The 43,123-nt window shown below is 27.4% G+C and carries 47 protein-coding genes, 2 tRNA genes, 1 other RNA gene, 2 pseudogenes and 1 riboswitch; of the genes and pseudogenes, 8 read left to right on the top strand and 44 right to left on the bottom strand.

Features of this window, described 5'->3' with window-relative positions:
• Window positions 1–180: 180 nt before the first annotated feature.
• Window positions 181–256 (top strand) — tRNA-Thr (locus HGAG_RS01230).
• A gap of 1,034 nt (window positions 257–1,290) precedes the next feature.
• Here HGAG_RS01230 and HGAG_RS01220 read toward each other — a convergent pair.
• The 12 genes from HGAG_RS01220 to HGAG_RS01165 form a co-directional block, all read right to left on the bottom strand.
• Window positions 1,291–1,512: a DUF1871 family protein gene (locus HGAG_RS01220; RefSeq protein ID WP_019117566.1), complete on the bottom strand. Its 222-nt coding sequence runs from the start codon at window positions 1,510–1,512 to the stop codon at window positions 1,291–1,293.
• A complete protein-coding gene (locus HGAG_RS11395) occupies window positions 1,512–1,667 on the bottom strand; it encodes a hypothetical protein (protein WP_019117565.1) in 156 nt (51 codons plus the stop codon). Before HGAG_RS11395 ends, HGAG_RS01220 begins: the two co-directional genes overlap by 1 nt.
• Window positions 1,668–1,696: 29 nt before the next feature.
• The gene (locus HGAG_RS11180) at window positions 1,697–2,068 is read right to left on the bottom strand and encodes a minor capsid protein (RefSeq protein ID WP_083857210.1); all 372 of its coding nucleotides are present in this window, start codon (window positions 2,066–2,068) and stop codon (window positions 1,697–1,699) included.
• Between the two features lie 11 nt (window positions 2,069–2,079).
• A complete protein-coding gene (locus tag HGAG_RS01205; RefSeq protein WP_154645827.1) occupies window positions 2,080–2,331 on the bottom strand; it encodes a hypothetical protein in 252 nt (83 codons plus the stop codon).
• Between the two features lie 58 nt (window positions 2,332–2,389).
• Entirely contained in the window at window positions 2,390–2,638 is a 249-nt protein-coding gene (locus HGAG_RS01200) for a hypothetical protein (RefSeq protein ID WP_019117562.1), read from the bottom strand.
• 213 nt (window positions 2,639–2,851) lie between these two features.
• The gene (uraA, locus tag HGAG_RS01195; RefSeq protein WP_019117561.1) at window positions 2,852–4,117 is read right to left on the bottom strand and encodes a uracil permease; all 1,266 of its coding nucleotides are present in this window, start codon (window positions 4,115–4,117) and stop codon (window positions 2,852–2,854) included.
• Between the two features lie 148 nt (window positions 4,118–4,265).
• Window positions 4,266–4,442, bottom strand: coding sequence for an indolepyruvate ferredoxin oxidoreductase subunit alpha (locus HGAG_RS01190; RefSeq protein ID WP_004813856.1), 177 nt, complete (start codon window positions 4,440–4,442; stop codon window positions 4,266–4,268).
• A gap of 95 nt (window positions 4,443–4,537) precedes the next feature.
• The gene (locus HGAG_RS01185; RefSeq protein ID WP_019117560.1) at window positions 4,538–5,356 is read right to left on the bottom strand and encodes a PSP1 domain-containing protein; all 819 of its coding nucleotides are present in this window, start codon (window positions 5,354–5,356) and stop codon (window positions 4,538–4,540) included.
• The gene (locus tag HGAG_RS01180; protein WP_019117559.1) at window positions 5,331–6,161 is read right to left on the bottom strand and encodes a DNA polymerase III subunit delta'; all 831 of its coding nucleotides are present in this window, start codon (window positions 6,159–6,161) and stop codon (window positions 5,331–5,333) included. Before HGAG_RS01180 ends, HGAG_RS01185 begins: the two co-directional genes overlap by 26 nt.
• Before the next feature lies 1 nt (window position 6,162).
• On the bottom strand, window positions 6,163–6,492 hold the full coding sequence (locus tag HGAG_RS01175) for a cyclic-di-AMP receptor (protein WP_004838952.1): 330 nt from the start codon (window positions 6,490–6,492) through the stop codon (window positions 6,163–6,165).
• Window positions 6,489–7,118 (bottom strand): dTMP kinase, encoded by a 630-nt coding sequence (tmk, locus tag HGAG_RS01170; protein WP_004838953.1) that lies wholly within the window; start codon window positions 7,116–7,118, stop codon window positions 6,489–6,491. The genes HGAG_RS01175 and tmk overlap by 4 nt, the downstream gene beginning before the upstream one ends.
• A gap of 193 nt (window positions 7,119–7,311) precedes the next feature.
• The gene (locus HGAG_RS01165; RefSeq protein ID WP_019117558.1) at window positions 7,312–7,959 is read right to left on the bottom strand and encodes a 50S ribosomal protein L25; all 648 of its coding nucleotides are present in this window, start codon (window positions 7,957–7,959) and stop codon (window positions 7,312–7,314) included.
• Window positions 7,960–8,113: 154 nt separating this feature from the next.
• Between HGAG_RS01165 and tpx the strand changes: the two genes are divergently transcribed.
• A complete protein-coding gene (gene tpx, locus HGAG_RS01160; protein WP_004838955.1) occupies window positions 8,114–8,626 on the top strand; it encodes a thiol peroxidase in 513 nt (170 codons plus the stop codon).
• A 200-nt stretch (window positions 8,627–8,826) separates the two neighbouring features.
• On the opposite strand, the gene HGAG_RS01155 is transcribed toward tpx, so the two are convergent.
• The 10 genes and pseudogenes from HGAG_RS01155 to pfkB form a co-directional block, all read right to left on the bottom strand.
• Window positions 8,827–10,029 (bottom strand): carboxylate--amine ligase, encoded by a 1,203-nt coding sequence (locus HGAG_RS01155; protein ID WP_019117557.1) that lies wholly within the window; start codon window positions 10,027–10,029, stop codon window positions 8,827–8,829.
• A 75-nt stretch (window positions 10,030–10,104) separates the two neighbouring features.
• The gene (locus HGAG_RS01150; protein ID WP_019117556.1) at window positions 10,105–10,896 is read right to left on the bottom strand and encodes a bifunctional 5,10-methylenetetrahydrofolate dehydrogenase/5,10-methenyltetrahydrofolate cyclohydrolase; all 792 of its coding nucleotides are present in this window, start codon (window positions 10,894–10,896) and stop codon (window positions 10,105–10,107) included.
• A 48-nt stretch (window positions 10,897–10,944) separates the two neighbouring features.
• A complete protein-coding gene (locus HGAG_RS01145; protein ID WP_019117555.1) occupies window positions 10,945–12,627 on the bottom strand; it encodes a C40 family peptidase in 1,683 nt (560 codons plus the stop codon).
• A gap of 290 nt (window positions 12,628–12,917) precedes the next feature.
• Window positions 12,918–13,252, bottom strand: an RNA gene (gene rnpB, locus HGAG_RS11130) — RNase P RNA component class A.
• A 37-nt stretch (window positions 13,253–13,289) separates the two neighbouring features.
• Complete coding sequence (locus HGAG_RS01140) at window positions 13,290–14,057, bottom strand: Nif3-like dinuclear metal center hexameric protein (protein WP_019117554.1); 768 nt, start codon at window positions 14,055–14,057, stop codon at window positions 13,290–13,292.
• Window positions 14,035–14,730 carry a tRNA (adenine(22)-N(1))-methyltransferase gene (locus tag HGAG_RS01135; RefSeq protein ID WP_019117553.1) on the bottom strand — a complete coding sequence of 232 codons (696 nt, stop codon included), beginning with the start codon at window positions 14,728–14,730 and terminating at the stop codon, window positions 14,035–14,037. Before HGAG_RS01135 ends, HGAG_RS01140 begins: the two co-directional genes overlap by 23 nt.
• 1 nt (window position 14,731) lies before the next feature.
• Window positions 14,732–16,577, bottom strand: a pseudogene (gene rpoD / locus HGAG_RS01130) (RNA polymerase sigma factor RpoD).
• Between the two features lie 49 nt (window positions 16,578–16,626).
• The gene (dnaG, locus tag HGAG_RS10355; RefSeq protein ID WP_019117552.1) at window positions 16,627–18,276 is read right to left on the bottom strand and encodes a DNA primase; all 1,650 of its coding nucleotides are present in this window, start codon (window positions 18,274–18,276) and stop codon (window positions 16,627–16,629) included.
• A 101-nt stretch (window positions 18,277–18,377) separates the two neighbouring features.
• A complete protein-coding gene (locus HGAG_RS01115) occupies window positions 18,378–19,751 on the bottom strand; it encodes an aldehyde dehydrogenase family protein (RefSeq protein ID WP_019117551.1) in 1,374 nt (457 codons plus the stop codon).
• Window positions 19,752–19,859: 108 nt separating this feature from the next.
• Window positions 19,860–20,774, bottom strand: coding sequence for a 1-phosphofructokinase (gene pfkB, locus HGAG_RS01110; protein ID WP_019117550.1), 915 nt, complete (start codon window positions 20,772–20,774; stop codon window positions 19,860–19,862).
• Window positions 20,775–20,982: 208 nt separating this feature from the next.
• Between pfkB and HGAG_RS01105 the strand changes: the two genes are divergently transcribed.
• On the top strand, window positions 20,983–21,324 hold the full coding sequence (locus HGAG_RS01105; protein WP_004838965.1) for a phage holin family protein: 342 nt from the start codon (window positions 20,983–20,985) through the stop codon (window positions 21,322–21,324).
• 47 nt (window positions 21,325–21,371) lie between these two features.
• Here HGAG_RS01105 and HGAG_RS01100 read toward each other — a convergent pair whose 3' ends face one another.
• Window positions 21,372–21,638, bottom strand: coding sequence for an acylphosphatase (locus HGAG_RS01100; protein WP_019117549.1), 267 nt, complete (start codon window positions 21,636–21,638; stop codon window positions 21,372–21,374).
• Window positions 21,639–21,753: 115 nt separating this feature from the next.
• Here HGAG_RS01100 and HGAG_RS10350 point away from each other — a divergent pair.
• The 3 genes and pseudogenes from HGAG_RS10350 (at window position 21,754) to HGAG_RS01085 (ending at window position 25,075) form a co-directional block, all read left to right on the top strand.
• Window positions 21,754–24,290 (top strand): annotated as a pseudogene (locus tag HGAG_RS10350) (heavy metal translocating P-type ATPase).
• On the top strand, window positions 24,290–24,559 hold the full coding sequence (locus HGAG_RS01090) for a metal-sensing transcriptional repressor (RefSeq protein ID WP_004838968.1): 270 nt from the start codon (window positions 24,290–24,292) through the stop codon (window positions 24,557–24,559). The pseudogene HGAG_RS10350 and the gene HGAG_RS01090 overlap by 1 nt, the downstream one beginning before the upstream one ends.
• A 96-nt stretch (window positions 24,560–24,655) precedes the next feature.
• Window positions 24,656–25,075, top strand: coding sequence for an Asp23/Gls24 family envelope stress response protein (locus HGAG_RS01085; RefSeq protein ID WP_019117548.1), 420 nt, complete (start codon window positions 24,656–24,658; stop codon window positions 25,073–25,075).
• 67 nt (window positions 25,076–25,142) lie between these two features.
• Here the strand turns inward: HGAG_RS01085 and HGAG_RS01080 are convergent, their stop codons facing one another.
• Window positions 25,143–25,643 carry a QueT transporter family protein gene (locus HGAG_RS01080; protein ID WP_019117547.1) on the bottom strand — a complete coding sequence of 167 codons (501 nt, stop codon included), beginning with the start codon at window positions 25,641–25,643 and terminating at the stop codon, window positions 25,143–25,145.
• 173 nt (window positions 25,644–25,816) lie between these two features.
• Between HGAG_RS01080 and HGAG_RS01075 the strand changes: the two genes are divergently transcribed.
• A tRNA-Lys gene (locus tag HGAG_RS01075) sits at window positions 25,817–25,892 on the top strand.
• A gap of 176 nt (window positions 25,893–26,068) precedes the next feature.
• Entirely contained in the window at window positions 26,069–26,803 is a 735-nt protein-coding gene (locus HGAG_RS01070) for an ECF transporter S component (RefSeq protein WP_019117546.1), read from the top strand.
• A 78-nt stretch (window positions 26,804–26,881) separates the two neighbouring features.
• Here HGAG_RS01070 and HGAG_RS01065 read toward each other — a convergent pair whose 3' ends face one another.
• The 20 genes from HGAG_RS01065 to HGAG_RS10340 form a co-directional block, all read right to left on the bottom strand.
• Window positions 26,882–27,187, bottom strand: a complete 306-nt coding sequence (locus HGAG_RS01065) for a DUF4298 domain-containing protein (protein ID WP_019117545.1) — start codon at window positions 27,185–27,187, stop codon at window positions 26,882–26,884.
• Between the two features lie 112 nt (window positions 27,188–27,299).
• Complete coding sequence (locus HGAG_RS01060) at window positions 27,300–28,238, bottom strand: L-lactate dehydrogenase (RefSeq protein ID WP_019117544.1); 939 nt, start codon at window positions 28,236–28,238, stop codon at window positions 27,300–27,302.
• 95 nt (window positions 28,239–28,333) lie between these two features.
• The gene (locus tag HGAG_RS01055; RefSeq protein WP_019117543.1) at window positions 28,334–28,861 is read right to left on the bottom strand and encodes an NUDIX hydrolase; all 528 of its coding nucleotides are present in this window, start codon (window positions 28,859–28,861) and stop codon (window positions 28,334–28,336) included.
• A gap of 87 nt (window positions 28,862–28,948) precedes the next feature.
• Window positions 28,949–29,224: a DUF1294 domain-containing protein gene (locus HGAG_RS01050; protein ID WP_019117542.1), complete on the bottom strand. Its 276-nt coding sequence runs from the start codon at window positions 29,222–29,224 to the stop codon at window positions 28,949–28,951.
• Window positions 29,214–30,110, bottom strand: coding sequence for an alpha/beta fold hydrolase (locus tag HGAG_RS01045; RefSeq protein WP_019117541.1), 897 nt, complete (start codon window positions 30,108–30,110; stop codon window positions 29,214–29,216). Before HGAG_RS01045 ends, HGAG_RS01050 begins: the two co-directional genes overlap by 11 nt.
• Before the next feature lie 52 nt (window positions 30,111–30,162).
• Window positions 30,163–30,324, bottom strand: coding sequence for a hypothetical protein (locus HGAG_RS11820; protein WP_244263790.1), 162 nt, complete (start codon window positions 30,322–30,324; stop codon window positions 30,163–30,165).
• Window positions 30,252–31,352, bottom strand: coding sequence for a cation:proton antiporter (locus HGAG_RS10345; RefSeq protein ID WP_244263789.1), 1,101 nt, complete (start codon window positions 31,350–31,352; stop codon window positions 30,252–30,254). Before HGAG_RS10345 ends, HGAG_RS11820 begins: the two co-directional genes overlap by 73 nt.
• A gap of 47 nt (window positions 31,353–31,399) precedes the next feature.
• A riboswitch (Fluoride riboswitch) is annotated at window positions 31,400–31,472 on the bottom strand.
• A 23-nt stretch (window positions 31,473–31,495) separates the two neighbouring features.
• The gene (gene gloB, locus HGAG_RS01035) at window positions 31,496–32,182 is read right to left on the bottom strand and encodes a hydroxyacylglutathione hydrolase (RefSeq protein WP_019117540.1); all 687 of its coding nucleotides are present in this window, start codon (window positions 32,180–32,182) and stop codon (window positions 31,496–31,498) included.
• Between the two features lie 411 nt (window positions 32,183–32,593).
• The gene (gene sdaAA, locus HGAG_RS01030) at window positions 32,594–33,493 is read right to left on the bottom strand and encodes an L-serine ammonia-lyase, iron-sulfur-dependent, subunit alpha (RefSeq protein WP_019117539.1); all 900 of its coding nucleotides are present in this window, start codon (window positions 33,491–33,493) and stop codon (window positions 32,594–32,596) included.
• Window positions 33,493–34,158, bottom strand: coding sequence for an L-serine ammonia-lyase, iron-sulfur-dependent subunit beta (gene sdaAB, locus HGAG_RS01025; protein WP_019117538.1), 666 nt, complete (start codon window positions 34,156–34,158; stop codon window positions 33,493–33,495). The genes sdaAA and sdaAB overlap by 1 nt, the downstream gene beginning before the upstream one ends.
• Before the next feature lie 130 nt (window positions 34,159–34,288).
• On the bottom strand, window positions 34,289–35,026 hold the full coding sequence (locus HGAG_RS01020) for a YwaF family protein (RefSeq protein WP_019117537.1): 738 nt from the start codon (window positions 35,024–35,026) through the stop codon (window positions 34,289–34,291).
• A gap of 148 nt (window positions 35,027–35,174) precedes the next feature.
• Window positions 35,175–36,209 (bottom strand): serine hydrolase, encoded by a 1,035-nt coding sequence (locus HGAG_RS01015; protein ID WP_019117536.1) that lies wholly within the window; start codon window positions 36,207–36,209, stop codon window positions 35,175–35,177.
• Window positions 36,210–36,365: 156 nt separating this feature from the next.
• On the bottom strand, window positions 36,366–37,061 hold the full coding sequence (locus HGAG_RS01010) for a LemA family protein (RefSeq protein ID WP_019117535.1): 696 nt from the start codon (window positions 37,059–37,061) through the stop codon (window positions 36,366–36,368).
• A gap of 234 nt (window positions 37,062–37,295) precedes the next feature.
• A complete protein-coding gene (locus HGAG_RS11530; protein WP_161600164.1) occupies window positions 37,296–37,460 on the bottom strand; it encodes a hypothetical protein in 165 nt (54 codons plus the stop codon).
• A gap of 128 nt (window positions 37,461–37,588) precedes the next feature.
• Window positions 37,589–37,768 carry a 30S ribosomal protein S21 gene (gene rpsU / locus HGAG_RS01000; protein WP_004838985.1) on the bottom strand — a complete coding sequence of 60 codons (180 nt, stop codon included), beginning with the start codon at window positions 37,766–37,768 and terminating at the stop codon, window positions 37,589–37,591.
• 39 nt (window positions 37,769–37,807) lie between these two features.
• Window positions 37,808–38,149, bottom strand: coding sequence for a histidine triad nucleotide-binding protein (locus HGAG_RS00995; protein WP_019117533.1), 342 nt, complete (start codon window positions 38,147–38,149; stop codon window positions 37,808–37,810).
• 82 nt (window positions 38,150–38,231) lie between these two features.
• Window positions 38,232–39,578, bottom strand: coding sequence for a branched-chain amino acid transport system II carrier protein (gene brnQ / locus HGAG_RS00990; protein ID WP_019117532.1), 1,347 nt, complete (start codon window positions 39,576–39,578; stop codon window positions 38,232–38,234).
• Window positions 39,579–39,776: 198 nt separating this feature from the next.
• Window positions 39,777–41,048: a ClC family H(+)/Cl(-) exchange transporter gene (locus HGAG_RS00985; protein ID WP_019117531.1), complete on the bottom strand. Its 1,272-nt coding sequence runs from the start codon at window positions 41,046–41,048 to the stop codon at window positions 39,777–39,779.
• A gap of 11 nt (window positions 41,049–41,059) precedes the next feature.
• Complete coding sequence (locus tag HGAG_RS00980; RefSeq protein ID WP_019117530.1) at window positions 41,060–41,866, bottom strand: C39 family peptidase; 807 nt, start codon at window positions 41,864–41,866, stop codon at window positions 41,060–41,062.
• 170 nt (window positions 41,867–42,036) lie between these two features.
• Window positions 42,037–43,123, bottom strand: a 1,087-nt coding sequence (locus tag HGAG_RS10340; protein WP_040401562.1) for a glycoside hydrolase family 25 protein, incomplete at its 5' end; no start/stop codon positions are given.

The raw sequence follows: 43,123 nt of genomic DNA, 5'->3' as shown, positions 1-43,123 counted from the left end.
ATTAATATGTGGTTTGCTTCTTTCAAATTGTGCTTTACTCATTATTTCCTCCTAAATATTATAAGCTTACTATACCATAAATTTCATAAATTTACTACAATTACTCATATTATACCGTTTTTTTTGAATAATTTAAAATTATTTGCAAAAATATTTTTTCTGTGGTATATTACATTATGTGCCACTTTAGCTCAGTCGGTAGAGCGCATCCATGGTAAGGATGAGGTCCTCAGTTCGATCCTGGGAAGTGGCTCCATTTTTTTGCCCATTTTTTGGATTTTCATTATTTAATTTGATTATAATTATATATTTTTTTATATCTTGATAACCACAAACATTGTTTTTCCCTGTTACATAAATTTAACTTTCCTAGCATTTTTCTATTTAATCCGAACTAATATTTCTAAATCTTGTTTGTATTTCATTTATAAACTTATTTTTTATACTTTTTATATTATGATAAGCTTTTTTAATATTCTTACAATAACTTACGTATTTACAATTTCTTTAACTTATTTTTTTCTACTACCAGAATTTCCTCCATAATTTAAAGTTCTAATGCTTAACTGTCCCTTAAAGTTTAACGTCATTAAAGCTTGGACAATAAAAAATCGCACGATTAATTTTAAATATTTACTTGTAAATTTTATGCTATAATTAAATTGCCCTCATTGAAAGGGGGTGATGCCCATGAGGGAATTTTTGTTGACGATTTTGTCATCACTAATATTACCTTTGTTAAAAGATATAATTTTAGAATTTCTAAAAAAATATCATAACAAAGATAAAAGTAAAAAAGAGTAGTTACCGCTACTCTTTTTTTTGATACCCTTTTAGGGAATTTTTGTATTCACTAATATCACAAAGTTTGAAAGCTTTGTGGCTTTTTTGATGGATAAGAGGTCGCTTCTCTTAATAAGATTATATACCAGCTTAAACATTTATTCAAGCTTATTAATATTTAATCCAATTCTAATCTTTAAATTTTTCTCTAAACCATCTTTCGTTTCTTATACTTACTACAATAACAGATATAAATCATATTATAATTAATAATCCTGATATTAAATAAGGAGCAAATACAGCCACCAAAACCAAGATATATAACCTAAAGCCTTTAATATTATTAATGTTATTTATAATAAAGTTATCATTTATTCTACTTTTTATCAATTAAAAAAGCACATCCAAACTCGAATGTGCTTTAAACATAGGTGGGACTGCCTCCTCTCCCACATTTCTATAAAATAGCGTTATCGGCAGATTTCTTAACCTCTATGATTAACTTCATTATACTAATTCTTTTGCAATTTCCAAAAAGTTTTTCTTGTTTTCATCATAAATAAAATCTACATCAAAAATACTTTCTAAATATTTTGCTAAGTTATCAATATCTTTTTCCTTTTTTATAAAACTCTTAATTTGATTTATCTCGGCGTTATACTCATCCTTTGGAGCAAAGGGGAATAGAGAATACGGATCCCATTCCTTTATAATATTATCTATCTTCATCACTTATCATCTCCAAATAACTTTTTTACAATATTTTTCATATTATCATCAAAATCTTTTTCACTGCGTGTTGTTATAAATTTACCATCTTTTCGCAATATTACAACACCTTTTGGAGATACATAAGCATATTTTTCATTTGTAATTTGCTCCACACTTTTTCCATTATTAATAATATCTTCAACTAATGTTTTACTAATATTTCTAGATTCATTTTTTCAAATGCATGAATTGATGATAATTCCCAATCAACATCTAAATCATCAATATCAAATACATTTCCAAATTTACCCAAGTCAATTTCATCATCAAAATAAGCAACAGTTGTACACCTACACCTAGGATTCCATAAAGGTATATTATCTCCCTCAATTGTTTCTGATATTTTCACAATATCCCCATTATAAAGACTACAATGCCTGCAAGCTGTAGGCACGGTCATTATTTCTAAATACTCATAACCACCGTCTTTGTATGCTTCAATTTGCGTTTGAATCCATATCCTACCGCTTTCTGTATAAGCTAATCTTTCAGTAGCATTGGTAATATTTTTAATATCCTTACTTACTAACTTACTAAATCCCTAAGTTTTTTTGCAAACTCTCTCGGATTTTTGCCCTGTATTACAACGGATTCAATATTTCTTTCAATTCTTCTTGATAATTCTTTCGTATCTCGCCAAACTCTATCGGAAAAGTGGGCGTTGTGATAATCTTGACTTACAATAAATCTCGCCCTTCTTTCTATTCCTGTTTTATTTATATTAAGTCCCAAGATACTCGCTTGGCGTTTGTACTCATTAATAGAGCCTTTTATCAAACAGCTATATTTTTTTATTTTTTTATAATAATTTCTAAAAAATTATAGCTGTTTACTTTTAATACCACATTATTTTGCAATCTTTTATTTCTTTTTTTCCTTTAATCATATCTCTCAATGCATTTAAAGCTTCCGTAGCATATGGATAACCGCCGTATTCTTTTTCATCTGTAGGGCTTAATTTTATTTTATAATCAGCTAAATCCGCACAATTTACTGATACCTTACCAAACTCATTCCAATCTTCTGGATAATAATCAGCACATATCCAATTATTTATTTTTTTAATATTTTTTAACATTAACATTCTTATTCCTCTTTCTCCTAACTATCCTTTAGAATCTCTTAATAAGTTTTAAAATTCTTAAAACTTATTTATAATATGTTTTTAATTAATATTAGAATTTTATTTATAAATAAACTCAATTTATTATTTTTTTCTTCTTAGTTTATTTTATAAATTATTTAAATCCAAATATATAAAAAATCAAGCCATAAATTTACAGCTTGATTTTTATTTTTATTGATTTATTAAATTTAATTTTCTAAGCAAGGTCATAAAAGCTGATAAGAGGACTGCTACTACTGATGCTAGTACCATGCCTTGTAATTGGATTGAGCCAAATTTTATTGATAATCCTGAAAGTCCTGCTATAAATATTGTTGATGTTAGGATTAAATTTATTGATTTTGAATAATCTACTTTTTGGTCTACTAATAATCTTATTCCGCTTGTTCCTATCATTCCGTATAACAAGAAGGTTACTCCTCCTATTACATCTCCTGGTATTGTTTGGATTAATGCTGCTAATGGTCCTACAAATGCCATTAATATTGAAATAATTGCTGCTGCTCCTATTACTTGGACTGAATATACTCCTGTTATTGCCATAACTCCTATATTTTCTCCATAAGTTGTTGTTGGAACTCCTCCAACTAATCCTGAAAGGGCTGATGAGAAGTTATCTGCAAATATTGACCTGTGTAGTCCTGGATCTTCTAATAAATTTCTTCCTATAATATTACTTGTTACAACTTGGTGGGAGATGTGTTCGCTTGTTATTACTAATATTACTGGTAGCATTGATAAAATTGCTTCTATCGAAAATTTTGGTGCTGAAAAGTTTGGTAGGGTAAATAATTTTGCTTCTAATACTGGTGTAAAATCTACCATTCCAAAGAAAACTGAACAAATATATCCTACTACTATTGCTATTAGGATTGGAATTGTTGATAAAAATCCTTTGAATGATACTGAACCGATTATGGCTGTAAAAAGTGTAATTCCAAATATTATAAAATCTTTATAATTTGCAGTATCTGTCATCAAGTTTGCTCCGATTGAACCGCCTGTTACTGTATTTCCTGCAAGCTCAAAGCCTATTAGGGCAACGACTGAACCCATGGCTGCTGGTGGCAATACTACATCTATCCATCCTATTCCAAATTTATAAATTATATATGCCAAAAAACATCCTAGAGTTCCAACCACAATAAAAGCACCTTGCGCATATTGAAATCCTTGACTTGCAATAATAGCTGTTCCTGGTGCTAAAAATGCAAATGATGATCCCAAATAAGCAGGTGCTTTCTTTTTGGTAATTAATATAAATAATAATGTTCCGATACCATTCATAAAAAGTACTATTCCTGGATTTATTTTAAATAAAATAGGGACTAAGACACTAGCTCCAAACATTGCGAATGTGTGTTGGATTGAAAGTGGTAACAATAATTTAAATGGTAACTTATCTTCTACGTGGTAAATTTTTTTAGAATTTTTCATAATGCCTCCTTGTTTACATCAAAAAATATATTAGCAAAAAATGTAAAAATTGTCAATTTTTTTTGTAATTATTAATTTTGTAATTTTTAAAGATTTTAAGCAATATAAAAGACTCAGCAAAAACTGAGTCTTATTTTATGTATATATCTTATTCTGCTGGTGAGATTGCTTCTACTGGACATACAGCTGCACATGATCCACAATCGATGCAAGCATCTTCGTCGATTTCGTAAGCTGCGTCTCCTTGTTCAATTGCTTGAACTGGACATTCACCTTCGCATGATCCACATGATATACATGTATTTTCATCTATTCTATAAGCCATAATTTTACCTCCTAATTTGTTATATTAATATTATATTAGTTAAATTAACTAATGTCAAATGATAGTAAATCTCAAGATTTTCTTATTTTTATCAATTATTTGTCAACTATTCTTCTTATATCCTTTGGGCAATAAGATTTTTCGATTTCTGTATCATCTTCTTCTATTCTTACTCTGATTTTGCATTTTTCTTTTACATAGTTGTTTTCTACAACAACGCCAATTCCATCTTCTGTTTGAATTTTTTCGCCTACTTTTGGCATAGATTTTTTTGCTATTTTGTAGCTTTCATTTTCGTAAGATAAACAGCACATTAGCCTTCCACACAAACCAGAAATTTTATTTGGATCTAGGGTTATATCTTGTTCTTTTGCCATTTTTATTGATAAGGGTTGAAAATCGCTCAAAAATCTTGCACAACAACATTTTTGTCCACAAATTCCTACACTTGAAACCAATTTTGCATGGTCTCTTACTCCGATTTGTCTAAGTTCAATTCTATTTCTATAAATTGATGCAAGTTCTTTTACAAGTTTTCTAAAATCCACTCTATTATTTGATGAAAAATAAATGAGTAATTTTTTTCTATCGAAAGTAAATTCTGCTTCAATGGCATGAAGATTAAGTCCAAGATTGTCTGCCTTTTCTTGGCATATTTCTACAGCCTCAAGGGCATCTTTTCTATTTATTTCTTCTTCAACTAGATCCTCTTTGCTGGCTTTTCTAATAATTTCATTTAGTTCACGGTCAAAATCGCTTTTATTTATTTCTTTAATTGGCGTTTTAACTATTCCCATTTCAAGACATGAATTAGAATCAACTATGACCTTATCTCCAATGTGTAAATCAAAATCTAGTGGATTAAAATAATATATTTTTCCTGCTTTTTTAAAGCTTATCCCTACTACTTTCAATATTTCTCCCCTCTCTATATATAAAAATAAGGAAATTTTCAACTGCCATGTCGAAATTTGCATTATTTTTAAATCCTTTTGTTATTTGTTCGGCTTTTCTTATTATCCTATCAATAGAATCAAAAGGTAAATTTTCTATTTTTCTAAAGTAAAATAAAACTTTCTTGTTCTCTTTTGCATTATTCTTGTAATATTTTAATTTTATCAAATTATTGAAAAAATTTAAAATTTCTACAAATAATTCTTCCTTATAATCTTTTGCCTTTGAAAAGAAATCTTTATTTTTGTAATAAAAAGAAAAATTTCCAGAAATTATTTCACTTAATATATAGGATAGTTTTTCCCTATCTACAAATTCATTTTCTATTTGACTTTTAAAACTTATGATTTGACATCTTGATCTTATGGTTTTTAAAAGACTATAAGCATTATTAGTTGTAAAAATTAAAATTATATAATCTTTTGACTCTTCTATGCTTTTTAAAAGAGCATTTGAACTTTCAATGCTCAAATTTTCGCTATCTTTAATTATATATATTTTAATTTTTCCATTTGTAGGCCTAAGATACATATCTTTTATCAAAAGTCTAATGGTTTTTATGCTTATATTTTTTTCATTGTCATCTTTTTTTATTATTTCAAAATCAGGATTTTCTTCAAGCTTGGTACTTATACCAAAATTATTAAAAACGCTCTTAGAAAATTCCAATGCCTTATCTAGATTATAAGAAGAATTTTTTGATTCAAAGATATAGGCATTGGAAAGTTTATCATTTTTTATTTGATTTTCTAAAATTTCTATCATTTCAGATTCTTATATATTGGTCAACATCCAAAATAAATACAGTAGCTCCACCAACATTCACATCAACTGGTGCGCTTGTTGCCAAAAGTGGAGAATCTGCTGTCGGATTAATTACTGATGATTGAGTTGTTCTTTTTTTACAATTATCTTCAATAATTTGTTTTACTTCATCAAGATTTTCCTCTTCAATACCAATAAGAAGAGTAGTATTTCCTTCTCTCAAAAACCCACCAGTTGTTGCAAGCTTTGTTACCCTATATCTTTTGTCTGTCAAAGAATCCATCAAAAAATTTGCATCCGCATCTTGAACTATAGCTATTAAAAGTTTCATTTTTTCTCCTTTAAATATGTTTTTATAGTAGCCAAACAATTATCTACAACCGTATCTATACTTTTGTTAGCATCAATTGAAATAATTTCATCCTTAAATCTTTTGGATAATTCTATATAGCCATCATAAGTTTTTTTGTGAAAAGAATCATCTTCATTTTCCAAACGATCAGAAATGAAATTTTTCCTTTTTCTATCAATGGCAGTTTTATAATCAATATTCAAAAACAAAGTTAAATCCGCCCTAATTTCTCCAATGGCAAAATCATTAATATTTTTAACTTCGTCTACACCAAGACCTCTTCCAATTCCTTGATAAAGCATAGAGCTAAGAACAAATCTATCACAAAGAATTATAGAACCCTTCTCCAACAAAGGTCTAAGCTTCTCCCCTACCAATTGAGCCCTACTTGCTGCATACAACAAGGCCTCACACCTTGGATTCATTTCTATATTTTCATTATCCAAAATAATTTCTCTAATTTTTTCTGAAATATCAGTTCCACCAGGTTCCCTAAACTTATATATATCATACCCATCTTCCAAAAGCTTATTATAAACTTTTTCCAAGACAGTAGTTTTTCCAGAACCATCAGGACCTTCAAATACAATTAATAATCCATTCATAATATTATTATATCAAATACTTCAAACATTTAATAGTTTTATAAAACATTCCTTGATTAAAAAAATTTTATAAATTTAAAAACAAAATTCGTAAAAAAATTTTAAATTTTTTAAAAAATTCTAATAGAAAAATTTAAAATCAAAAATAATTTTTTGCAAAAAAAAGACCAGTAAAGGTCTTTGTTTCTTAGACTTATTCTTCGTCTTCTTTTTCTTCAGTTTCATTAACAGTTGGTACGTCAGCTGCTGATTCGCCTTCGCTATCTTCATCAACAACAACTTCTTCTTGAGGTTCTTGAAGTGAACAAACAACTTCATCAGCTTCAAGTAAAATATTGATATTTTCATCTTTTGCAATATCAAAATCAGCTACTGTGAATGAATCCCCAATTTGCATATCAGTAACTTCCAATTCTGCATATTGTGGAATATACATTGGTAAACATTCAACTTCAACTGTATCAATATTTTGAACCAATACAGAAGGTTCAACCCTAATGTCATCTCTTCCATTTAAGTAAACTGGAACAGAAACTCTGATAGCTTCCTTAGCATTGATTGCTTGGAAATCTACATGGAAAAATTGAGATTTAAATGGGTGCATTTGATAATCTTTAATAAGTACCGGTACCTTTTCTCCGTCAATATCTAAGTCAATAATTGTAGTTGTACCTGCTTGAGACAATACTTTTTCAAAATCTCTAGAAGTAAATTGTACATTTATATTTTCTTTATCTTTAGCATATACAACACCTGGTACAATAGCTTGTTGTCTAAGTTTATTAACTTTATTTTTTCCGACAGCTTCTCTTTTTTCTGAATTTAAAACTATATCTGCCATTGCTTCCTCCTTATTTTCTAACTTTCATACTGATTAATTATACCTTATTTAAAAGCATTTGACAATAATAATCTAATTATTTAAAATTTCTCCTACAAAATAAAAAAAATGGGTATATTAATATAGAAACAATTATACATTTTAGGAGGTATAAATGACAGAAAGAAAGAAAAAATTCGGTGAAGAAGAAATCACAGTAATAGGCGAAGAACTAAAAGTAGGAGATAGCGCTCCAAACTTTAAGGCAATAAATAACGACTTGTCAGAATATGATTTTTATAAAGAAGAAGAAGGAAAAATAAAAATTATATCAGTAGTACCATCACTTGATACATCAGTTTGCGAAATACAAACAACAAAATTCAACAAGGCTGCAGCTGATATAAGCCCAGATGTTTCAATCGTAACAATATCAAACGACCTTCCATTTGCCCAAGCAAGATTTTGCTCAGCAAAAGGAATAGATCAAGTAAAAACAGTATCAGATTACAATTTCTTAGATTTTGCAGACAAATACGCAACACTAATCAAAGAATTAAAACTACAAAACAGAGCAGTTTTCGTTGTAGATAAAGAAAACAAATTAGTTCACGTAGAATACCTAGAACAAAACACAGAATTGCCTGATTATAAAGCTGCCCTAGAAGCCGCAAAAAAATTAGTATAAAAATAAAATCTTTAAAATCACAAAAATAGCTAGAGAAATCTAGCTATTTTTTATCTAAAATAAAAAAGCAAACTCAAAATTGAATTTGCCTTTAAAAATAAATTTACAATTATCTAATTACAAAAAATTATTTTATACTCTTAATCTAAAAATTTAAAATAAAATTATGCATACCTACATTAAAATCCTATGCAATTTATTTAATTAGAAAATTTTTTATAGTATTTAATAGTTGAAAATCTTCTTCTCATATAATTAAGGAATCTCTTAAAATTTTTGTCATTCTCATACCAAGTTGTAAAAACATAGCCTTTTTTTAACATTTTTAAAGCCAAGTCTTTATCTTTTCTATTAACATATTTTTTCAAAACTGATGGATCAACATACAACCATAATCCATTTTCATATTCATAATAGCATGGTTCATCTTTATTAAAAATTAAATCATCTACAAGATATTTAATAAAATTATTATTGGCTGCATTCATATAAAAACTTGACCTGCCTTGTCTTATATTTATTTCAAATACCTTATACTTTCCATCTCTCTTATCATATTTTAAATCAAAATTTGCATAACCAATATAAGAAATTTCTTCCAAAAATTTCTTATATTGCTTATATATATTGTCATCTCCCATTGTTACCAAAGCATTATAATTACCAATATTTAAAGGTAAGACTTCATCTAACAAACATTTACCAAGGCTCATCATTTTTACTTGTGAACTTGTATTTACATAAGCATTTAAAACATACATATCTGAACTATCTCCTGGAATAAAATCTTGTGCTATCATTTTTCCAGTATATCCAGCATTATAAATTTGATTTAAAATTTTCACTAATTCTTCATTATTGTAAATTTTATAAGCTTTTTTCTTACCCTCAAAATGAGTATTATAAAATTCAATTGAATCATTTGCCTTTAATGCTATAGGATAAGACAATTCTAATTCAATTTTTTTAATTGATTCATCTGTGTTATCATTTGTAATAACTGTATCAGGATAATCTAGACCATATTTTTCGCAAATTTCATAAAAATCAATTTTATTTTCCAATTTCTCTTGCATATATTTATCAACGTAATTAAATAGATAATAATCTTTTAATTTTTCTTTATTATTAACAAGCAAAGATGAATAACCATCGGAACAAGAAATCAGAATCAATTCATAATCTTTATATTTTTTCTTTAATTTTATCAGCTCTTCTACAAAAACATTATCGTCTTCAAAATTTTCATTTGTATGTACTTCACATATGTTAGAATCTCTTGTGTCTCTTAAATTTTTTATTCCCATACAAATAGATTTTATTCCATAAAGCTCATGGGCACTTCTTGCAACACCATAAGCATTTAAATCTGTACCCAAAATTACTAATTTAAATTTTTTCATATACTTCGCCTTTTATTAAATTTTTGCCATTTTAAATCACTTTATAATTATACCATAAAGAAAAATAAATGCTTTTCAACTATATAAAAGACTCTCTAATAACGATAAGGTTGTAATAGAACCTACTCCATTTTTGCAAGTAACAATTTTTATATCTAAATCTTTTATATATTCATAATCAACATCGCCATACATATTTCCATCTACAAAACTTACTCCTGCATCAATTATTATTTGTCCATTTCTAAAATAATCTTTATTATAAAAATTTGCTTTTCCAATTGCAGATATAAATATATCACAATTCTTAATTTTTTCTTTTTGATTTTTTGTTTTTGAATTAAAGAGTGTTACTGAAGCTTTTTTATAATTTAAATACATAGCTAATGGTTTTCCAATAATATTAGTTGAATTAGCTATTATTATATCCTTTCCCTCCAAGTCCAAATTCATATAATTAATAAATTTTATAATAGATTTTACTGTTTGTGGTAAATTCTCAAATTTTTTATTCATTATTTTTCCTAAAGAATCATACTTAAAGCCATCTAAATCATTAAAAGGAATATTTTCTCTTAAATAATCTAAATCTGTCGACTCTAAGAGAGGTTGGAGAACTATAAAACCATCAATATTTTTTAAATTATTACAATAATTTATTATATCTAAATGATTATCTTCTTTACTAAATTCTTTATCAATATAATCAATATTAAATTCATTACATCTTCTTATAATTGCATTTTTATATTGATTTACAGCTAAATCATTATTTTGAGATATTATTAATAAGCTTTTCTTTTTATTGCAATATTTTATATTTTTTAATATATCATTTTTTATTTCATTTGACTTAATAATCTTCATAATTTAATCCTAAAAAAACACCCCTAAGGGTGTTTTTAATTTATTTAATTAAAATATTCTTCTTGCTCCTGCAAATACTCTTTGACTCCATGAATTATAGATATTTCCAATTTGAACTCCAACTCCTGGACTTACTGCATGAACATAATTACCATTATAATCAACAATCATTCCTACATGGTCAATAGATCCACTTTGATTAAAGAATACAAGATCTCCTGGTTGCAAATTATTGATACCTACTGAATATCCATTAGAAAATTGTGCAGCAGAATTTCTATTTAAATTAACTCCAATTTGTTTATAAGCATAATAAACTAAACCTGAACAATCAAATCCACTTGGAGATGCTCCTCCCCACACGTAAGGATAACCAACAAATTGTCTAGCAATATTTGCAGCAGCTTGTCCACTTGCTGAAGCTTGAGGTGTTTGTGTTGCAGTTTGTTGTCCTATTGAATTATTGTTTGTTTTATTATTTTCTACAACTTGTTGTGGTTTAGCAACTTCTTTGCTTGAAAGTAGATTTGCACTTATATATCCAGTTCTTCCATTATAGTTTACTTTCAACCATCCATTAGCTAATTGTCCACTAACTTTATCTCCCATAGTATAAGAGCCTATTATACTGTATGATGTTGATGCACCTGATCTAACATTTAATGCAGCTGTATTTACCCAACCTGTATAAGCTTGAGATTGAACTGTATTTTCTTGTTTTGCTGGTGTATTGTTTTCTTGTTTTTTCTCAACAACTGGTTTTTTAACTTCTGTATTTGATAAACAGTTTGCAGATACATAAGCAACTTGTCCATTATAACTGATTTTTAACCAACCATTTTGAAGTGTTCCTGAAACTTTATCTCCAGTTGACAATGATCCAATAATACTAGAACCTGTTCCTGCTCCACTTCTTACATTTAATGCACTAACATTTACCCATCCAGTATAACTTGTTGCTTGGCTAGCTTGTGCTTTTTTAGCTTCTTCAGCTTTTCTTGCTTCTTCGGCCTTTTTAGCTTCCTCAGCTTTTCTTGCTTCTTCGGCCTTTTTAGCTTCCTCAGCTTTTCTTGCTTCTTCAGCTTTTTTAGCTTCCTCAGCTTTTCTTGCCTCTTCTTGGGCTATTAAATCTTCTTGGTTAGTATCTTCTACAGCTTGATCAGATAAAAAGTCTAATTTTATGTATCCTTTATCAGTTTTTAACCAACCATCTTCAACTTGTCCACTTACTTTAGTATTTTTATTTAATATGTCTATTACGTTATTTTCTTGATCATTTTTTGAAGACCTAACATTTAATGATTCTACAGCTACAAACTTTTCAACTACAGGGCTTTGTTCTAAAGCTTGTTCAACTGTATTTTGATTTTTATTTTGATCTTCTTCTTTATTTTCTTGAATTTTTTCATCTACAGCTTTAACTATAGCATCTTCACTTGATGATTCAAAAAGTGTAGGATCAGCCAAATTTCTTGTTTTAGATATTTTTGCATCTTTTTTTGTCTCTGTTTTTTCTGCAAATTTAGTATTTTTAACTTCGTTAGAATAATCTTTTTTTACAGAATTAACTTTGGATGCATATTCTTTTTCAATATAAGATACATTATTTTCTAATACCTTTTTTGATTGATCTTCTTTATCTAAATTATTAATCGTAGAAGCATAAGCAGAAGCACCTATTGTAACTGCGGCTAACACTCCTATTGTCGATCCTATATTTTTCTTACTCATTGTTTCCTCCGTTTAAAATTTGTTTTTTTTATCTGTTATGAAATCTAGAATAATAATATAACTTTTTAACAAAATAGTCAATAATAAGTTACAAAAAAATTACACTTTTTGACATATTTTTTATATTTATTTGTGAAAACACTTGTATAAACCCAATTTATTTAAAATATTTGAAAAATAATTTTTATTTCGTAACTTTTTTTATATTTTTTTCTTATTTGTTACAATTTATTTTTAAATTTTTCAATAAAAAAACTACCCTTTTAAATTAGGATAGTTAAATTTAATAAAAATAGAGTAAATCTATAAGCCGTGTTCTGTTAAAAATAATCATCTATCTAGGCTAATTGTTGCCAATTAGCTCAAGCGAACTACCATACTGGACCGTTTCGAGTAGAAATCCTATTGTCCCTTTTGTTCTTGCACCGGATGGGGTTTACACAGCATAATTATCACTAATTATCTGGTGAGCTCTTACCTCACCGTTCCACCCTTACCAAAAATTTTGGCGGTATACTTTCTTTTGCACTTGCCTGAAGGTCACCCTTACTAGACGTTATCTAGCATCCTTACTCTGTGGTGCACGGACTTTCCTCGTCATTGACGCGATTATTCAATTTACTCCGTTATTTATTTTATCATAATTTTTGTATTTGTAAAGATTATATAAATTCTCTATATGAATCTTTTTTTGCACAAGTGTATATTCCCGTTGCAAAATTTTTTTCTAATAAATCTTTTATCATATAAATAATATGATTTTCGCTTGCGAAATGTCCTGGATCGACTATATTTATTTTTTTACAATTATCTATGGCCTCATGATATTTTACATCACTTGTTACAATAAGATCACAGTCTTTTTTAATTGCATCACTTATAAAATCACTGCCGGCTCCTCCACAAAGAGCAACTTTTTTTATTTTTTTATTTTTATCTCCATAAAGTATAAGTCCTTTGCAATTTAATTTTTCTTTTACAAATTTAGAAAAATCATAAGCTGTTATTTCATCTGTATATCCAAATCTTGCCATAGGATTTTCATTATTTGTATCTAAATTTGAAATATCTTTAAGCTCTAAAAGTTTTGCCAAATTATCATTCACTCCGCCTTTACCTATATCAAGATTGGTATGCATGGCAAAAACTGTAATATCATTTTTAATTAAATCTTTAATAATCTTTCCCTTTTCTTCGTTTAAGTCTATTGATTTAATTGAAGAAAATAAAAATGGATGATGATTTATAATCAAATTACAAGATTTCTCTTTTGCTTTTTGTATTGTTTGTTCGTCAAGATCCAAAGAAATCATTATATTTGTTAAGTCATTTTCAATATTTCCAATTTGAAGTCCAGAATTATCCCACTCTTCTTGTAGTGAAAGCGGAAATCTTTCTTCCAAAAATTTAATTATATCTTTTATCTTCATAATTTTTAACCTCTTCTATTGCTTGTAATCTTTCTTCAATAAGGTCTAATCCTTGTTTATTGTCTGAAAATTTTTCTATATTTTCTTTAAATTTTATATTTTTCTTATAAATTTGCTCAAGTCTTTTCATTAATAATGGATTGAAATCTTTGTAGATAAATTTACCAAAATAAATTTCTCCCAAAGAAAGTTTTCTATCTTTTCCATTTTTAAATCTAATAATATCGTAGTGTTTTCTTCCATCTTTAATAAGAAAATCCTTGTCAATAAAAAAACTATTTTCATTTAAAAATTTTCTTAACTTTTCATTGCCAATATTTCCCTCACAAATTACATAATCAAGTTTTCTTATCTTTTCTATATTATTAGAAATAATTTCAATTATAGTAACTGCACCCATTCCTGCAATTATGGCTATTTGATTGTCTTTTATTTCTATATCATTTAGTCCGTCACAAACTTTTGTTTCTATTATTTTTTTTAAATTATCATCTAGCTTTTCTTCTAGTTTTTGAAGGCTTTTTTTTGAAATATCTGTTGCAAGAATTTCTTTTGATATTTCATTTTTTGCTAAATATAAAGGGACTAATCCGTGATCAGTCCCAATATCAATTACTTTTTTACCTTCATCAACTAGCTTTGCTATTTTTTCTAGTCGTTTAGTAATTTTCATTCTATAAAAAGTCTTTCAATAATTCACTCTTATTAGGCGATTTTAATTTTCTTAACGCCTTTGCTTCTATTTGTCTAATTCTCTCGCGAGTTACATCAAATTCTTTTCCAACTTCTTCTAATGTTCTTGGAGTTCCATCTATAAGTCCAAATCTTAATTGTAAAACTCTTTTTTCTCTTGCTCCAAGACAAGATAAAACATCATTTAGTTGATCTCTTAGCATTGAATAGTTTGCTGCATCATCAGGATTTATGGCTGTATCATCTTCTATAAAATCTCCCAAATGGCTGTCTTCTTCTTCGCCGATTGGTGTTTCCAAACTAACAGGTTCTTGAGCAATTTTTCTTATCTCTTGAACTTTTTCAACTTCAATTCCCATTTGCTCAGCAATCTCTTCGTTTGATGGATCACGTCCTAAATCTTGAACTAATTGTCTTTGAATTCTAACTAATTTATTTATTGTTTCAACCATGTGAACAGGAATTCTAATTGTCCTAGCTTGGTCGGCAATAGCACGAGTTATAGCTTGTCTTATCCACCAAGTTGCATAAGTGGAAAATTTAAATCCTCTGTTGTAATCATACTTATCAACTGCTTTCATAAGTCCCATATTTCCTTCTTGAATCAAATCCAAAAAGCTCATTCCACGACCTACATATTTTTTTGCAATTGATACAACAAGCCTTAAATTTGTCTCTGCTAATTTTTGTTTTGCCCTATTTGCATCAAATATTGCCCTATTCAATCTTTTTACATCGTCTGCATCAAATCCTTGATCTTCAAAAATTTTCTTGCACAGATTTTTGGTTTTTGTAAATCTTTCCAAATCTTTTATACTTGATTCTGAAAGCGGCTTATATTCATAAACTTGCCTGGCTTTGTTTGAAAAATTTATTAAATCGTTAATTATCAGCCTATCATTGGTTTTTAAAATTTCATTTTCAGCTCCCTTTTTGTAAAGGTCTGAAAAAGCTAAATAAATTAGTGAAACTATATCGTCAGATTCTTTTGTTGCAACTAATTTTCCAAAATTATCAAATAAATCACACAAAATATTTGCTTCTTTTTCACTTAATTCTTTGTCAGCTATAGATTTTTGTGCAATATTGCAAATTAATATTTTAGATTTTATTGCTTCCAATTGTTCATCTGTTAATTCTTGATTTAACATATTTTCAAATTGATTTCCAATTTCAATCAATGACTCAAGATTTGTTTTTGTTTCATCATCAAATTCTTTATTTTCTAAAATCGATTGATTTGCACCAAGTATAGTTAATGAAAGGTCTCCATAAAATATGTCTAAAGCAAGTTTTACTTTATTTTGTTTGGTAAGTTTTTTTGCCACTTTTACTCCTGAACGCAATATCTCCCAGCTCCATTTTTTTTGCCAAAAATATTTCTTCGTGAGCATCTAATAGCTTAACTTTTCCAATTTCTTTTAAATACATTTTTACAGGGTCATCCAACTTTATACCAGTGATAGCTTCATCTTGTATAAACTTTTTTTCTAACTTTTGCTTGTTAGAAGCTTTTTTCATGTGATCTTCAAGTTTTTCATCTGAAAAATCTTCATCGTCATCATTATCAAGATCTTCTCTGATTTCTTCGTCATCTTCATCTTCGTCCAAAACAGTTCTTTGTTCTTCAACAATCTCTATTCCATTGGATATAATTTGGCCTATAACATATTTTTTGCTTTCATCTTCCATTTCTTTAAAGGTCTCAAAAGTGTAAACTTGTTTGTAAGTTACAACTCCATCTTGAGATTCACTAATAGATTTAAATTCATCTATTATTTCCCTTAGAAGATCATCTTCTAGCATCTTTTCGTTATCACTAGTCATAAGTCTCCCCTCCAGCTTTGAAGTGATTAGTCTCTATTTCTTAACTTTTTTAAAAGTTTTTTCTATTTTCTAAATTTATTTTTTCTATTAATTCATTTCCTACAATCTTATTGGACTTATCTTTGATGTAATCTATAATAAATTGGTAGTCATTTGAAAAATTTTCGCTTATTTTATCAAAACCATTTTTGTCAATATATTGTTTTATTTCAAGCAATTTTTCATCCACTATTACTTGATCAAAAAAATCTTTATTTTTATCATACTCATCTTTTTGATTAAGATATAATCTTAACGTTTCAAGCTCATTTGTGGAAACAGAATATTTTTTTCTTTCAATAATTGTGCTTTGATTGGTGTTAAAATTTTTAAAATCATTTTTATTATAAAAACTATCTTTATTTTGATTTTTGTAAGTCTTTTTGTAGTTATCATTATACTTTAAGACAGATTCTTTTAAAGTAGATTTATCTATATCAAAAAGTTTGCTTACATTATTTATAAAAATTTCTCTAGTAAGATCTGATTTTATTGAAGATAAAAATTCTATAAATAAATTTAATTTTTCAAATTTTTCATTGTCCTTACTCTCTGCATATAAGTCGAGAATTTTATTATACTTGTAATTGTAAACATCACTAGCCTCATCCATCTTTTTTATAAAAGCATCTCTGCCATATTTTTTTACAAAATCATCTGGGTCAAGACCTTTTTCAAGGCTAATTATATTTGGTTTTATTCCTTCATCTAATAAAATTTCGATTGCCCTATCTGTAGCTTTTATTCCAGCATTATCTTCGTCGTAGCAAATATAAACATTTTTTGCATATCTTTTTAAAAGTTTTGCCTGATCGCTTGTAAGTGATGTTCCAAGACTTGCCACAGCTTGGTCAATACCTTGATTATTTAAACCAATTACATCCATATATCCTTCAACCAAGATAATATCTTTATTAGATTGTTTTTTGAAAATATTTAAACCATAGAGGTTGTATCTTTTTTTGAAAACTTGGCTTTCTGGTGAATTTAAATATTTTGGCATAGTAGAATCAATACTTCTTCCACCAAATCCAATAACTTTTCCATAGTGATTTATAATTGGAAAAATCAATCTATTTCTGTACTTATCATAATATTTTCCATTTTGAGATTTTTTAATTAAACCCAAATTTTCAATATCATCCAAAAGATAATCTTTCTTTTTTACATAAGATAATAAATCATCCCAAGAATTTTTAGCAAAACCAAGCATAAAAGTATTTACAATATTTGACCTAAATCCTCTGTTTTTCAAATAAATTTGACAAGCCTTATCAGTCAACAAATTTTTGTAAAAATACATCATTATATCTTTATTAATATCGTAATATCTATTTAAAATTTTATTTTCTTTAGAAGATTTTGTATCATCAAGTTTTATACCAGCTTTTTTAGCCAAATATTTCATAGAATCAATGTAGGAAAGTCCTTCTTTGTGCATAATAAAAGAAACAACATCTCCACCTTCGCCACAACCGAAGCAATGAAATAATTGTTTCCTGTCATCAACTGTAAAGGATGGTGTCTTTTCGTTGTGAAAAGGACACAAACCCTTATAAGAGTTTCCAGATTTTTTTAAATCTACATAATCTCCAATAATTGCTACAATATCTGAATTTTCTAAAATTTCGTTTTTCTTTTCATCAGATATAAACACCATAAAACCACCTCTTGATATAAAAGCTATTATACTTTTGTAATTTTTTTATTCAATAAATTAAAATAAAATAAAAAATAAGAATCCTAGATAAATTAGGATTCTTATTTGAAAATTTTTTTAATTATTTTTTCTTGACCTTTTGAATATGGTGGATATTTTATTTTTATATCAATATTGTTCGACCTAATCATTATAGATTTTCTGTTTGAAAAATTCATAAAACCAAATTTCCCATGATAACCACCCATTCCACTTTCTCCAACTCCTCCAAATTCTAAATTAGGATTTGTCAAATGCATTATCGTATCATTTATACAAACTCCACCAGATGATAAATCATAAGTTAGTCTATCAATATGTTCTTTATCTTCACTAAAAATATACATTGAAAGAGGCTTATCCATAAATTTTAATTTTTCTATAATTTTAAAAATATCATTGTATTCTATTACTGGAAGAATTGGTCCAAAAATTTCTTCTTGCATAATTTTATTTGAAAAATCTACATTATCAATTATTGTAGGCTCAATTTTTAAAGTTTTTGAATTATACAAACCACCTGTGTAAATATTTTGACCTTCCATCAGATTAATGAGTCTTTCAAAAGAATTTTTGTCAATTATTCTTGGATAATCAGGATTTTCCAATGCTCTATCGCCATAAAATTCTAATATTGTTTGTTTCATCAATCTTAAAAGTTCTTTTTTAACATCTTTATGAACCAACAAATAATCTGGTGCTACACAAGTTTGTCCGCTGTTTAAAAGCTTTCCCCAAATAATTCTTTTTGCGGCAAATTTTAAATTTGCACTTTCATCAACTATGCAAGGAGATTTGCCACCAAGCTCAAGCGTAACTTTTGTCAAATTTTCACTTGCTTTTTTCATAATTATTTTTCCAACTTTTTGAGAGCCAGTAAAAAATATATGGTCGTATTTGTAAGATAAAAGTTCATCATGACTTACTTTTTCATTATCAACGCAATAAATAAACGCCCTATCAAAACTTTCATCCAATAATTTTTTTATTATTTTTGATGTATAAGAAGATTTTTTTGAAGTTTTTAAAATTACAGTATTACCACTTGAAATTGCATTTACAATTGGATTTATTGCAAGCAAAAACGGATAATTCCATGGAGAAATAACTAGAGTTACACCCAAAGGTTCATATCTTGTAAAAGATTTTGCAGGCATTGCCTCCATATTTGTAATCTCTCTTGTATCTTTCATCCAATTTGATAAATTTTTTAAAGAAAAATCAATTTCTGCATAGGCACTTGCAATTTCTGAAATATAAGATTCTGTGCTTGATTTATTTAAATCCATTTTTAAGGCATAAATAATTTCTTCCTTATACTTATCAATAGATTTTTTTAAAGTTATTAAAGCTTTTTTTCTAAAATCTTCTGTATTGGTTAAGCCAGTTTTAAAAAATATTTTTTGTTCATTTATAATTTTTTCTAATTCTTTCATATCTTACCTCGCTTATTTTACCTATACCCAATTTCAAACAATAAAAAAACACCAGCTTAAATTATTAGGCTAGTGAAAATTATTTTTTTGATTTTTAATCATATAGCTTTATTCCCATTCTTCAAGCTCAACTTTTTTAAAAATTTCATCTATAAGTTCTTTTTCAGCAATATCAGGACTAAAGGCTGTTGCACTTCCACAAGCTATTGCAAGTTTATATGAATCAAGTTTTGAAAGTCCTTTCATATAACCGTAAATATATCCTGCAACCATGCTATCCCCACTTCCTACAGAATTAATTAATTTTCCTTCAATAGGTTTTGCTTTATAAACTATATTACTATCAATAAACATTGATCCATCTTTTCCAAGTGAAACAATTACATTTTCAGCTCCTTGGTCAATTAATTTTCTAGCATATTTTACAATTTTTTCATCACTATCAATTTCATCATCAAAAATTTCAGAAAGCTCATCCTTATTTGGCTTTACCAAAAATGGTTTATAAGATGAGAGTTTATATAATTTTTTACCAGAAGTATCTAGAGCAAATCTTACATTATCCATTTCAAGTAAATTTACAATAACCCTATAAAAATCATCTCTCAAAGATTTCGGAATTGAACCAGATATTATTACAAAATCATCTTCTTGCAATTGGTCTAAATAATTTAAAAATTCTTCAATTTCTTCTTCTTTAATTTGAGGACCTTGGGCATTAATTTCAGTTTCTGTTTCATATTTTAATTTCACATTTATTCTAGAATCATCTTCTATCCTTGTAAAATCTTCCGCGATTCCCAAATCATTTAATTTTTTTCTAATAAAATCTCCTGTAAACCCTCCAAGAAAACCAATATTTACAGATTTTTCTCCAAGATTTTTCAAAAGTTTTGAAACCATTATTCCCTTTCCGCCAGGATATTTTTCTTCACTATTACTTCTTAAAGTTTCTCCGTCCAAAAATTCATCTATTCTTAGAACATAATCAATTGATGGGTTTAAGGTAAGTGTGTAAATCATTTCTCCTCCTCAATAATTTCATTTATTTTTTTATTTATTTTAGAAAATAAATATTTTTAATTTAATATCAACTCTTATCCAAAAAAATGAGTCAAGATTATTATAGTACATTTCACATAGAAATGGAGCTTTTTACTTTAAATATTGATTTTTTCTTTTCAACTTGTACAGTTAATATACAAAAATCATTTGAATCGAGGTGAAAATAATGACATTTTTAATTCAATGGATTGCAAACGCAATTAGTCTTTATCTTCTTGATATTTTATTTGATGGAATAACTTTTACAGAAAATAAGGCAATAATAATTACAGCTTTAATATTGATGTTTGTAAATGCAATTATAAAACCAATTTTAAAATTATTATCTCTACCATTAACAATTGTAACTTTTGGTTTATTTTCTTTTATAGTAAACGCAATTGTTTTACAAATTACATTTAATCTTGCAAGTGGTGCAAGCATAAATTCATTTGGAACTGCTTTAATTGCATCAATAATTCTTGCAATAATAAATCCTGCAATAAGCAATTTTTTCGACAAAAAATAAGACTCTTGTATTTTTTACAAGAGCCTTTTTTGATTACAATTTAATTTTTATGACAATTTAAATTTTTCCTCATCATTTATTAATTCTTTTTCTTTAATTTCTATATCATCAATTCTTATAAATCTATCCTTAGCCAATTTTTCCAAAAATAAATCTATTTTTTCTCTATCTCCTTGAATATTTAATTCAACATCTCCATCATATAAATTATTTACATCTCCAGTTAAGCCAAGTTCATTTGCAAGCAAATAAGATTTATATCTAAAGCCAACTCCTTGTACTCTCCCTTTAAAAATCATATTATATCTTTTCATTTTTTACTCCTTATTTATTTTCTACCCATCAAAATTAAAAAATATTTCTTTACAAAAATTATTATAAGCATATAATAAAAATAACACCCCCACACGGTGTTAGTTAGGAGGTAAAATGAAAGAACGCTTTGATGTTAGTGGAATGACTTGTGCATCTTGTCAGGCAAATGTTCAAAAAGCTGTCGAAAAACTCGGCGTTGATTTTGTAAATGTAAATCTTATTTCGGAAACCATGACTGTTTCTTATGATGATGGAAAAATTTCTGAAAATGATATTATAAAAGCTGTTGAAAAAATTGGCTATGGAGCAAAGCCAAAAAATAAAAAAATTTAAAAGAAAATAATAAAACTTTTGATGAAGAAAAAATTGTCAAAAACAGATTAATTATTTCTTTTATATTTTTGATTCCACTTATGTATGTTTCTATGGGACACATGATAAATCTTCCACTTCCTCATTTTTTAATGGGAGCGCGTGGCAGTGTAAACTTTGCTTTTTTGCAATTTTTATTAACCTTGCCAATAGTTTTTGTAAATAGAATTTTTTATATTTCCGGTTTTAAAGCTCTTTTTAACAAAGCATCTAATATGGATACTTTAGTAGGACTTGGATCTTTTGCCGCATTGATTTATGGAATATTTGCCATAATGAGAATGGCTTATGGTCTTGGCTTTGAAAAATTTGAAATTGTAGAAAATTATAGGCATAACCTATATTTTGAATCATCAGCAATGATTTTGACTTTGATTACTTTGGGAAAATATTTCGAAAAAAAATCTAAAGGTCAAACAAAAAAATCTTTGGAATCTTTGATGGATCTTGCTCCAAAAAAAGCTAGAATTTTAAAAGATAAAAATGAAGTAGAAATCTTGGTTGAAGATTTGAAAAAAGGAGATTTGATTTTAGTTAGACCAGGAGAGGCAATTCCTGTTGATGGAATTGTAAAAGAAGGTTCATCTCTTGTTGATGAATCTGCAATAACCGGCGAATCAATTCCTGTAAATAAAAATATTGGAGATGAAGTTATTTCTGCAACTTTAAATAAACAAGGCTCTTTTATATTTGAAGCTACAAAAGTTGGAGAAGATACTACGCTTTCAAAAATAATTGAACTTGTAAATCAGGCAAATGAAACAAAAGCACCGATAGCAAAACTTGCCGATAAAATTTCTGCAATTTTTGTACCAACTGTAATGATAATTTCTTTATTTACTTTTGTAATTTGGATGATTTTAGGATATGGATTCGAATTTTCTTTAAATTTTGCAATTTCTGTTTTAGTAATTTCTTGTCCATGCGCCTTGGGACTTGCAACTCCAATGGCAATTATGGTTGCTACAGGAAAAAGTGCCCAATTTGGACTCTTATTTAAAAATGCAGAAAGCTTAGAAAATCTTCACAAAGTTGATACAATTTTACTAGATAAAACTGGAACCATAACTGAAGGAAAACCACAAGTTACTGATATAATTTCAGAAATTGATGAAAATGAATTTATAAAAATTGCAAGCTCAATCGAAAATAATAGCGAGCATCCCCTATCACACGCCATAAGCGAATATGCAAAAGCTAAAAATATTCAAGCAAAAAATATAGAAGACTTTGAGGCGATTTCTGGTAAAGGAATAAAAGCAAAATATGAAAACAAAATTTATTATGGTGGAAATATTTCCTTGATGAAAGAAAAAAATATAGATTTAAAATCCTATGAGAAAAAAGCTGATAAATTTTCAAATGAAGGAAAAACTTCTATGTATTTTGCTGATGAAAAAAATGTAATCGGAATAATAGCCGTTCAAGATAAACCAAAAAATTTATCAAAAATTGCAATTGATGAAATGAAAAAAATGGGCTATGAAGTTAGGATGATTACAGGCGATAATGAAAAAACTGCTGAGGCAATAAAAAACGCCTTAAATATTGACGAAAAATACGCAGAAGTTTTACCCCAAGACAAGGAAAAAGAAATTAAAAATTTGCAAAAACTAGGAAAAAAAGTTTTGATGGTTGGAGATGGAATTAATGATGCGCCAGCACTTGCAAGGAGCGATGTGTCAATGGCAATAGGAAATGGAACAGATGTAGCCATAGAATCTGCCGATATTATTTTAATTAACAATAATATTTTGGATATTGTATCAGCATTAAAACTTTCAAAATCAACCATAAAAATTATTAAAGAAAATCTTTTTTGGGCATTTTTCTATAATATAATTGGAATCCCACTTGCAGCAGGTCTTCTCTATCCTGCTTTTGGATTAAAACTTTCCCCAATGTTTGGAGCCTTTGCCATGAGTTTTTCATCAATATTTGTTTGTTTAAACTCACTAAGACTTAGAAAATTTAAAGCAAATTTTGAAAACGAAGAAAAAATAAAAGAAGAAATTCAAAAAGAAAAAAATAAAAATATAAAGGAGAAAAAAATGAACGAATTAAACAAAATGATAGTAAAAGTAAATCAAATGAGCTGTAACCACTGTAAAAATCGTGTAGAAGAAATTCTTAAAAATATTTCTGGAATCGAAAATGCCGAAGTTAATTTAGATGAAAAATTAGCAGAAGTCGATTACTTTGGAGCAATTGATGAAAACGAAATAAAAGAAAAAATAAATGATGCTGGATATGAATTTGTCGGCATAGAGTATAAATAATGCAAGCTGACAAAGATAAAACCCTAAGAAAATTAAAAACAGTCAGAGGGCAGTTAGACGGACTTATAAAAATGGTTGAAGATGACAGATATTGTATAGATATTTCAAATCAAATAATGGCATCAATTTCAATTTTGAAAAATATAAATTCCGATGTCCTCTCTTCCCATCTTGAACATTGCGTCTACAAGGCACTTGATAAAAATAATGAAGATGGAATAGAAAAAATCGAAGAAATTGAAAAAATAATAAAAAAATTATCCAAATAATTTAAAATCTTTGTTAAAAATTGTTTATTTCGAAAAACTTCGGGTAACAATATAAGGTAAACAAGTTAATAAGTTGAAATTTAAAAGGAGAAAATTATGGATAGAATTGAAAACAAAGAAATTCAAGCAGAATACGCAAACGAAGTAAGTGAATATACAATTAACGACAATGTAATAGCAAAAATCGCAAAAAAAGTTTTAACAAAAACAGACGGAATTTTAGAATTGAAAAAAAATGTTTTTTCATCAATAGCTGATAACTTTACAGACGGAGAAAATACATCAGGAATTTCAATCGACGTTGACGATGCAAAAAATGCTGTAGTTCACACAAAAATAATTCTTGAATACGGCAAAAAAGCTCAAGAAGTATTCGCATCATTAGATAGAAATATCAAAAAAGAAGTTTATAGCCTAACAGGAATAAACGTACAAGCAGTTAAAGCAGAAATAGTTGATGTTTTAACAAAAGAAGAATACGAAGAAAAAAATTCAAAAGATAAAGAAGAAAAATAATTAAAAATATTTAAGGGACTGTTGTAGAATTATGATTATTTATAATTTTTACAACAGTCCCTTTTTCTTAGAAATTTTTAATCATATTCATAAAAGCAGAATTATTTTCTAAAATTTTAAAAATAAAAATGCCAATTATAGATACAACAATAAATTCACTCATCATAAATTGTCCAAGCATAATAATGAAAGCAGTTGATGAATCTAACAAAATATAAGTTCCAATAGCTGGAATAACCATAGATAAAACTGGAAACAAAGATGCTATGAACAAATTTTTTTGTCTAATTATCATCATAAAAGCCAAAAAAGATGCGAAAGTTCCAAAAATCACATCAAACACAGCAATATCAGACGCAAAATTAGCCAAAAAACATCCCAATAAAAGTCCCGGAATGAATCTTTTGTTATAAAAAACCAAAAGAACTAAAATTTCACTAAAACGTAATTGGATAGGTCCGTACGCAAGAGATGGGAACATTAAAGTGATTATTGCATACAAAGCCGCGATCGCAGCTGACTTAACTAAAAAATTTGTATCCTTAAAATTATATCCTTGACTAGACATAAATACCTCCTTGATTTTTTTCGGATGGGTCCCAAGTAAACATCCACTACACATTATAGCATATACAAACTTAATAATGAAATAAATAAAAAGATTTATAATTTCACTATTAAAAATTTCCCCTTGTTGACAAAAAATTTATAAAATGGTATTATTAATAAGTCAGCAAGTTAGTGCCATTAGCTCAGTTGGTAGAGCACCTGACTCTTAATCAGGGTGTCCAGGGTTCGAATCCCTGATGGCGCACCAAATTTAACGCAGATTTTTATCTGCGTTTTTTTATTTTTAATTTTTTTATTTCATTTCTTATTGTTTCAAAAATTATTTTTGCAAACTTCTTAGTTAATTTTTAGACATTTTAATTTTTTGGTATATAATAATTGTATAATGAACGACATCCGAAAGGAGTTGTATCAGGAGGTAATATGAATAATAAAGAAAAAACTCGTAAAATGGTAACTGTTGCTATGCTTGGAGCAATCACTATGGTTTTAGGATTCACTCCGATGGGATACATTCCCCTAGGTCTAATTAATATTACGACCATGCACATACCAGTTATTATAGCTGCAATTTTAGAAGGACCAATCGTTGGTTGTCTTGTGGGATTTATTTTTGGTCTATCTTCGATAGCAAATGCTATGCTTAGACCTGGTCCAATTTCATTTGTTTTTTATAATCCAATAATTTCAGTTTTGCCAAGAATTTTAATAGGAATTTTTGCAGGACTAACTTTTAAAGGATTAAAAGACAAAAATAATGAAAAAATTAGAAAAATTTCTTTGATTTTGTGGACAATTCTTACAGGATTTTTAATTTATTTGGTTTTTTATAATTTAACTCATCAAGCAAAAATATATCAAATTGTAATTTCTATAGTAATAACTATAATTGCTATTTGTATGCTTTATTTAACTTATAAAAATAAAAATTCAAATCTTTCTGTAGCTATTGCATCTTTTGTTGGAACAATGACTAATACTCTTTTTGTTATGGGCTTTATTTATTTGTTTTATGCAGAAAAATATGTAACAGCCTTGGGTATTTCTGTTGAGGCTGCAAGGAATACAATTTTTGGCGCAATAATTACAAACGGACTTCCAGAAGCTATTATGTCAATAGTTTTGGTTTCTGCGATTGTAAAAGCTGTTAGAAGATAATAAAATTAAATCCCCTAGCTTTTATATTTTTCTTATTGGCTTTGCCAGTAAAAATTTTAAAAAGCTGAGGGATTTTTTTTAATTATTTTTTATTATTTCTGTTGCAAGCTCAAGCATATCAACTGCCAAATAATAATTATCTCCTAATAGATCATAAACCAAATCTTCTGAAAAAATTCCTTGGCTAATTTCCGGATCAATTTTTCCTTGATTTGATTCTTCTAAGTCTTTCATATATTCTTCTGACGAATAATAATCGGATAATTTTTTATAATCTTTTTGGCTGTTCTTAAATTTTTCAAGTGCCTTTCTAAAATCTTCTACTTCTTTGGTGTTTTTGTTTAGAATTTCTTCCATTTCTTTTATTTTATTTATATCTGCCATTTTAGCCTTCCTTTTTTTAAATTGTTCATACTTTTATTACCCAATTTAAATGTTTTCAATTATAAAAAACTGTTACAAAATTATAAATAATAATCCTGCAACAGTCCTCTTTCTATATATTTGATTTATTTATTATTTCTTTTAATGTTTTTGCACTTTCTTTCATTCTTTCATCTTCTGTATCAGTAAGTGGAACTTCAAGAACCCATTTTACTCCATTTTTTCCGATAACTGATGGAGCTCCAATAAAAATATCTTCTAAACCATATTCCCCATCAAGATATGATGAAGTAGAAAATACAGAATTTTGATCATTTATAATTGCTTCAACAAGTCTAGCAAGTGCCATACCTATTCCGTAAAAAGTTGCGCCTTTTTTATCAATTATTTCATAAGCTGCATTTTTTACTTTTTCAAAAGTATCTAATAATTCTTTTTCGTCAGTTTCGCTGTGGCTTTTAACCCATTCATACAAAGGCATACCGCCTACATTTGTGTGTGACCAAACTGCAAATTCGCTATCTCCATGTTCTCCCATTATAAAAGCTTCAACGCTTCTTGGATCAATTCCTATTAAATTTGCAATTTCTTTTTTAAATCTTGAAGAATCAAGAGTAGTTCCTGTGCCTATAACTTTATTTGCTGGAAATTTTGAATATTTCCAAGTTGCATAAGTCAAAATGTCAACTGGATTTGATGCAACTAAAAATATTCCATCAAAACCACTATCTACAATTTGTCCAATCATATCTTTAAAAATTTTAAGATTTTTTTCTATTAAATCAAGTCTAGATTCTCCAGATTTTTGTGGAATTCCAGCAGTAATAACTACTACTTCTGCATCTTTACAATCGCTATAATCTGCCTTGTAAATGTGTTTTGGATTTGTAAAAGAAAGCACATCGGAAAGATCCATGGCATCTCCTTCTGCTTTTTTTTCATTTATATCTATAATTCCCAATTCTCTTCCAATACCAAGAATTGTAGAGGCATAAGCAAAAGAACTTCCTACAGCTCCATCGCCAACTAAAATTATTTTACTGTCTTTCATTATTCCTCCCTAAAAATTTTATTCCTAGCTTTTTACTAGGATTTATAAAATTATTATACACCTTTGCGAGGAAAATGATAATAATTCTTAATCATTTAATCATTAACAAATAAATTCGAATTATTTCTTAAATAAAATAGCAAACTAATATAATCTTTTTGATAAGGAACAAATTCTTTTTCGTCAATAATTTTAATTAGCTCATTTAAACTTACAAATTTTGCATCAGAAACTTCTTCTTTTTGCAATTTTAATTTATTTAAATCTATATTTTTATTACTTATTATAAAGACATCATCAATTCTAAATCCAGTATTTACCGAAATATTTGGATAAGATTTTGAAAAATCATATTTTATTCCAAGCTCTTCAAATAATTCTCTAGATGCAGCTAGTTGTGAACTTTCTCCGCTTGATACAGCTCCAGAGACTGTCAAGTCCCATAAATTTGGCCAAGATTTTTTTATTTTACTTCTTTTTTGAATCAAAAGTCTTCCCTTTCTATCAAAAATTAAAACATGGATGATAAGTCGATAAAGACCTCTTGGCACAATATCTCTTCTTTCTATAATTTCTCCAGTTTTATTTCTAAAATTATCGTACAAATCTACATACTCTTTCATCAATCTCTCCTTTATACATTAATTTATTCTTACCCTATTTGACAATTTAAAAGCGACAAATAATTGCCGCATTTAAATAATTTTATTTTAAATTCTATTAAATAAATAAAATCCAAGAAAAATATGTAATCCTATAAAAATTGGAATGCCTATCATAAATTTTTTGTGACGAGTTTTATGATGAATTAATTTCATGGTAATATACATAAAAAACGCTCCTCCCATAAAGGCAAATAGCAAAAGAATATTTTCCCTTATTCTATTCCTTTTAAATTTTTTTGAAGCAATTTTATCATAAATCACAAGAAAAATCGAAATTAAGGAAACAAATATAAAATAAATTATTAAATATTTAATTTTCATTTTTAATCAAATCTTCAAAAATTTCTACAAATTTTTCTTTTTCATCTACAAATACAGCATGACCAGAATTTTCAAATTTTATAAAATTAACCTTGTTTGGAAAATATTCAATACTTTCTAAAACATCGTCAATTGGTATAACCATATCTTTGTTTCCATGAATCCATGTGACTTTTTTATTTATTTTTTCAATCAAGCCACTTCCTTTTTCCTTGGTGTTATTGTAGGTTACCATAGCAAGGAGCGATTCCAAAAAACACCTTTGTTTTAGAAAATCTTCAGCCATTTTCCTTAAATCATCAGGATTTGGATCGTTGACATTATAAATTGTTTGCCTAAATAAATCTTCAAAAAAATCAATATCCTTATCTTTTATTCCATTTAAAATAGGAACCGTAAAAGAATGATCGTGTTTAATGTTAAAATTTTTCAAAAAATTAGGAAGTTTTAATTTTTTATCGTCATCATTTATATCTTTATCTTTTGGCATAACAAAACCCTTAACTCCAACAGAAGCTATCAAAATTAATTGCTTTATTTTTTCAGGAAACATTCCTGCAAAATCCATGGCAACAAGTCCTCCCAAAGACCAGCCTACAAGAGAAAAACTATCTATATCCAAAGAATCAGCAAAATATTTCAAATCCTCTGCCCACTCTCTCATTTCCTTATGCTTATTTTCATAAGAGCTTTCCCCGTATCCAATTAAATCTGGAGCAAATACTTCAATGTTTTCATCAAGACCTTCCAATAAATCTTCAAAAAATTGGGAAGATGATTGAAAACCGTGAATCAAAATAACTTTATTTTCTCCACAGCCCACATGCCTATAAGCCATGGTCTCGCCATTATCCAATTTTATTTTTTTAAATTCAATTTCACTCATTTTTTCCTCTGTTTTTATATAATATACTGATATTTTATCAAAAATATGTCTTTCAATCTAATAATTTTTGGTTAAAATTATCAATAAATATCGCACCTATAGGAGCTGTAATTAAAATTCCCAAAACTGCCATCGATAAAATTATTTCTCCACTAGAAAGTCCATTTGCAAGTGGAACTGCTCCAATGGCTGCTTGAACGGTTGCCTTTGGCATATAAGAAAAAACTGTAAATAATTTTTCTTTTTATTTAAATTTGAAGTCGAAATTGAAAGCAAAGTTCCCAAAGACCTAATAATAAGCGCCAAAAAAATCATAACAATTGAAATAAATCCAAGTTTTCTTATATAAAAAATATTAACTTCAGCTCCAACCAAAACAAATAATAAAACTTCCGCAAAAATCCATAATTTTCCAAATTTTTCTGAAAGTCTTAAAGAAACTTCATAATTCGCTTTAATTTTGAAAACACAACTCATAGCTATAACTGCCAAAAGAGATGAAAAAGCAATTTTATCTTTTAATATATTTTCCATTGCAACTAACAAAAATGAAATAGCAAGAATTACTATAAGCTTAGTAGAATTTCTTATCATATCGCCTTTTTTATAAAAAAATTCAAAAACGATATATAAAATATAGCCAATAATAGCTCCTACAATAATTCCCAAAATTATAGAAATTGGAACATTTACCAAAGAAACCAAACTTACATCTTCTCCCTTTGCCATTGACAAAAATGATGAAAACAAAACAAGAACAAATATATCATCACAAGATGCACCAGCAAGAATCATTTGTGGGATTGATTTTTCAACTCCCTTTTTTTCCTCAATTAATTTTACCATTCTTGGCACAACAACAGCTGGCGAAACTGCTGCAAGAACCGAACCCATTAAGAGTGCATCAACACTTCTTATTTTGAAAAATATTCTTGCAAAAATAAAATAGGCTAATATTTCAAAACTTGCAGGCAAAAATGACAATAAAATTGCAGATTTTCCTATTCTTTTTAAATCAGAAATATCCAAAGAAAGACCAGCTTTAATTAAAATTACAATCAAAGCAATTTGCCTAAGCTCTGATGAAATATTCAAAGTCTTTGAATCAATTAAATTTAAAACATTAGGTCCTAAAATAATTCCAGTAAAAAGCATACCAATTAGAGCAGGTATTTTTAATTTTTTACAAAAAAATCCAAATATTAATCCAAAAATAATAATTAGACCAAAAGAAACTAACATAAATCCTCCTTTTTGGGACAAAAAAACTGATGAAATCTGTCCCCAAATAAGTAACAGAAGTCATCAGCAAAATGCGGTTTTAGAAATAATCTAAGGGAGAACTTCATTCCCTTTTAGTATTATAAATTTTTTGAAAAAATATGTCAATTTTTAATTTTTATAAATTCCTTGAACTCTTCTAAATTTTTTGCCATAAAAAATGGATTGATTAAAAATTCTTTTTCAACACTTGTTGGTAGGCTAGGAAGAGATCTTGAAAGTTTTTCTTTGGCCTCACTTATTGCATCGTCCATAATTTTATCTTTAATAATTCTTTTTGATGATTCTATGCAATCAATAGTGTATTCATGAGCTGGATAAATTAAAATATTTTTATCCAATTGTTTAATTTTTTGAACGGAATCAAAAGAACTTTGATAATCTCCAGTAAAAACTCTTCCACAACCCGAAGAAAATATAGTATCTCCACAAAATAAATTTCCATTTACCAAATAAGAAATATGTTCTTCAGTATGGCCATTAGTTTTTAAAACTATAAATTTATATCCAAAAATTTCAAACTCATCTTCATCTTTTAAAGTAATATCATTTAAATTTTTCGTTTCAGCTGGCCCATAAACTCTTACATCTTTAAATTTTTCCTTTAATTTTTTTACTCCACCAACATGATCCATGTGCTTGTGAGTTAATAATACTGCGCACAAATTTTTATCTTTCAAATAATCAAAACAAGGATTTGCCTCGCCAGGATCAATTAAAATTACCTCATTTTCTTTTTCTATTGTCCAAATATAATTATCTTCAAAAGCTCTAATAAAATTTATTTTCATAAAAACTCCTCTCAAAAAATTTATACCCAAAAATCAAAATAAAAAAAGTAGGCAAAAGCCTACTCAGACTATTGACAAAGTATACAAACCCTCATGCTAAGAATATCATACGTAAAAAATTGAATTGATTTCAAATTTAAAAATTCGTCAAAAATCGCACTCTAAAATTTAAAGCAATGATATTTTATTAAATAAATTAACTTCAATTAAATTTTAATTCTTCGTTTTATTCCGAGGGATAAATATTAAAATCGTGCCACTGGCACAATTTTAAACTATTTATCTGTCATCGCGTTAGTGAGTTTGCGATTTTAGAATTTTGAAATTTAGAAATCAACAATTTTTGTAGTCAGATATTCGTGCTTGAGGGGTTGTTTACAATCTGAGTAAGTAAAAGCCTACTAATTTAATTTATTTATTTTCTTTTGTAGAGTCATTTCCAAGTGCGAAAAATTTCTTTCTAATTTTTCTTCCTGTTTCTGTTCCTGCTATTCCACCTATTCCTGTTTCTCTTAAAGCTTCTGGTAAAGTAGATCCAACTTCTCCAGCTGCTTTACAAACTTCATCAAATGGAACTATGCTTGTGATTCCTGCCATTGCCATATCAGCAGAAATAAATGCGTTTACAACTCCAGATGCATTTCTAAAAGTACAAGGATATTCTACAAGCCCTGCAATTGGATCACAAACAAGACCTAACACATGCAAAAATGCAAAACTTGCTGCGTGAAAACAAACTTCTGGGCTTTGATCGTAAAGAAAACATGCTGCAGCTGCTCCCATAGCTGCTCCTGATCCTGTTTCTGCTTGGCAACCGCCTTCAGCTCCTGCAAAAGATCCATAATATCCAATTATTTTTCCAATTCCAATAGCTGTTAGCATGGCATCAACCATTTTTTCATCAGAAAATCCTTCACGTTTTTTAAGAGAATATAAAATTGCTGGCAAAATTCCAGAAGATCCTGCAGTAGGACTTGCAACAATTTCTCCCATAGCTGCACTAATTTCTAGAGTTGAAAATGCCATTGCCATTGCCTCTGTGACAAAATTTCCTGTAATGGATTTTCCTTCTTTTGAATAAGCGTTCATTTTTTTTGCAAATCCATCAATCATACCCATTGCAGTTTTTGTTTCATGATTTAAATTTCCTGTTGCAGATTCTTCCATAACCTTAAACATTTGTTTCAAATTAAATAAAATATCATCTTTATTGATTTGCGATGATTTTAATTCTTCTTCAAGAACTAAATCTTTGATGTGGACTCCTCTACTTTCACATTCTTCTATAACTTCAGATGCTTTTCTAAACATTATCTAACCCCTTCTATATAATTTGCGTAATCATATCTCTTATTATTTATAATCTCGTCAATAATTTCTACTTCTAATTTTTCATTTAATTCAACTATTAATGTTACTTCATCGTCAGCTTTTACTGTTTTCATACTTTCAATATTGTAATCATTAGTTGCTAAAAGCTTACTTACTTCATAAATTACGCCTTTTTGTTCTTTGTATCTTAAAATAATTGTTGGGAATTTTCCATTATAGGAAATTGACACATCATTAATTTCAATTATTTCTATATTTCCACCACCAATTGATGAGCCAGTAACTGATGATTTTGTTCCATCTGGATAATAAAAAACAATTTTTGCAGTATTTGGATGAACCGGTCCCAAATCATCTTTTATAAAATGATATTCAAGACCTTCATCGTCGGCAATTTTAAATGAATCTCTTAATCTTTTGTCATTTGGTCTAAAACCTAAAACTCCTGCAAGAAGTGCCTTGTCAGTTCCATGTCCCTTATAAGTTTGAGCAAATGATCCATGAAGATGAAAATCTACCCTAGTAAAACCGTCTTTTACAATTGATATAGCAACTTGTCCAATTCTTGCAGCTCCTGCAGTATGAGAAGACGAAGGTCCTATCATAATTGGTCCAATTATATCAAAAACTCCATACTCTTTCATAATACCTCCATTTAATTATAAAAACCTTTGCATTATATTACAAAAACTTACATCTAATATTATATTACACTTTTTGATAAAAAAATAAAAGCCAATTGATATTATTTTGCTAAAATTTTGCAAAATAATATCAATTGGCTTCGATTAGTTTTAATTTTTTAAAAATATAAAAATTTAAATAGATAGAAAAATTATATAAAATTGCAGCCAATAAAAAATAAATTATTGATGGTAGTTTATTTAATAAATTTGTAAAAACTGGACTATAAGAAAGATAAGCATAATTTAAATTAAATTTCAAATTTATTATTTCAGTTATTAGCAAAAATACATTTACAAATATAAATAAAAATTTCAAATTTTCTTTTTTTATTTTAATTTTGTCGACTATTAGGAAAAATAGCGAAACCCAAAATACTAAAAAATGTGTCAAAAAGAAATTTACATACATAATATGAGGCCATGAATATGGCATTAAATCTGGAAAAATTAAGCCAATTATTCCACCTATTAGTCCCCAAAAAATTGTAAGAATTTTTAAATTATTTGAATTAAATATAAGTGCAAAAAATCCACTATAAATACTTATCCTACAAGTGTATAAGGGCAAGGCTTCATTTATTGTATCTTTTCTTACAAAACAAATAAAATATAAAAAACTTATCTGCTGAAATGCCAGCAAAAAAATAAAAATAAATCTTACATATTTATATATTTTTTTATTTTCCCTGATTTTTCTTCTGTATTTATATAATAAAATTGCTACAATTACCATAAAGGCAAATAAAATTAAATGCAAAAAACTATATGAATCAAAGACAAAACCATCTTCTTTTCTTCTAAAAAATTCATCCATAAAATTATTCATTACTACTCCTAAATTTTCTAGCTACTAGCATATAATAATTTTTATTTTTAGTCTATTGTTTTTTATCAATTAATAAAATAAATTTTAAATTTCTCAATAAAAAAAGCCAAAAGATTTTTTCTTTTGGCTAATTTTTATATTAAATTTTTTAATTATCCTTATCAAATGCTATAAATGCATTAGAAATTCGTCTTCCTAAATTATGCATTGATTCAAATTGTGGACTACCCCCATGACTTACTGGCTCATCAAAATCACTCAAAAATGAAATTGCAAAAACACTATCGCCAACATCTATTATAGCAATATCATTTTCTATTCCACCATCTGGATATTCTCCAGACTTATTTAGTCCCTTAGCTTTTTTTGGCAAATCTGCCAACAATTTTATTTTTGATGTTGTAGTATTTTCAGACATTGCTTTCATTGCTATGTCGCAATGCTCACGGCTAATAATTTCTCCATCATAAATTACAATCAATGCCTTATTAAGGTCTTTTGCATTTACAAGATTGGCTTTGCCTCTTCCATGCATTTTTGTATATAAGGCACATCTATTTTTTCCAGTTACTTTATTTATCATTCTCCCTACATTTAAACGTGCAGTCTTCATATCATTATCGCCAATTTTATCTATTAGCCTATCTGTAGCTTCATTGTTGGAATCTCTTAACATTAAATAAATATCATCTTCCACATCTTTTTCATCCAAAATTCCTTCTTCAACTTGTCTATAAGTTTCAAGTGCGATAAAAATTTTAATAGTTGATGCCGCAACTTGTGCCTCATTTTCGTCAGAAGATTTTTTCTCAATAGATATATTAGATTTTCCACTAATTGTATCAACTGCTACTTGCCAATCGCCCTTTAAATCTTCAGTTTCTTCATCAATTATTTTTTCAATTTTTGTATAAAGATAATCATCAGTCACTCTTTTATTTTTATATTCATTAGAATCATCTTTATCCTTTTCATCAGCAAAAGTATCATTTGAATCATATAATTTTTCTATATCATTTAAATACCTATCAGATTTAAATCCAACCATACTATTTTTTGCAGGATGTGGTTTAATTTTTTCTGGTTTTTTGTCTGACTTAGATAATTTAATAATAAAAATTAAAACAAAAAGAATTATAATAGCCAAGGCAAAACTAGGAATATTTTTCTTATTTTTTCTCATAGTTCCCCCAATAAATATGTACTTCTAATTTTATGCTAGCCCATTTGCAAATTAGTGTCAAATTTTTAGCGTCTTTTTATATAATTTGTAATTTTAAAATAAAAAATTCTCCTATCAAATATAGAAGAATTAATTATTGCCTATTAAATTATAAAATTAAATTCCTAGCATTTCATCTGTTATTTGAACTTCTTCACGATAAAATTCTTTATCTGTAAATTTTAATGGTTTACGCAATAAAACCAAAGGAAATTGATGAATTAAGCTATTGTAAGATTCAATGCACCTATTTAGTTCAATTTTGCTATTAGATAAATAATTTTCGCTATTAATAATTTCATCTAATAAAGTTTTTACATTTTGATTGTTGCTAAGTTCTGGAAAATCATTAATAAAATTTCCAAACTCTTGTGAACTTGTTACAAGCACATCTTCATCGCTATAAGTTTTCAAACGATCTTTAGTATTTTTTTCGTGACGTTCTTCTTTTTTTGTATAACTTGCTTTTGCAATATCAATATAAGATTCTTTTTCGTTTTTTTGATGTTTATCTATCAAACGATTTGCCTTATCAATTAAATCACGATTTCTAATTTTTATAGATTCAAGACTGCTTGTATTACTATAAATTCTTTGCTCCAAAGACTTAGCAGCATTATACTGATAAATGAAATTTGCAATAAGAGCACACGCAAATCCAAAAGTCACACTTGCACCACTAAAAGGCTCTACTGTCATCTCAGCATCTTCTGGAGTAATTGTCATAGAAAAAATCATAAGCCAAACAATAGTTAATAAAAATCCTAATCCAACGAACACACATACAGATTTAAATACACTTTTTGATTTCATAATATCTCCTCAAATTTTTATACTATAAATATACAAAAAATACTTAATAAAGTCAACACAATTAAGCTTAAATTGAAAATCTAAATTTAATTGAAAATTTTAAAATAAAAACAAGAATCTTTAAAAGAAAATGATCCTTAAAAGATTCTTGATTTAATAAAAATAAACAAAAATGAATTTTATTAATTTTTAAATTTTAATAAGCTATTTTATCTAAGGGAAAATAAATATTTTTCATTTAATTTCTTGCTTATTTTTTTTAGGAACTTGTATAGCCATAAAAATTGAACCAGCAAAAAGAAGTACGCTTGCAATAATCATAAGATACAAACCCGTTGTGGCAAATTCCATGTATTGTTCAAATGATTGATATTGAAAAATAGCTATAGCTAAATTCAAAACAGAAAATACAATAGTAAGAATTTTTTTATAAAATCATTTTTATTTTTCCACTTTATAAATCCATATTAATTTTTAATTCCAAAAATTATTGGAAATAAAAAAAGACCCAAGTGGGTCTTAAATTACTATTTTCTTCTTTTTTTTCTCTTTGCTGCCTCAGATTTCTTTTTTCTCTTTAGGCTTGGCTTTTCGTAGTGTTCTCTTTTTCTATATTCTGTTAGAACACCGGATCTTGCGCATTGTCTTTTGAATCTTTTAATTGCACTATCTATTGATTCGTTTTCTCCAACTTTGATCTCTGTCATCTCTATCCCCCCTCTCGTATCACACAAATAAGTTTGAAATCAACCTGGTGGCCATTGTAAGGATCTTTGTGCTAAAACATGAAAGTGCATGTGTTTAACACTTTGTCCTCCATCTTCTCCTGTATTGTTGACTATTCTGTAGCCATCTTCTGCTACATTTAGATCTTCTGTTATTTTTTTTATAACCATAAAGATATGAGAAATTATATCCTTATCTTCTTCATCTAATTTAGCCAAACTTTCTATGTGTTTTTTTGGTATAACAAGAAAATGGATAGGTGCTTGTGGATCTAGATCATTAAATGCAATTACTTTTTGATCTTCATAGATTATATCTGATGGTATTTCTCCGTCAGCAATCTTACAAAATACACAGTCCATACTTCACCCCCATTGATAAATATAATATCATATTTTAATAAAAAGGTAAAATTTTTTTATAATTTTTACAAATTTATTTCTTTTATCTTTTCTTTTTTATAATACTTATTAATAATCCTAAAATAATTCCAAATATTGCTGGAATCAACCAGCCAAATCCTAATTCAAAAGCTGGTAGATAATTTTTTGCAAAATCTACAATTCTACTTATAGAATCCGTACTTGAAATATTTTTTTGCAAAGCTTTAAGCAAATCAAAAATTGAAAATATAGCTGTAAAGAAAATAGTTAAAGAAAATATTCTCTTGTTTTTGCCAATTATTGGATATGCCAATGATAAAAATATTAAAACTATTGCAAGCGGATACAAATACATCAAAACTGGTATTGACAAGCTAATTATTTTTTGAAGTCCCAAATTTGCTATCAAAAATGATATTAAGGTAAAAACTACAGCATAAGCTTTGTATGAAAGTGTATTTGGATACATTTGTATAAAAATTTCAGAGCAGGCAATGATTAGTCCAATAGCTGTTTTTAAACAAGCTACTATTACTATTGCAGCTAATAAGATCTTGCCGAAATTTCCCAAATAATAAAATGAAATATTAGATAAAATTCTTCCACCGTTATTGCCTAATTTCATTATATTTACAGAAGATGATGACATAAAAGATAAAGAAATATAAACTGTGCTCATAGCAATCAAACAAATTACTCCACTTTTTAAAGTTTCTTTAGCAATTTGATTTGAATCTTTTACTCCAAGTTTTCTAATACTTGAAATAATTATTATTGCAAAAGCAAGGCTTGCAAGAGCATCCATTGTATTATATCCATCAAGAATTCCTGTAAATAATGGATTTTTTTGGTAAATTTTAGTAGGTTGATTTTTTGCCAAATCTCCCATTGGTTTAATGATTGCAAAAATAACCAAAACTGACAATAAAATCAAAAAAGTTGGTGTCAAAATTTTTCCTATATTATCCATAACTTTGCCAGGTTTTAATGCAAAAGCTAAGACAGCAAGAAAAAATATTAATGAAAAAATAAATAAAAATAATTTTATTTTATCTTCAGAAATATTTGGAGCAATTCCAACTTCAAAAGCTACAGTTGATGTTCTTGGAATTGCAAAAAATGGTCCAATCGTCAAATACAAAGCTGTTGTAAAAAAATATGCAAATTTATCATTTACAGTCTTTCCCATTTCAAACAAACTATCATTTTTTGAGATAGCACTTGCTACAACTCCCAAAATTGGAAGTCCAACTCCACTAATTATAAATCCCAAAACAACTTTATAAAGATTAGTTCCAGAATTTTGTCCAAGCTCAATTGGAAAAATTAAATTTCCAGCTCCAAAATACAAGCCAAACAACAAAGAACCAACTAATAAAGTTTGATTAAAACTAAGTTTTCTTTTCATATAATTCCCCTATCTTTTCAAAATTAATATTTATATAAATATTCCTAATTTTATACAAAATATTACTTAGATGAATTATAACACAAGAAAAAAAATTATAAAAGCAAATCTACATATTTCTAGCAAATTTTCCAAAAAATTTTAAAAATCAAAAATAAAAAAGAGCTATCAAAAAGCTCTTTTAAATCTTACAAATATTTATGATTTATTTTTTATCATAATCTCAAGAAGAGATTCATATATTGGTTCATTATTGAAATTTTCTGTTAGTAAATAAGCCACAAGACTTACAATTATAATTGGCAAGAAAAAATCAATCCTTCCTCCTGTCATTTCAATTATTAAAAACATTCCTGTCAGAGGAGCTCTAACAATTGATGCAAAATGAGCAGCCATTGCAAGCATTGAAAAAATTATAATTTCATTTTCGCCAACTAAATTAAATTCAAATAAAATACAGCCATAAAAATTTCCAATTAATGAACCCATAGCAAGCAAAGGAAAAAATATTCCGCCTGGAATTCCAGAGCAAAAAGCAATTAACAAGAGCAATAATTTCATAAAATAAAAATATATTAAAGTTGAAATTTCATAATTATCTCCTTGGGCAAGAGAAATAAAATTTTCTCCACTTCCCAATAATCTACTATCAAAAAGTAAAAAAATACTTGTGATAAAAAATGGAATTATAGATTTTATACTTTGAGAAATAGGCAATTTTTTATATAATTTTTTTCCAAACAAAATCCCCTTATTAAATAAAATTGAAGAAAACCCAACTAAAATTCCTAAAAAAATCAAATAAATCCAAAATCTCATAGATAAATTTAAATGATTTTTAATTTTTATTACAGGATCATTTCCTATAATCAAACTTGTTACAATGCTTGATGAAATAATTGTTGATGTTATGTAAATAAAATTAATTCGAGAAGTTTTTTTCATAAGTTCTTCAAGGGCAAAAGCAATGGCAGAAATTGGTGCTGTAAAAGCACTCGTAATTCCAGAAGCAGATGAACCAATAATCATTATTTTTTTATCATCGTCATCTAATTTGAAAATATTTGCCATAACTTCACCAAGAGAGCCTCCTATTTGTACAGAAGGTCCTTCCCTTCCCAAAGTCAAACCAGAACCAATAGCAAGCAAGCCTCCAATAATTTTATTAATCAAACAAGACAAGGCACTATAATCCAATTTATCATTCAATTTACCAGAAATTTGAGGAATTCCACTCCCACCAATCATAGGCTCCTTGTTTACACAAATCGAAACCAAAAAACCAATAAATATAAATGCAAAAACAAAAATTATAGCATTTAATAAATTTTTTTGACCAAAAATTATTAAATTAGAAATTACAAACATAACTTTTGGAATTAAAAGTCTAAATAAACTTACTACAAGGCCTGCACATAAACCAATTATAATTGAAATCAACAATAATTTATAAGAAATACATTTTTTCATTCTAACCTCATTTAATAAACCAACCAAATATTTGCAATTTGATCTTTTATGCTATTATATGACCAAGATTTCTCAGAATTTTTCATAGAATTTGGATCATTTATAACAAATCTTCCATTTTTATAAGAATCAATAACCAAAATATGTCCAAACAAAGTAAAATATCCCTTATTCACAGAAACAATAAGGCTTCCCCTGTCAAGAGCATTAATCATAGCGTCTTTATCATTTTCAATATTTTCAATATTATGGCCATATTTATTAGCCTCATCAGCAAAAAATTTCCACTCAATGCCTTCACTTCCCATATAAGATTGAGCATCCTGAGCAATATTTGAAGGACTAATATCCAAATTTGGATTTAATCTTTTTAAAACCATAGCCATAGAAGTAGGACCACAACCTGCAAATCCAATATTAGAATTTCCCAAATTATTATAGGCCCACCTATTATCCCATTGTAAAAAATAAGGAGTAAGTCTTCCATAATTTACACTTTCACCAGGATAATATTCAAAATCAACTATTCCATTTTTCAAATTATAAACAAACTCACAAGTATCTATATCATTTCCAACAAGATAAATTTCACTGTCAGTTAAGCTATCAAAATTTTCATAAAGCCAATTAATTTTTTCATTATCATCTTTGTGTTTTTCAATATTTTTATATAATTCATCCATATCATCAGTTTTTTCCTTATTAAAAATAAGGCCAATCAAATCATCAACCCCTCCCGTAATCGAACTTGATTTAACTAATGAAAAAATAATTGAAACTAAAAAAATAAGAAAAATAAATTTTAAAAATTTTTTCATATTATTACTATATCATAAGCACATAAAATTTAATAGTAGACATAATAATTGTTTTAATTCTAATTTTTTATTTTTAAAAATTTATATGACATTTGAAATTCAAAATAAAAAGAAGGTGTTACCCCTCTTTTCATTAATTACTATTTAAAATTATAAAAAATTTGTATAATTTACACATACATAATATTCATATCTACATTGCCTCTTATGCCATTAACCTTTCCTTGAGATGAATATTGCCATGTAGTATAAGGACCTTTATAATCACATTTATAATTATATTGCGCAACCCATACAGGGTATTTTGGAGATATTTTATTCATATTAATTTGATTATTTAAATAAGAAGTATATGAATAAAATGAGCCTTTATATCCTAATCTTGTAATTTCATCAAGAAATGCTAATGAAACTTCCGCGTCTTTTTCTTTTCCAATTTTATAAGTTCTTCCATAATATCCATTAGATTCTGAGTATAACTCTCTATCAAATGCTACTGGTAATGTAAGTTTTGATTTATATGGTCTAATTATTGAATCCACATATCTAGCTTCTAAAATAGCTTCATCTCTCGTTATAGCTTGTGAATAATGATATATTCCTACTTGCAAACCAGCATTTAAAGCTCCTCTTATATGTGAATCAAATTTACTATCTTTATATAGTTTTCCATTAGATGCATAGGAACCTGAAGATCTAATTATAACAAAATCTATTCCCGCTTTTTTTATTTCATTCCAATTAACAATTTCATTCCAAACTGAAATATCTATGCCTACTTTTGATTTTAAATATCCATTATTGTCAAAATAATATTTTAAGCCATTAATCATTACATGCCCTTTGGCTATACTTCCATCAGAAAAAGAATATGATGTTTTACCATCCTTTATAAACCAACCTGTGCTAACTTTTGATGCACTTCCATCACTTCCCATATAATATGAAACTTTAGGACCAAATGTTATTATTTGATTTACATACAACTCTCCAAAATTATTTTTTGAAAAATATTTTTTACCATTTTCTTCTATCCAACCTATTTGAGATAATATGCCTGTATTTATATCTGAATGTCTTAATACTCCGTTATCTTCAAACACAGATTTTAATACGTAACCATTATTTCCTAAATAATACGCTACTTTTGGCCCAAAAGTTATTATTTGGTTTCTATATAATTCTCCAAAATTATTTTTTGAAAAATATTTTTTACCATTTTCTTCTATCCAACCTATTTGAGATAATATGCCTGTA

It is taken from the genome of Anaerococcus obesiensis ph10 (genome assembly GCF_000311745.1).
Taxonomy (GTDB): domain Bacteria; phylum Bacillota; class Clostridia; order Tissierellales; family Peptoniphilaceae; genus Anaerococcus; species Anaerococcus vaginalis.
The sequence above is the reverse complement of the archived record's forward strand: the minus strand, read 5'-3'. Positions and strand labels throughout refer to the sequence as shown.

Coding starts and splice junctions, on each gene's coding strand:
- HGAG_RS01220 (WP_019117566.1), bottom strand. CDS start 1,512: ATGAAGATAGATAATATTATAAAGGAATGGGATCCGTATTCTCTATTC.
- HGAG_RS01200 (WP_019117562.1), bottom strand. CDS start 2,638: ATGTTAATGTTAAAAAATATTAAAAAAATAAATAATTGGATATGTGCT.
- uraA (WP_019117561.1), bottom strand. CDS start 4,117: ATGAAAAATTCTAAAAAAATTTACCACGTAGAAGATAAGTTACCATTT.
- HGAG_RS01190 (WP_004813856.1), bottom strand. CDS start 4,442: ATGGCTTATAGAATAGATGAAAATACATGTATATCATGTGGATCATGC.
- HGAG_RS01180 (WP_019117559.1), bottom strand. CDS start 6,161: ATGATAGAAATTTTAGAAAATCAAATAAAAAATGATAAACTTTCCAAT.
- HGAG_RS01175 (WP_004838952.1), bottom strand. CDS start 6,492: ATGAAACTTTTAATAGCTATAGTTCAAGATGCGGATGCAAATTTTTTG.
- tmk (WP_004838953.1), bottom strand. CDS start 7,118: ATGAATGGATTATTAATTGTATTTGAAGGTCCTGATGGTTCTGGAAAA.
- HGAG_RS01165 (WP_019117558.1), bottom strand. CDS start 7,959: ATGGCAGATATAGTTTTAAATTCAGAAAAAAGAGAAGCTGTCGGAAAA.
- tpx (WP_004838955.1), top strand. CDS start 8,114: ATGACAGAAAGAAAGAAAAAATTCGGTGAAGAAGAAATCACAGTAATA.
- HGAG_RS01155 (WP_019117557.1), bottom strand. CDS start 10,029: ATGAAAAAATTTAAATTAGTAATTTTGGGTACAGATTTAAATGCTTAT.
- HGAG_RS01150 (WP_019117556.1), bottom strand. CDS start 10,896: ATGAAGATTATTAAGTCAAATGAAATAAAAAATGATATATTAAAAAAT.
- HGAG_RS01145 (WP_019117555.1), bottom strand. CDS start 12,627: ATGAGTAAGAAAAATATAGGATCGACAATAGGAGTGTTAGCCGCAGTT.
- HGAG_RS01140 (WP_019117554.1), bottom strand. CDS start 14,057: ATGAAGATAAAAGATATAATTAAATTTTTGGAAGAAAGATTTCCGCTT.
- HGAG_RS01135 (WP_019117553.1), bottom strand. CDS start 14,730: ATGAAAATTACTAAACGACTAGAAAAAATAGCAAAGCTAGTTGATGAA.
- dnaG (WP_019117552.1), bottom strand. CDS start 18,276: ATGGTGTTTATATCTGATGAAAAGAAAAACGAAATTTTAGAAAATTCA.
- HGAG_RS01115 (WP_019117551.1), bottom strand. CDS start 19,751: ATGAAAGAATTAGAAAAAATTATAAATGAACAAAAAATATTTTTTAAA.
- pfkB (WP_019117550.1), bottom strand. CDS start 20,774: ATGATTTACACACTTACCTTAAACCCATCAATTGATTATGTTCTAAGA.
- HGAG_RS01105 (WP_004838965.1), top strand. CDS start 20,983: ATGACATTTTTAATTCAATGGATTGCAAACGCAATTAGTCTTTATCTT.
- HGAG_RS01100 (WP_019117549.1), bottom strand. CDS start 21,638: ATGAAAAGATATAATATGATTTTTAAAGGGAGAGTACAAGGAGTTGGC.
- HGAG_RS01090 (WP_004838968.1), top strand. CDS start 24,290: ATGCAAGCTGACAAAGATAAAACCCTAAGAAAATTAAAAACAGTCAGA.
- HGAG_RS01085 (WP_019117548.1), top strand. CDS start 24,656: ATGGATAGAATTGAAAACAAAGAAATTCAAGCAGAATACGCAAACGAA.
- HGAG_RS01080 (WP_019117547.1), bottom strand. CDS start 25,643: ATGTCTAGTCAAGGATATAATTTTAAGGATACAAATTTTTTAGTTAAG.
- HGAG_RS01070 (WP_019117546.1), top strand. CDS start 26,069: ATGAATAATAAAGAAAAAACTCGTAAAATGGTAACTGTTGCTATGCTT.
- HGAG_RS01065 (WP_019117545.1), bottom strand. CDS start 27,187: ATGGCAGATATAAATAAAATAAAAGAAATGGAAGAAATTCTAAACAAA.
- HGAG_RS01060 (WP_019117544.1), bottom strand. CDS start 28,238: ATGAAAGACAGTAAAATAATTTTAGTTGGCGATGGAGCTGTAGGAAGT.
- HGAG_RS01055 (WP_019117543.1), bottom strand. CDS start 28,861: ATGAAAGAGTATGTAGATTTGTACGATAATTTTAGAAATAAAACTGGA.
- HGAG_RS01050 (WP_019117542.1), bottom strand. CDS start 29,224: ATGAAAATTAAATATTTAATAATTTATTTTATATTTGTTTCCTTAATT.
- HGAG_RS01045 (WP_019117541.1), bottom strand. CDS start 30,110: ATGAGTGAAATTGAATTTAAAAAAATAAAATTGGATAATGGCGAGACC.
- HGAG_RS11820 (WP_244263790.1), bottom strand. CDS start 30,324: ATGCCAAAGGCAACCGTTCAAGCAGCCATTGGAGCAGTTCCACTTGCA.
- HGAG_RS10345 (WP_244263789.1), bottom strand. CDS start 31,352: ATGTTAGTTTCTTTTGGTCTAATTATTATTTTTGGATTAATATTTGGA.
- gloB (WP_019117540.1), bottom strand. CDS start 32,182: ATGAAAATAAATTTTATTAGAGCTTTTGAAGATAATTATATTTGGACA.
- sdaAA (WP_019117539.1), bottom strand. CDS start 33,493: ATGTTTAGAAAAGCATCTGAAGTTATAGAAGAATGTGAAAGTAGAGGA.
- sdaAB (WP_019117538.1), bottom strand. CDS start 34,158: ATGAAAGAGTATGGAGTTTTTGATATAATTGGACCAATTATGATAGGA.
- HGAG_RS01020 (WP_019117537.1), bottom strand. CDS start 35,026: ATGAATAATTTTATGGATGAATTTTTTAGAAGAAAAGAAGATGGTTTT.
- HGAG_RS01015 (WP_019117536.1), bottom strand. CDS start 36,209: ATGAGAAAAAATAAGAAAAATATTCCTAGTTTTGCCTTGGCTATTATA.
- HGAG_RS01010 (WP_019117535.1), bottom strand. CDS start 37,061: ATGAAATCAAAAAGTGTATTTAAATCTGTATGTGTGTTCGTTGGATTA.
- rpsU (WP_004838985.1), bottom strand. CDS start 37,768: ATGACAGAGATCAAAGTTGGAGAAAACGAATCAATAGATAGTGCAATT.
- HGAG_RS00995 (WP_019117533.1), bottom strand. CDS start 38,149: ATGGACTGTGTATTTTGTAAGATTGCTGACGGAGAAATACCATCAGAT.
- brnQ (WP_019117532.1), bottom strand. CDS start 39,578: ATGAAAAGAAAACTTAGTTTTAATCAAACTTTATTAGTTGGTTCTTTG.
- HGAG_RS00985 (WP_019117531.1), bottom strand. CDS start 41,048: ATGAAAAAATGTATTTCTTATAAATTATTGTTGATTTCAATTATAATT.
- HGAG_RS00980 (WP_019117530.1), bottom strand. CDS start 41,866: ATGAAAAAATTTTTAAAATTTATTTTTCTTATTTTTTTAGTTTCAATT.